At 35.6% G+C, this 52,718-nt stretch carries 46 protein-coding genes; 32 read left to right on the top strand and 14 right to left on the bottom strand.

All coding sequences use genetic code 11. The features are described 5' to 3' along the window. The 5 genes from ACEN2N_RS18405 to ACEN2N_RS18385 all read left to right on the top strand — a co-directional run. Positions 1–2,211 (top strand): hypothetical protein (locus ACEN2N_RS18405; RefSeq protein ID WP_441825695.1); only part of this gene is annotated, 2,211 nt, incomplete at its 5' end. Positions 2,212–2,225: 14 nt separating this feature from the next. Beyond that, positions 2,226–3,407, top strand: coding sequence for a gliding motility-associated C-terminal domain-containing protein (locus ACEN2N_RS18400; RefSeq protein WP_441825694.1), 1,182 nt, complete (start codon positions 2,226–2,228; stop codon positions 3,405–3,407). Positions 3,408–3,532: 125 nt separating this feature from the next. Next, on the top strand, positions 3,533–4,267 hold the full coding sequence (locus ACEN2N_RS18395) for a M15 family metallopeptidase (protein ID WP_441825693.1): 735 nt from the start codon (positions 3,533–3,535) through the stop codon (positions 4,265–4,267). Positions 4,268–4,306: 39 nt separating this feature from the next. Then, entirely contained in the window at positions 4,307–5,077 is a 771-nt protein-coding gene (locus tag ACEN2N_RS18390) for a M48 family metalloprotease (RefSeq protein WP_441825692.1), read from the top strand. A gap of 136 nt (positions 5,078–5,213) precedes the next feature. Further along, entirely contained in the window at positions 5,214–5,381 is a 168-nt protein-coding gene (locus ACEN2N_RS18385) for a DUF6747 family protein (protein WP_317614972.1), read from the top strand. A 107-nt stretch (positions 5,382–5,488) separates the two neighbouring features. On the opposite strand, the gene ACEN2N_RS18380 is transcribed toward ACEN2N_RS18385, so the two are convergent. Together ACEN2N_RS18380 and ACEN2N_RS18375 are read right to left on the bottom strand one after the other, a co-directional pair. Next, positions 5,489–5,875 (bottom strand): ankyrin repeat domain-containing protein, encoded by a 387-nt coding sequence (locus tag ACEN2N_RS18380; RefSeq protein WP_441825691.1) that lies wholly within the window; start codon positions 5,873–5,875, stop codon positions 5,489–5,491. 189 nt (positions 5,876–6,064) lie between these two features. Continuing rightward, positions 6,065–6,457 carry an ankyrin repeat domain-containing protein gene (locus ACEN2N_RS18375; protein ID WP_441825690.1) on the bottom strand — a complete coding sequence of 131 codons (393 nt, stop codon included), beginning with the start codon at positions 6,455–6,457 and terminating at the stop codon, positions 6,065–6,067. Positions 6,458–6,681: 224 nt separating this feature from the next. Between ACEN2N_RS18375 and gpmI the strand changes: the two genes are divergently transcribed. Genes gpmI through ACEN2N_RS18360 form a run of 3 tightly spaced genes read left to right on the top strand, consistent with a single transcriptional unit; the run spans position 6,682 to position 9,822 of the window. Next, positions 6,682–8,199, top strand: coding sequence for a 2,3-bisphosphoglycerate-independent phosphoglycerate mutase (gene gpmI / locus ACEN2N_RS18370; protein ID WP_441825689.1), 1,518 nt, complete (start codon positions 6,682–6,684; stop codon positions 8,197–8,199). Between the two features lie 30 nt (positions 8,200–8,229). Then, positions 8,230–9,048, top strand: coding sequence for a type I methionyl aminopeptidase (gene map, locus ACEN2N_RS18365; protein ID WP_441825688.1), 819 nt, complete (start codon positions 8,230–8,232; stop codon positions 9,046–9,048). A 9-nt stretch (positions 9,049–9,057) separates the two neighbouring features. After that, a complete protein-coding gene (locus tag ACEN2N_RS18360; protein ID WP_441825687.1) occupies positions 9,058–9,822 on the top strand; it encodes a class I SAM-dependent methyltransferase in 765 nt (254 codons plus the stop codon). On the opposite strand, the gene ACEN2N_RS18355 is transcribed toward ACEN2N_RS18360, so the two are convergent. From ACEN2N_RS18355 to ACEN2N_RS18320, 8 genes are all read right to left on the bottom strand, one after another. Then, a complete protein-coding gene (locus ACEN2N_RS18355; RefSeq protein ID WP_441825686.1) occupies positions 9,823–10,833 on the bottom strand; it encodes an FAD:protein FMN transferase in 1,011 nt (336 codons plus the stop codon). Beyond that, a complete protein-coding gene (locus ACEN2N_RS18350) occupies positions 10,830–11,192 on the bottom strand; it encodes a Na(+)-translocating NADH-quinone reductase subunit F (RefSeq protein WP_441825685.1) in 363 nt (120 codons plus the stop codon). The genes ACEN2N_RS18355 and ACEN2N_RS18350 overlap by 4 nt, the downstream gene beginning before the upstream one ends. Positions 11,193–11,264: 72 nt before the next feature. Continuing rightward, positions 11,265–12,572 (bottom strand): NADH:ubiquinone reductase (Na(+)-transporting) subunit F, encoded by a 1,308-nt coding sequence (gene nqrF, locus ACEN2N_RS18345; protein ID WP_441825684.1) that lies wholly within the window; start codon positions 12,570–12,572, stop codon positions 11,265–11,267. Positions 12,573–12,574: 2 nt separating this feature from the next. Then, the gene (gene nqrE / locus ACEN2N_RS18340; protein WP_441825683.1) at positions 12,575–13,336 is read right to left on the bottom strand and encodes an NADH:ubiquinone reductase (Na(+)-transporting) subunit E; all 762 of its coding nucleotides are present in this window, start codon (positions 13,334–13,336) and stop codon (positions 12,575–12,577) included. A 21-nt stretch (positions 13,337–13,357) separates the two neighbouring features. Next, positions 13,358–14,005, bottom strand: a complete 648-nt coding sequence (locus ACEN2N_RS18335) for an NADH:ubiquinone reductase (Na(+)-transporting) subunit D (protein ID WP_441825682.1) — start codon at positions 14,003–14,005, stop codon at positions 13,358–13,360. A gap of 1 nt (position 14,006) precedes the next feature. Beyond that, positions 14,007–14,759: a Na(+)-translocating NADH-quinone reductase subunit C gene (locus ACEN2N_RS18330; RefSeq protein WP_441825681.1), complete on the bottom strand. Its 753-nt coding sequence runs from the start codon at positions 14,757–14,759 to the stop codon at positions 14,007–14,009. Between the two features lie 2 nt (positions 14,760–14,761). Then, positions 14,762–16,042 carry an NADH:ubiquinone reductase (Na(+)-transporting) subunit B gene (locus ACEN2N_RS18325; RefSeq protein WP_441825680.1) on the bottom strand — a complete coding sequence of 427 codons (1,281 nt, stop codon included), beginning with the start codon at positions 16,040–16,042 and terminating at the stop codon, positions 14,762–14,764. Between the two features lie 3 nt (positions 16,043–16,045). Then, complete coding sequence (locus ACEN2N_RS18320; protein ID WP_441825679.1) at positions 16,046–17,395, bottom strand: Na(+)-translocating NADH-quinone reductase subunit A; 1,350 nt, start codon at positions 17,393–17,395, stop codon at positions 16,046–16,048. 152 nt (positions 17,396–17,547) lie between these two features. Between ACEN2N_RS18320 and ACEN2N_RS18315 the strand changes: the two genes are divergently transcribed. From ACEN2N_RS18315 to ACEN2N_RS18295, 5 genes are all read left to right on the top strand, one after another. Further along, complete coding sequence (locus tag ACEN2N_RS18315; protein WP_441825678.1) at positions 17,548–18,789, top strand: DUF5103 domain-containing protein; 1,242 nt, start codon at positions 17,548–17,550, stop codon at positions 18,787–18,789. Positions 18,790–18,816: 27 nt separating this feature from the next. Further along, entirely contained in the window at positions 18,817–19,941 is a 1,125-nt protein-coding gene (locus ACEN2N_RS18310) for a DUF3667 domain-containing protein (protein WP_424002031.1), read from the top strand. Positions 19,942–19,946: 5 nt separating this feature from the next. Beyond that, positions 19,947–20,333, top strand: coding sequence for a Co2+/Mg2+ efflux protein ApaG (gene apaG, locus ACEN2N_RS18305; protein ID WP_441825697.1), 387 nt, complete (start codon positions 19,947–19,949; stop codon positions 20,331–20,333). 72 nt (positions 20,334–20,405) lie between these two features. Then, the gene (gene pruA, locus ACEN2N_RS18300) at positions 20,406–22,034 is read left to right on the top strand and encodes an L-glutamate gamma-semialdehyde dehydrogenase (RefSeq protein WP_441825677.1); all 1,629 of its coding nucleotides are present in this window, start codon (positions 20,406–20,408) and stop codon (positions 22,032–22,034) included. 113 nt (positions 22,035–22,147) lie between these two features. Continuing rightward, positions 22,148–22,660 carry a DinB family protein gene (locus tag ACEN2N_RS18295; protein ID WP_441825676.1) on the top strand — a complete coding sequence of 171 codons (513 nt, stop codon included), beginning with the start codon at positions 22,148–22,150 and terminating at the stop codon, positions 22,658–22,660. Between the two features lie 300 nt (positions 22,661–22,960). Here the strand turns inward: ACEN2N_RS18295 and rsmG are convergent, their stop codons facing one another. Then, positions 22,961–23,596, bottom strand: coding sequence for a 16S rRNA (guanine(527)-N(7))-methyltransferase RsmG (gene rsmG / locus ACEN2N_RS18290; protein WP_441825675.1), 636 nt, complete (start codon positions 23,594–23,596; stop codon positions 22,961–22,963). Positions 23,597–23,716: 120 nt separating this feature from the next. On the opposite strand from rsmG, the gene ACEN2N_RS18285 reads away from it, so the two are divergent. Together ACEN2N_RS18285 and ACEN2N_RS18280 are read left to right on the top strand one after the other, a co-directional pair. Continuing rightward, on the top strand, positions 23,717–24,817 hold the full coding sequence (locus tag ACEN2N_RS18285; protein ID WP_441825674.1) for a fatty acid desaturase family protein: 1,101 nt from the start codon (positions 23,717–23,719) through the stop codon (positions 24,815–24,817). 15 nt (positions 24,818–24,832) lie between these two features. After that, positions 24,833–26,023, top strand: coding sequence for a pyridoxal phosphate-dependent aminotransferase (locus ACEN2N_RS18280; RefSeq protein WP_441825673.1), 1,191 nt, complete (start codon positions 24,833–24,835; stop codon positions 26,021–26,023). 71 nt (positions 26,024–26,094) lie between these two features. Here ACEN2N_RS18280 and ACEN2N_RS18275 read toward each other — a convergent pair whose 3' ends face one another. Beyond that, positions 26,095–27,588, bottom strand: a complete 1,494-nt coding sequence (locus ACEN2N_RS18275; RefSeq protein ID WP_441825672.1) for a TrkH family potassium uptake protein — start codon at positions 27,586–27,588, stop codon at positions 26,095–26,097. Position 27,589: 1 nt separating this feature from the next. Next, positions 27,590–28,939, bottom strand: a complete 1,350-nt coding sequence (gene trkA / locus ACEN2N_RS18270; protein WP_441825671.1) for a Trk system potassium transporter TrkA — start codon at positions 28,937–28,939, stop codon at positions 27,590–27,592. A gap of 230 nt (positions 28,940–29,169) precedes the next feature. Between trkA and ubiE the strand changes: the two genes are divergently transcribed. Both ubiE and porT read left to right on the top strand, forming a co-directional pair. Then, on the top strand, positions 29,170–29,913 hold the full coding sequence (gene ubiE / locus ACEN2N_RS18265; RefSeq protein ID WP_441825670.1) for a bifunctional demethylmenaquinone methyltransferase/2-methoxy-6-polyprenyl-1,4-benzoquinol methylase UbiE: 744 nt from the start codon (positions 29,170–29,172) through the stop codon (positions 29,911–29,913). A 48-nt stretch (positions 29,914–29,961) separates the two neighbouring features. Continuing rightward, a complete protein-coding gene (porT, locus tag ACEN2N_RS18260) occupies positions 29,962–30,657 on the top strand; it encodes a type IX secretion/gliding motility protein PorT/SprT (RefSeq protein WP_441825669.1) in 696 nt (231 codons plus the stop codon). Between the two features lie 110 nt (positions 30,658–30,767). Here porT and ACEN2N_RS18255 read toward each other — a convergent pair whose 3' ends face one another. Beyond that, positions 30,768–31,487 (bottom strand): TrmH family RNA methyltransferase, encoded by a 720-nt coding sequence (locus ACEN2N_RS18255; protein WP_441825668.1) that lies wholly within the window; start codon positions 31,485–31,487, stop codon positions 30,768–30,770. Between the two features lie 54 nt (positions 31,488–31,541). Here ACEN2N_RS18255 and tamL point away from each other — a divergent pair, with 54 nt between their 5' ends. The 15 genes from tamL (at position 31,542) to ACEN2N_RS18180 (ending at position 52,156) form a co-directional block, all read left to right on the top strand. Beyond that, positions 31,542–34,106, top strand: a complete 2,565-nt coding sequence (gene tamL, locus ACEN2N_RS18250) for a translocation and assembly module lipoprotein TamL (protein WP_441825667.1) — start codon at positions 31,542–31,544, stop codon at positions 34,104–34,106. 60 nt (positions 34,107–34,166) lie between these two features. Next, on the top strand, positions 34,167–35,234 hold the full coding sequence (gene fbaA, locus ACEN2N_RS18245) for a class II fructose-bisphosphate aldolase (protein WP_441825666.1): 1,068 nt from the start codon (positions 34,167–34,169) through the stop codon (positions 35,232–35,234). A gap of 29 nt (positions 35,235–35,263) precedes the next feature. Then, positions 35,264–36,139 carry an acetyl-CoA carboxylase, carboxyltransferase subunit beta gene (gene accD, locus ACEN2N_RS18240; protein ID WP_441825696.1) on the top strand — a complete coding sequence of 292 codons (876 nt, stop codon included), beginning with the start codon at positions 35,264–35,266 and terminating at the stop codon, positions 36,137–36,139. 586 nt (positions 36,140–36,725) lie between these two features. After that, positions 36,726–36,995, top strand: coding sequence for a 30S ribosomal protein S15 (gene rpsO, locus ACEN2N_RS18235; RefSeq protein WP_441825665.1), 270 nt, complete (start codon positions 36,726–36,728; stop codon positions 36,993–36,995). A gap of 212 nt (positions 36,996–37,207) precedes the next feature. After that, the gene (locus ACEN2N_RS18230) at positions 37,208–39,424 is read left to right on the top strand and encodes a polyribonucleotide nucleotidyltransferase (RefSeq protein WP_441825664.1); all 2,217 of its coding nucleotides are present in this window, start codon (positions 37,208–37,210) and stop codon (positions 39,422–39,424) included. Between the two features lie 159 nt (positions 39,425–39,583). Beyond that, positions 39,584–40,447, top strand: a complete 864-nt coding sequence (locus tag ACEN2N_RS18225) for a sigma-70 family RNA polymerase sigma factor (RefSeq protein WP_424002067.1) — start codon at positions 39,584–39,586, stop codon at positions 40,445–40,447. A 259-nt stretch (positions 40,448–40,706) separates the two neighbouring features. Then, positions 40,707–42,689 carry a type I pullulanase gene (gene pulA / locus ACEN2N_RS18220; protein WP_441825663.1) on the top strand — a complete coding sequence of 661 codons (1,983 nt, stop codon included), beginning with the start codon at positions 40,707–40,709 and terminating at the stop codon, positions 42,687–42,689. A gap of 29 nt (positions 42,690–42,718) precedes the next feature. Next, positions 42,719–42,943, top strand: coding sequence for a VF530 family DNA-binding protein (locus tag ACEN2N_RS18215; RefSeq protein WP_441825662.1), 225 nt, complete (start codon positions 42,719–42,721; stop codon positions 42,941–42,943). Continuing rightward, positions 42,943–43,395: a tRNA (cytidine(34)-2'-O)-methyltransferase gene (locus tag ACEN2N_RS18210; protein WP_441825661.1), complete on the top strand. Its 453-nt coding sequence runs from the start codon at positions 42,943–42,945 to the stop codon at positions 43,393–43,395. Before ACEN2N_RS18215 ends, ACEN2N_RS18210 begins: the two co-directional genes overlap by 1 nt. Positions 43,396–43,445: 50 nt before the next feature. Then, complete coding sequence (locus ACEN2N_RS18205; RefSeq protein ID WP_441825660.1) at positions 43,446–46,082, top strand: c-type cytochrome; 2,637 nt, start codon at positions 43,446–43,448, stop codon at positions 46,080–46,082. Positions 46,083–46,093: 11 nt separating this feature from the next. Then, positions 46,094–46,372, top strand: coding sequence for a VOC family protein (locus tag ACEN2N_RS18200; RefSeq protein ID WP_441825659.1), 279 nt, complete (start codon positions 46,094–46,096; stop codon positions 46,370–46,372). 272 nt (positions 46,373–46,644) lie between these two features. Beyond that, the gene (locus tag ACEN2N_RS18195; protein ID WP_441825658.1) at positions 46,645–49,752 is read left to right on the top strand and encodes a VPS10 domain-containing protein; all 3,108 of its coding nucleotides are present in this window, start codon (positions 46,645–46,647) and stop codon (positions 49,750–49,752) included. Between the two features lie 83 nt (positions 49,753–49,835). Further along, positions 49,836–50,486 carry a ribulose-phosphate 3-epimerase gene (gene rpe / locus ACEN2N_RS18190; protein WP_441825657.1) on the top strand — a complete coding sequence of 217 codons (651 nt, stop codon included), beginning with the start codon at positions 49,836–49,838 and terminating at the stop codon, positions 50,484–50,486. After that, on the top strand, positions 50,483–51,463 hold the full coding sequence (locus ACEN2N_RS18185) for a YpdA family putative bacillithiol disulfide reductase (protein WP_441825656.1): 981 nt from the start codon (positions 50,483–50,485) through the stop codon (positions 51,461–51,463). Before rpe ends, ACEN2N_RS18185 begins: the two co-directional genes overlap by 4 nt. Positions 51,464–51,550: 87 nt before the next feature. Beyond that, positions 51,551–52,156, top strand: coding sequence for a hypothetical protein (locus tag ACEN2N_RS18180; RefSeq protein WP_441825655.1), 606 nt, complete (start codon positions 51,551–51,553; stop codon positions 52,154–52,156). Positions 52,157–52,718 lie beyond the last annotated feature (562 nt).

Below are 52,718 nucleotides of genomic sequence, written 5' to 3'. Positions count from 1 at the left end.
AGTACAGGTGTACATACAACGGATGCAGCGGATTTAACTTCGGGTGTCTTAGCTGATGCTCGTGTACAAGAATCAAATGTTACTCAACATCAAACGGCATTGACCATTACCGAATCGCAAATCAGTGATCTAGTTCATACCGTTGATACGGATACACAACTATCAGAAGCGGAAGTAGATGCTTTTGTTGCCAACAACAATTATAGTACAGGTGCGCATACTACCGATGCAGCCGACCTTACTACTGGTGTACTCGCAGATGCAAGAGTTCAAGAATCAAACGTTACGCAATATGAAACTGCATTGACCATTACCGAATCGCAAATAAGTGATCTAGTTCATACCGTTGATACGGATACACAACTATCAGAAGCGGAAGTGGATGCTTTTGTTGCCAATAACAATTACAGTACAGGTGTACATACAACGGATGCAGCGGATTTAACTTCGGGTGTCTTAGCTGATGCTCGTGTACAAGAATCAAACGTTACACAACATGAAACTGCCTTGACCATTACTGAATCGCAAATCTCAGATTTAGCACATACAGTCGATACAAACACGCAACTTTCTGAAGCCGAAGTGGATGCCTTTGTCGCAAACAACAATTACAGTACCGGTGCGCATACCACCGATGCAGCGGATTTAACTTCGGGTGTTCTTGATGATGCTCGTGTACAAGAATCGAACGTTACTCAACATCAAACGGCATTGACCATTACCGAATCGCAAATAAGTGATCTAGTTCATACCGTTGATACGGATACACAACTTTCAGAAGCGGAAGTAGATGCTTTTGTTGCCAACAACAATTATAGTACCGGTGCACATACTACCGATGCAGCGGATTTAACTTTGGGTGTGCTCACAGATGCAAGAGTTCAAGAATCAAATGTTACTCAACATGAAACTGCATTGACCATCACCGAATCTCAAATCAGTGATTTAGTTCATACCGTTGATACGGATACAAAACTATCAGAAGCGGAAGTAGATGCTTTTGTTGCCAACAACAATTATAGTACAGGTGCTCATACCACCGATGCAGCGGATTTAACTTCGGGTGTTCTTGATGATGCTCGTGTACAAGAATCAAACATAACTCAACATCAAACTGCTTTAACTATTACTGAATCGCAAATCAGTGACCTAGCACATACGGAGATAACAGCAGGTGCTGGAATTGCAATAACAGGAGATGGTTCTAGCGCATTTCCATATAGTATTATAAATAACTTCACCGAAGTTGATGGTAGCATCACCAACGAAACTAACACAGGCTTTTCTACTGTTGATGTAGCTGGTACTGATCACTTAAGAATATCGGATTCTAACGGAGACTTAGATATTCCTCTTTCAGACTTATCACATACAGGTACTACAGGTTCCATATTCTTTGCAGGGGCGGACAATAAGCCATCAGAGAACAACTCTCAATTATTTTGGGATAACAGCAATAATAGATTAGGGATAGGAACTGCTTCACCTACCCATAAATTACAAGTTAATGGGCAAGTAAGAGCTACGTCATTTGCTAATGCCAATGGCACAGCAGGTTCACCGGCTTATCGTTTTAATGATGATGGTAATACAGGAATGTATAGAGCAGACACAGACGAACTAGGTTTCTCCACTGCGGGAACTGAAGCCATGAGAATTGATGACTCACAAAATGTAGGTATCGGTGATTTCTCTTCAGGCACGGTGGATGCTAGTTTACATGTTAAAAGTGATACAGGTGTTCCATTAAAAATTGAACCAAGCACATCTACTCCTACTGGTACTAGCGGAGGACAAATGTTTGTTTCTAATGATGACGGAATTCTTTATATATACGACGGCACGAGGTCTAAATGGCTAAGTGTAGATAGAACTATGGTAGGTTGGGGTAGAAACAGTAATAATACAAGCAACGAGTATTTACGTCAATTTAATGGAGCTTTATCCAATCAAAATGGCTGGCGCATGGTGAGAAACGGAACAATAACCGCAATATCTGCTCAATCTGACATTGATCAAACATGGACGTTCGAAGTCAGAAAAAATGATGCTACTACCGTAATTGCATCAATAACAATGACCGGTGTTCAAGGTAACCACAACAATACGCTTAACGTTGATATTAACGAAGGTGATTTTATTCAGGCATACTGTAATGGTACAAGTGTAGATTATCCAGAAACACTTATAGAAATTGCTTGGAGAAAATAATATCTAAATTAAGTATGAAAAAAATTTCTATTTATCTATTTCTACTAATTACGACAGGTATTTGTTTGGTAACAAATGCTCAAGATGCTGTGCATAATTATGGTAATATTCAAATTCATGATGATGGTATTGTTGGTTTCCATATGGATGTTATCAATAATGGTGCTTTCAATCAAAACAAAGGTTTAGTCGGTTTTTATTCTTTCGACAAAGCCTTAACGATATCGGGTGCATCTAATCCTGTTTTTTATGATTTTGAAGTTGCAGTAGATAATGATCTTTATATTGATAATACGGTCGGTATTCAAAATAACGCAAATTTTATTACGGGCGACATTATTACATCAAGGGTAGCATCCGAAGTAAATATTAATTTTTTAAATGATTCATTTTACACTGGTGATGAAAATTTAGCTAAGGTTGACGGCTATGCTGCCATAAGCAAGAAATCTGAATTTACCTTCCCGATTGGTCAATTCGATAAAATACGTCCGTTGAGCATAGCATCGGTGAGCTCTAATGATTACGCAAAATCTGCCTATTATTATGAAGACCCTAATACCCCGAGTGTATTTGGAACAAGTTTTAGCACATTTATTAAAGAAAACGAAACTTTATCTATTAGTGAGTATGAATTTTGGCATTTAGAAAGTACCATACCTTCAAAAGTGACTTTAACCTGGGACGAAGAAAGTAATGCCTACTTATTCGGAGAGACTATTGAGGAAATTAAAGTTGTAGGATGGAGTGCAATCGATAAAATTTGGGTCGATTTGGGGAACACCAATGTTGAGGGTAATTTTGCTTATGGCTCGGTAACTTCTAAAGAGTTTATACCTAGTGATTATGAAATTATAACCATTGGCGGTAATTCTGATATTTTAGAAACGCTTGACAATATTACTTTAGACAATTATTACATGACCCCTAACGGCGATGGTATTAATGACTTTTTAGAAATCGAAGGCATAGAAAATTCACCCAATAATTCGTTACAAATCTATAATAGATATGGAAGATTGGTATTCTCCCAGAAAAACTACAGTAATGAGTTTACTGGCATATCGAATGTAAATGGGGTAATTACGAAAAATATAGGCTTACCATCTGGTATCTATTTTTATATCGTAAACTTAAATGATTTGAATTTTAAACATCAGGGATATTTATACCTTACTACCTACCAAGAAAATTAATCATAAATTCTTTTAAGACCAAGATTCATTACTTTTACATTGCATGATTTACCAATTTCAAAAGTTTTTTCTCTTTTGATCAAGTTTGGCAAATCTTTTGTATTAAATAACACCAATATAGAGTTATGCAGAGAAGAACATTTATCAACAGAAGCAGTTCAGCTGCTTTGGCACTAGCCATTGCCCCAACTTTCTTTATTCAAGAAGATACCGAATATTCCATATTAGAACTCATGGGGAAAGAAGATATTGAGCTCTATGGAAAAGATATTAATCTTCGAAAAGAAGCTCATGATGCTTTTGTTGAAATGAAAAAAGCAGCATACAAAGATGGCATCGACCTCAAAATAGTTTCAAGCTTCAGAAATTATGATAGGCAAGAAGCCATTTTTGAGCGTAAATACTTAAAATATACAGATGACGATGGCATGAGCCCTACTGATGCCATTGATAAAATCATTGAGTACTCTACCATACCTGGTACGAGCAGACATCACTGGGGAACAGATATTGACGTTGTAGACGGATATAGAAAAGTAGATGGCGATGTATTGGTGCCACATAAATTTGAAGGTGAAGGACCCTATGTCGACTTTAAAAAATGGATGGACGAAAATTCGGAAACCTACGGATTTTTCTTAGTGTATACCGACGAAGCAAAAAGAAGAGGTTTCAAATACGAGCCATGGCACTATAGCTATGCCCCATTATCGATACCAATGCTTGAACAGTTCAGAAGTAAAAACATTGCCTCTATTCTTATTCGCGAAGATTTTTATGGTGCCGAGAATTTTACAATGGGCTTTTTAAGATCTTACATACAAAATAATATATTAGATATTAATAGAAATCTACTGTAAGCATTTCGTACATTAGAACCTGTACTATAACACATTACCATGAGAAGAGGAAGTTGGAAAATTAGAATATTTATCGGTTTGGCCATTGTTGCCTTTGCATTTATTCAAAAATGTAGCAATACCGAAGAGAATCCCTATACTGGTCGATCGCAACATATTACTATGTCTTCTGAACAAGAAATCGCTATCGGTTTACAAAGTGCACCAGAAATGGCGCAACAACATGGTGGTCTTTATCCTGATCAACGTTTACAATCTTTTGTTGAATCAGTAGGTAATAAGTTAGTTCAAAATAGTATTGCTAGAGAAACACCATATCAGTACGATTTTCATTTATTGGCAGATGACCAGACCATAAATGCTTTTGCATTACCTGGTGGACAATGCTTTATAACCTATGCTTTATTTTCTCAACTAAATGAAGCTCAATTAGCCGGTGTTTTAGGTCATGAAATTGGTCATGTGATTGGCAGACATTCTGCAGAAAGAATAGCAGATAGCCAAACTTGGCAAACAGCAACTATGGGAGCAACTGTTGGTGCTGGCGATATGGGTAGTATTTTAGGAAGCATTGGCCAGAACACACTACTAAAAAATGGTCGTGGCGATGAATTGGAAAGTGATGAACTAGGTGTTCTATTTATGATTCAATCTGGTTATGACCCTTACGAGATGATAAAGGTGATGGAAATTTTAAAATCAGCTGGCGGTCCAAATCGTACTCCTGAATTTCAAAGCACCCACCCTGATCCTGAAAATAGAATTGAAAAAATCAGAGAAGCTATAGATAAATACAAAAACCAAGGTTAATCGGATTTTTTGTACAGTTGGTCTAGAGGACAATACTCAGTGTTTATATTTGTGTAAATTTGAGGAAGTCCCAAGCTTATTTTACCATTTATGAATTGCCTTTGTAGCTATGATTTAATCATAGAAGAACACTATAATGGGAACAATTACACATTTCAGAAACTTATACGTGCAGGCGTTTGAGAACTGTAAACCAATAGTATTGGTTACTTTTTTAAAGGTCTACTCAGTATTTTGTGCCCTAATGATATTTTCGGCACTGTATGCCTTTGTTGTCAGAGCAGCGAATGGATTTGATTTTTAATGCGTTTTACTCTTTTACCTGAACACTATTTGGAGTAGAAATTTGTAGTATTTAAAAAGGGCTCATTGAAATTTCAATGAGCCCTTTTAATTTTCATAAAGATAAAACTATGAATCTTGCATAATTACATCTAATACATCTTTAGCATTCGACATTTTCGCATAGTCTTTTGCAGTATAACCTTGATCGCTTTTAATACTAAGGTTTGCGCCATTCAATAATAACACCTTAAGTACTTCTGCCTTATTATATCTAGCGGCATACATTGCAGGGGTAAGACCTAAAGACTTTTCATTTAACTTTTCACCCAAAGCCAATAAACTTCGTACCCGATCTACATCACCCTTCATCACTGCTTTACATAGCGAGCTAATTTCTTCATTTGCAGAAATAGATACTGCTTCGTTCATATTAATACAGTCATTACTATTTGCATAAACTCCCGTTAACGTAAATACACTAATGAACAATAAAATTGAGATTGATTTTTTCATAATATTTAGGTGATTTTGATTAATAAAATTAATGATATAATAAATTTACACATACTATTTTATTAATTACGCAATATTAAGAAAGTTGTAGTAAATATTTAACAATTGGAAAATACTCTAATAACGTAGATATTACTTAAAACCAATCAATATGCTACTTTCTTGAATAGTAAAATGACCAATAAACACCTAACTACCGATAGCAGTTTCAATTATTTCTAGTGCTTCAGAAGCATTTGACAATTCTGCATACCGCTTCGCAGTATACCCTTGACTACTTTGAATTTTTAGATCTGCACCATTTTTAATAAGCATTTTTAATATATCCACCTTGTTATAACGAGCAGCGAACATAACAGGTGTCATACCTAACGATTTTTGATTTACATCTTCGCCTAAATCGATTAAGCGTTTTACAGTTTCTAAATCGCCCTGTATAACGGCTTTACAAAAAGAGCTAATATCTACTCTCGAAACGAGCTCAATTTCGTGTTCTGATACTAAATTTTTCGTGTCATTTGCTTTCGCGGTAGCTGTGAAGGTAAGCGCTACCATTGATAATGTGATACATACTTTTCTCATGATAATTGATTTTTGATTGATGAGTACAATAGTGTACAATTAAAAGACGCCAAACCGATGTAAATGTTTCACGCATTAACAATGTTATAACTAAACTTTAACAAACAAATCTTCAACAAAACTTAAATTATGTTGGGATATAGCACCAAAACAAAAAAGGCAGGTCATCTAGTAGCTTAACTTGAAAGAACATAGTATTTTTGTACTCTTAAAACCTTTTAAAGATGAACAAAAAAGTAATCTTAATGATATTAGATGGTTGGGGTAAATCACCTGATCCAGAAGTATCTGCAGTAGATAAAGCCAATACTCCTTTTATAGATAGTTTATATACGAAATACGCTAATTCTAACCTTCTTACAGATGGTATGAACGTTGGTCTTCCCGAAGGTCAAATGGGTAATAGTGAGGTGGGTCATATGAATTTAGGCGCTGGTCGTATTGTTTATCAAGATCTGGCTAAAATCAATAAGGCAGTTAAAGAGAATACCTTAAGTTCTGAACCGGTTCTAAAAAGTGCGTTCGAATATGCAAAAAAGAACAATAAAGATGTCCATTTTTTAGGTCTTCTTAGTGATGGTGGTGTTCATAGCCACACTAATCATATTAAAGGTTTAATTGCCGCAGGTAAAGAATCTGGTGTAGAAAATATGTATTTACATGCCTTTACCGATGGTAGAGATGTAGACCCAAAAAGTGGAAAAGGTTTTTTAGAAGATATTGTTCATTATTGTGCTGATAAAAACACTAAACTAGCAACGGTTATCGGTAGATACTACGCAATGGATCGTGACAAACGATGGGAGCGTGTTAAGGAAGCTTATGATGTAATCGTAAATGCAGAGGGTGAAAAATCGACTGACATAGGGCAAACTATTCAAAATAGTTATGACCATGACGTTACCGATGAGTTTATAAAACCTATCGTAATGACTAATACCGATGGCACACCTATTGCTTCTGTAAAGGAAGATGATGTTGTTATATTTTTCAATTTTAGAACGGACCGTGGGCGAGAACTTACGCAAGTTTTAAGTCAGGTTGATATGCATGAACAAAACATGCACAAGCTTAACTTATATTATGTTACACTTACCAACTATGATGAATCTTATGTTAAGGTTCATGTAGTGTATAATAAAGATAATATTGTTGAAACATTAGGTGAAGTTTTGGCTAATGCAGGTAAAAAGCAAATACGTATAGCAGAAACCGAAAAATACCCACATGTAACCTTCTTTTTTAACGGTGGTAGAGAAGTGCCTTTTGATGGTGAAACTCGTATTTTATGTCCGTCGCCAAAGGTAGCTACTTATGACCTTCAACCAGAAATGAGTGCTTATGAAATTAGGGATAAAATTATTCCTGAAATCAACAAAGGTGAAGTAGATTTTATCTGCCTAAACTTTGCCAACCCAGATATGGTTGGACATACAGGTGTTATGGAAGCTGCCATAAAAGCTTGCGAAACGGTTGATGAATGTGCGAAAGATGTAATTACTGCAGCTATTGCCAAAGATTACTCGGTGATTGTTATTGCCGATCACGGTAATTGCGAAACCATGGTTAACGAAGATGGTAGCCCTAACACGGCACACACTACCAATCCTGTTCCGTTGATCTTGGTAGACAAAGATATTCACCATATCAAAGATGGTGTTTTAGGAGATATTGCACCTACTATCTTAAAAATGATGGGTGTAGAAAAATCGAAATTTATGACCCAAAATTCATTGGTATAAATTTAGGTAAAACAGAAAGTTATTGACTTTATGATTAAATTAAAAACAGCCGAAGAGATTGAGTTAATGCGCGAAAGTGCGCTTATTGTTTCTAAAACTTTAGGCATGATAGCTTCTGAGGTAAAACCAGGAGTTACCACCCTTCAACTAGACACTTTAGCAGAAGCTTTTATTCGCGACCACGGTGCTGTACCAGGTTTCTTAGGTTTATATGATTTTCCGAACTCATTATGTGTGAGTCCAAATGCTCAAGTAGTACATGGTATTCCAAATAACACGCCTTTAGTTGAAGGTGATATTATTTCGATTGATTGCGGAGCTTTAAAGAATGAATTTTACGGAGATCATGCCTACACTTTTGAAGTAGGAGAAGTTAGCCCCGAAGTTAAAAAGTTATTAGAGGTCACTAAAAAATCGCTTTATATTGGTATACGTGAGTTTAAAGTAGGCAACCGTGTGGGCGATGTGGGTTATGCCATACAAAAATTTACAGAAGACCATGGTTACGGTGTTGTACGCGAATTGGTAGGTCATGGGTTAGGTAGAACAATGCATGAAGGTCCAGAAATGCCAAATTATGGTAAACGTGGTAGAGGCAAAAAATTTGCTGAAGGCATGACAGTAGCTATTGAACCTATGACCAATATGGGCACCAAAAATATAAAACAATTGAAAGATGGCTGGACAATTTTGACAGCTGACGGTAAACCTAGTGCCCATTTTGAGCATGATGTCGCTATCGTCAACGGAAAACCTGAATTGCTATCTACCTTCAAATATATTTACGAAGCTTTAGGTATTGTCAGTAATGAAGAAGATGAGTTCACCTCTTCTACTGCAAAAAGTTAGAAAGTACAGATGAAGAAAATTTTTAAATTTTTTCTTAACCTTGTTCCGAGACCTGTATTAATATCTTTAAGCTATTTGGTAAAGCCTTTTTTTAAGGCTTACTATCGTGGTAACACCTACGAAGATCCAATTGATGGCAATACTTTTCGAAGCTTTTTACCATATGGATATGAAAAGCCACGTGAAAATGTGCTCTCACCTTCTACCCTGTCATTAGAGCGCCATCGCTTACTATGGTTATTTTTAAAGGAAGAGACAGATTTTTTCACTGCTCCGTTACATGTTTTGCACTTTGCCCCTGAACAAGCTTTCTATAAAAGATTTAGAAAACTTAAGAATCTAAATTACGTTACTACAGATTTAAATTCACCTTTAGCAGATGTGAAGGCAGATATTTGCAACCTTCCGTTTGAAGATAATATGTTCGATGTAATTCTATGCAATCATGTACTAGAACACATACCAGATGATACTAAAGCAATGTCTGAATTGTATAGAATTCTAAAACCTGGTGGTTGGGGTATTTTTCAAATTCCGCAAGATTTGAACAGAGAAGTAACTTTTGAAGACGATTCTATAACTGACAAAACAGAGCGTGCCAAAATATTTGGTCAATACGATCATGTTCGTATTTATGGCAGAGATTACTTTGATAAATTAAGAGGTACAGGTTTTACGGTAGAAGAAATAGCTTTTACAAAGCTAATGAGCCAAGAAGAAATTAACAGATACCGCTTAGCACCAGGAGAGATAATTCCTTTCGTGAAAAAATAGTTATTTCACCACAAGCGCTTTAAACCCTTCAGTCGAAAACTCTTGCGTATAACCATTCTCATCTAAAAAAATTATATAAGCTTCTAGCCTTTTATTTGCTTCAACGATCTCAAAAGCATCCTCTATATTCATCGCCATTAATGCTGTTGCATAAGCATCTGCGGTAGCACAGTTATCTGCCAATATAGTTACAGCAAGTGTATTAGATACTTGGGTAAAGCCTGTTTTAGGGTTTATCGTATGCACATACTTTTTACCTGTTTCTTCATCGATTCTAAACTTACGGTAATTACCCGAAGACGCTAATGCCCTATCATTTAAATTGATTACTATTTTGGTAGCTCTATTTACCTCCATCTCGGGATCATCGATACCGACCACCCAAAACTTATCTTTTATGGTATTCTTACCTTTGGCTACTAACTCACCTCCTACTTCAATTAGATAGTTATCTACACCCTTAGCATCTAACATAGCCGCAAGTCTATCAATAGCATATCCCTTAGCAATAGCATTAAAATCTAAGTAGATATTAGGATTATCTTTTACTATACGATTACTATCATCCAAAATGATTTTATCCAAACCTACATAATTCAGCAAACTATCTATTTTAAGACTGTCCATCGAAATTTGACGTTCTGGTCCGAATCCCCATGCATTTACAAGCGTACCTACCGTTGGATCAAAAAAACCATTAGTTTCTTTATGAATTGATTTAGACAGATGAAATACCTCTTGAAACATCATATCAACACGTATAGTACTATCGCCTTTATTTATTCTAGAGATATCTGAGTCGGGAATATAAGTGGATAAAGAATGGTTAATTACCGCAAATACAGAGTCAATATCTTCTTGTAAATCTAATTGATCGCTAGAAATTGAAATAATACTATAGGAAGTTCCTAAAGCACCACCAGTATTTTCATTACGAAATTCAGCTTTATTTTCTTTACAAGAATATACTAGCCCAATTAATACGGCAACTACATAAATATACTTTTTCATATTTCTATTAAGCCATCATAATCAACAATATACTCTTCATCCAAATATACTGGCATATTGTGATCTGCTGCATTAACCAAACCTACACCAGCATAAAAGGTAGTAGCCTCAAATTTAATCGCATGATCTTTCATTTTTGTTAGGTCAGACATAAAGAAATCCATATCCTTTGGATCACCAGGATATTCTATTGCTTTTACTACCACAAATCGCATTTGTTTATCCTTTGTACAAACAAACTGCGGATTTTTACGCAATTCACTGTTTACGGCTAAAAACTCAAACCCTTCTTCCTCCAACTGTTTGCCAACAATGTTCATAGCCAAATTATGAAGTTCTTGTTCTGTTAATACGTGCATCTTAAAATAATTTTATAAAAAAACCGATACATTACATATCGGTTAGTTTTCATTTTTTCAATCACTTATAGCTTATCCACCAAAGTCATCAAAACGTATATGCTCATCTGGGATACCGAAATCTTCACCCATTTTCTGAACAGCCTTGTTCATTAATGGTGGTCCACAGAAATAAAGTTCAATATCTTCTGGTGACTCATGCAGACTTAGGTAATTATCAATTACACAATTGTGAATGAAACCAACGAACCCATCACCAGGTGCATCTATATTTTCTTTTACTTTCCAATTGTCAACATCCATTGGTTCTGAAAGTGCCAAATAGAATTTAAAATTAGGAAACTCTTTTTCTAACTTATAGAAGTGGTCTAAATAAAACAATTCACGTTTTGAACGACCACCGTACCAATAACTTACTTTTCTATCAGTTTTTAAGGTTTTGAATAAATGATATAAATGCGAACGCATTGGTGCCATACCTGCACCACCACCTACATATAACATTTCTGAATCTGACTCATTAATGAAAAATTCACCGTAAGGTCCAGAAATAACCACTTCATCACCTTTCTTAAGATTGAAAATATATGAAGATGCAACACCCGGATTTACATCCATCCAACCATTTTTAGCACGATCCCATGGCGGAGTTGCAATACGTACATTCAACATAATCTCTCTTCCTTCTGCAGGAAAAGATGCCATTGAATACGCTCTTTCTACCGTTTCTGGATTCTTCATTACTAAAGGCCAAAGGTTGAACTTATCCCATTCTGCTTGAAACTTATCTGGAGTTTCATGCTCTTCTGGGTGTGCCGTAATATCAATATCAGCAAATTTAACTTCACATTGAGGAATCTCAATTTGAATATATCCACCAGCTTTATACCCCATATCTTCTGGGATTTCAACTACGAACTCCTTAATAAAAGATGCGACGTTGTAATTACGCACAACTTTACCTGGCCACTTCTTAATACCAAAAACTTCTTCTGGTATCGTAATCTCCATATCTTGTTTCACCTTTACCTGACAGGCTAAACGTGCACCATGGTTTAATTCTTTTTTAGAGAAATGCGGAGTTTCTGTAGGCAATGCTTCACCACCACCAGAAAGTACATGACATTCGCACTGAATACATGTACCACCACCACCACATGCAGATGGTAAGAAAACTTTTTGGTTACCTAAAGTTGACAACAACGATCCACCAGAAGCAACTTCAATTTTCTTTTCTCCGTTAATTGTAATGGTTACAGGACCAGATGGAGATAGTTTTTGTTTCGTAAACAGAAGCAATGCTACTAATGCCATCAACAATATTAGAAATGCGACAACAGTTATTAGAATAGTTCCGCCTGTACTTGCAGCTAAAATCATGTTTATTTATTTACGTCGTTATAAGAAACTACCTTTTCGTCAATTTCTTCGTTCTTTTCTACTACTACTTCTTCAACAGGCGTTAAAACCTTTGGCTGAATTACCTGGTTAACTTGCTCTGCAGCTTCTTCAGCGTCATCACCGCCACCAGTTAACATACCACCAAAACTTTGAAAACCAATACCCATAAGACCAGTGATAATAAATGTAATACCTAACCCTCTTAAAGGAGCAGGAACATTACTATATCTAATTTTTTCGCGTATTGCGGCAATTGCCAAAATTGCCAAGAACCAACCAATACCAGAACTAACACCATAATTGAATGCTAAACCTAAAGTTTCGATTTCTCTTGCCTGCATAAATAAAGATCCACCAAGAATTGCACAGTTTACGGCAATCAATGGTAAGAATATACCCAATGAGTTATATAAAGAAGGTGAGAATTTCTCAACTACAATCTCTACCAATTGGACCATTGTAGCAATAGTAGCAATGAATAGAATAAATGATAAAAAGCTAAGATTGTAATCTGCATACTCTGGACCTAACCAAACTAAGGCTCCGTCTTGTAACAAATACTTATCTAACAACCAGTTCATTGGTACAGTAACCGCCAATACGAATATAACAGCAGCACCTAAACCAACTGCAGTAGCCACTTTCTTGGATACCGCTAAATAAGAACACATCCCCAAGAACACGGCAAACACCATGTTATCGATAAAGATGGACTTAAAAAATAATTCTACATGTTCTAACATAATTTCTACTTAAATGTCTGTTTAATTCTCTTCTACTAACGCAGGATTTCTTGAGCGTTGTACCCAAATAATGATACCAACTACAATTAATGCTGCCGGTGGAATAATCATAAAACCATTATTCTCATATCCTGTAGCATACAACCCTGTTTTCATTATTGGATCACCTAAGACCGGAAAACCAAAAAGTGTTCCTGAACCTAAAAGTTCTCTAAAGAACCCTACGATAACCAAAATAACACCGTAACCTAAAGAGTTACCAATACCATCTAAAAATGAACGCCATGGTCCGTTAGCCAAAGCAAAAGCTTCAAAACGACCCATAATTATACAGTTTGTAATAATTAGACCCACGAATACAGCCAAGGTTTTACTTAATTCATAAGCATATGCCTTAAGTACTTGATCCACTATAATAACCAATGTAGCAACTACGATTAACTGAACAATGATTCTAATTTTCGATGGAATGATATTTCTCATCAATGAGATAACTACGTTACCTGCACCTAATACGAACATTACAGAAATAGCCATTACCAAAGACGCCTTTAGCTCTGCTGTAATTGCCAATGCCGAACAAATACCTAATACCTGAATAGTAATAGGGTTGTTGTCCGCAAGTGGATCAGTAATAAGATTTGTATCTTTTTTTGATAGTAGTGCCATGTTACTTTGCTCTAATTGTTTCTAAATAAGGTTTGTATAATTTGACAGTTTCGCTAATCATAGCAGAAACACCGTTACCGGTAATAGTAGCACCAGCCAAGGCATCTACTTCATTATCATCTTTAGTATTATTCAATGGGTCATTGTTCCCTTTGGCTACTGCTATACCTGCATACTGAGTTCCATTTAAAATAGTCTCCCCTTTAAAATCGTCCATGAAATAACGCATTTTAATGTTAGCACCTAAACCAGGAGTTTCCCCTTTATGATCAAAATAAACACCTTGAACAGTCATGGTATCATCTAAAGCGATAAAACCCCAAATAGCATCCCAAAGACCTTTACCGTACATAGGAATGATATAAAATTTCTTACCATCTTTCTCACCGATAAAAACTGGCAATTTATAAGGCTCTCCTTTTTTAATATTAGCCAGTTGCTTTTTTAAATCAATCAAATATGCTTCGTTATCTTCAGTAATCTTATCACCTTGAATAACCAATTGCTCTTTGATATAACTTGAAAACTCATCTTCGACTACATCTGTAGGTATAAAGTTTACACTACCGGCATCATCTCCATTTTCATTTACACCCATGGCATAAAGAATGTTCTGCTGTTTTTCAAAACGCTCATTTTCTTTGATATTAGGGCGCAATGCTGAAGCCAAAAACGCAAGTATTGACCCAACTACCACAACCATAACAGCAGCAAAAACTACTGTATAAACGTTACTATCTGTTTTTTGTGCCATAATTAAACTGTTTCAGCTTTAAGTTCTTTTGCCTTACCATCTGAATCTTTTGGGTAGATAGTAGCATTTTTTAATCTGTTCATTCTTCTTTTAATATTACCCCTAACCACATAATGGTCAATTGTTGGTGCAAATACATTCATTAAAAGGATAGCTAAGAAAACCCCTTCTGGGTATGCCGGGTTAAACACACGGATCATTACAGAAATAAATCCTATAAAGAAACCATAATACCACTTCCCTTTATTTGTTTGTGAACCAGTTACAGGATCTGTTGCCATATAGACAATACCGAATGCCAAACCACCTACGATTAAATGTTTCCAGAAATCGAAACTCATTAATCCGTAAAATTTACTTGATTCGCCTACCCAACCAAAATCTACGACTTGATTGAATATTAAGCCCATTACCAATGAACCAATAACAGCACTTACCATTATTCTCCAGCTAGCAATTTTTGTGAATATCAAAAATAAACCACCTAATAAGATTAAAAATGCAGATGTTTCACCTACAGAACCTGGTATAAAACCGAAGAACATATCTGAAACAGAATATGTCATTTCAGCTCCTTTATTCTGCGCTAAGTATCCTAATATAGTTTCACCTGATATCGCATCAACATTTGCCCCAGCAAGAATTTCTTCTGAACGCTCACGAGCACCGTAAACCCAAACTTTATCACCACTCATCCATGTAGGATAAGCAAAGAACAAGAATGCTCTAATTGTTAATGCCGGATTAAGAATATTCATACCTGTACCACCAAAAACCTCTTTACCAATAACAACACCGAAAACTACGGCTACTGCTAACATCCAAAGCGGAGTATCTATTGGTACAATTAGCGGCACTAACATACCAGTAACTAGATATCCTTCTTCAACTTCGTGACCTTTTATGACAGCAAAAATAAATTCTACTATAAGACCGACACCATAAGAAACAACAACTAATGGCAATACCTTAATAATACCGATCCAGAAATTGTCCCAAGTAAGGAAATCGTTCATTAAAGAGAAATCTGCCGGAAAACCATTTATAGCAGAAAAATGCTGATAACCCGCGTTGAACATTGAGAATATTAACACTGGAATCAGTGCCATTATTACCGTGTTCATTGTACGTTTTAAATCATCTGCTGATTTTACATGTGTACCACCTGCATGAGTAGTCTCATCTGGCGAAAACAAAAAAGTATGAAAGGCATTAAAGGCAGGAGCCATTTTCTTACCCTGATACTTTAGCTTAAGTTCGTGTAATTTGCTTTTTAAACTCATTTCTTATCCTATTTCTTTTTGCAATAAATCTAACCCCTCACGAATAATCTTTTGGTGTGGCTGCTTAGAAATACATATAAACTCAGTTAACGAAAAATCTTCAGGAGCTACTTCGTACAAACCTAACTGCTCCATCTCATCCAAGTCTTTTACCATGCAAGCTTTTAACAGTTGCATTGGAAAAATATCCATCGGAAAAACCTCTTCATATTGCCCAGTTACTACGAAAGCTCTATGCTCACCGTTAGTATTGGTATCTAATTCATATTTCTTATTTGGCTGCATCCAAGAGAACGTCAATGCTCTTGTAGCCGATATTTTATTGAATACAGGCTTATTCCATCCGAACAATTCATAATCGTCTCCTTCCGGAATAACCGTAACCGTATTATTATAATATCCTAAATAGCCATCTGGTCTACTTTTGGAACCTGTAAGTACATCTCCATTGATGACTCTAAAGTTTTCTTCGTTTACACCACTAGCATACAAGAATGTCGAAATTTCTGCTCCGATTTTAGTAGTATAATATTTAGGTGCTTTTACAGATGAACCAGCAAGTGCGATAACACGCTCTGCATTAAACTTACCTGTTAACAAATATTCACCTATTATGATTAAATCTTGCGGAGTTACCGTCCAAACCAATTCACCTTTATTAATAGGATCTAATTTATTGATCTGCGTACCTACCAAACCTGCAGGGTGCGGACCAGAAACATTATGCAACTCAACCCCAGTCATTGAAGACAGTGGCGATGCACTAGAACCTACAGATACATGAACTTTACCAGGTGTTAATTTACCTAATGCAGTAATTGCTGCCTGTAATTCTTTCTCTTTACCTTTCAGTACATAGTCTAAATCTGCTTGTAAAGGACCACTTGAGTATCCAGAAATAAAAATAGATTTAGGTGTTGTATCAGGATTAGCAACTACATCATAAGGTCTCTGCTTGATAAATGGCCAACAACCACTTTTCAACAAAATAGCTTTCAACTGCTCTTTGGATGCTTTTTCAACATCTATAGTAGCACCTGAAAATGGTTCTTGTGTTTTGTCTGCTAATATCTTTAAGGTCAAAATACGTCTTCTGTCTCCTCTTTCGATCTCTATAAGCTCACCGCTTACTGGAGAAACAAAAAGCATGCTTTCCATGTTTTTGTTATAAAACAAAGGCTCTCCCGCTTTTACTTCGGCGCCTTGCTTTACCATCATTTTTGGAGTAATTCCGTGAAAATCACTTAACTGTATAGCATAAACATTACTTGAAACAGCTTTTGAAGTAGTCTGTTCTGCGGCGCCCACAAGATTAATGTTGAGCCCTTTTTTAATTCGAATGTCTTTTGACATGTGCGTATAGACCTTTAGGTTATCAAAATTTGAGCAAATTTAAGTACAAAAACTTCGTTTTCATAATTATTAACCCATAATTTAGTCATTAGAACGAGCTATATTTTTTAGGCATCGTTTTTGTTTACCTTTACTTAAAAATTACTGGGTCAATGCGAATTTTCATTAAACATTTTATTTGTCTATTATTCTTGCAAAACATAGTTGCCCAGGTACAATTAGAAGCAAATCCGCCAAAAAACATAAAATCAATCGTTTTTAAAGGTCCCACAGAAGATCAGTTTCCTGTTATTAAAATTGGCGAACCTATTTATTTAGAGTTCGATGATATTCTAGCCAATGAACAAGACTATTATTACAAAGTAATTCATTGTGATTATGATTGGACACCCTCTACATTGTTGAAATCTCAATATTTAGACGGCGTTGACAACCAACGAATCACCAATTACGAAAATAGTTATAGCACACTACAGTCGTACTCTAATTATCAACTGACCATACCTAATGATAATGTTCGTTTAAAAGTTAGCGGAAATTATATTTTAGAAGTTTACAACAGTGATAATGACCTTCAATTTTCGAGAAGATTCGTGGTATACACAGATATTGTAAAGGTATCTACTGCAATAAAACGCTCTAGAGATTTTAATTTTATTAACGAAAAGCAAGTGGTGCAATTTAGCATTACCTCTGGTTCTTTACGGTTAATAAACCCAAAAAAAGAGGTTAAAGTTGCGATACTTCAAAATCACTATTGGCCTACTGCCATTACCAATGTAGCACCACAATACACTTTAGGCGACGAACTAGTTTATAAGTATGACCAAGAAACTGCTTTTTACGGTGGTAATGAATTTTTATTATTCGATACTAGTGACTTAAGAGCACCAAGCTCGCAAATTTCTAGCATCGACCTTACCGACCTATACAATCATTATTTATTTTCTGATGATTTCAGAAACGACAAGCCATACACCTATTTCCCTGACATTAACGGAGATTTCGTAATCAGAACTTTACAGGGCGACAATGCTTCTAGAGAAGCAGAATATACCAACGTATATTTTAGCCTACCCTACACCGAATATATAGCTCTTGATAATGTTTACGTCTTCGGCAAATTCAATAATTACGCCCTTACCGACGAAAATAAAATGGTTTACAATGAAAAGAATGGTATGCTAGAAGCCACTCTAAAAATGAAACAAGGGTTTTACAACTATAAATATGCCGTGAAAGGCGGAGACAAAATAAAATTAAACGAGGTCGGGGGTAACTTCCATTTTACAGAAAATAATTACCTTGTACTGGTATACTACCGCAACTTCGGCGATATGTACGATAGTATAATCGGTATTGGCTCTGCCAATTCTAGAAATATCACCAACTAGCTGTATATTTACGTTTTTCATTAATTTATGGAGAACAAACCAGCCGTTCAACCATCAGGCAGATTTAAACTAAAATACCGAGGTGTAGACTGCCTAAATTGTGGGCACCCACTAGAGTTAAGCGATAAATACTGCCCTAATTGCTCTCAAGCCAACAGCACAAAAAAACTCACCCTTTTTGATTTTTTTGAAGAATTTCTTGCGAATTATTTATCATATGATTCTAAACTATGGAAAACATTAACCGCTTTACTTTTAAGGCCCGGTAAAATAACACGGGAATATATTTCAGGTAAGCGCCTGTCATACACCAACCCATTTCGTTTTCTATTAAGTTTATCTATTATCTATTTCTTGATTATTAGCTTTAACAGCAAATTTGAGACCTATAATAAATTTGGCTACGAAAACAAAAAACCAATTATTGACTTTGATGCAGAATTTGATAAAATTGATTTTGATAACGAAGAAGAGAAACAGTTCGCCTTATCTCAATTAGACTCGCTTGATATAAATAGCTATATCAAAAACGGAATTAGTAAAAAAGACTCTACTATTCTTGCCGACCCAAACCCTTATTTTAAAGACATAAATACAGAGGGTCTAACACGCCGCTTTCTTGGTAAAATAGACTTCTTCAATACCATTATTAAACATGATACCATTTATTACTTTGAACAAGGTTTAACAAAGTTCGAAATACCTCAAAACAAAGAAAATGAAATGGCATTCAACTTAGCAACTAGTTTAGTTGATATAGAAAAACGACCTGGAACATTTATAAATTCTTTAATTTCAAAACTACCATTCACCACATTTTTCTTTCTTCCGTTCTTTTCTTTTTTCATTTGGATGGTCTATATCAGAAAAAAATACACTTATACCGATCATTTAATCTTTAGTTTCCACAATCAGTCATTATTATTTATCTTGCTCATTGTTAGCAATTTGATCAACGCAGTATTCAATATTAGTAGCGAAGGATTCTTTATTTTAATATTCGCTATTTACCTTTACAAAGCAATGCGGAATTTCTATCAACAAGGAAGAGTTAAAACAGTTATAAAGTATTTTTTCCTAAACACATTATTTGTTATTTTAGGAAGTATTGCGATAACCATATTAATCGCTGCAAGCGTATTTACATATTAAATATGATGATAACACAGGTTACTAAAGGCATTAAAATTTCGGTTCAAACTACTTTTGAAGGCACGTTCTTTAAAAACTACAAAATGCATTATGCTTTTGGGTATACGATTACCATTGAGAACCAAAGTAAAGATGCTGTTCAACTAACCTCTCGTCATTGGAAAATATATGATTCTTTGAATGATATGGAAACCTTAGACGGCGAAGGTGTTATTGGTAAAAAACCGGTAATTCAGCCCGGCGAATCTCATACTTACAATTCTGGCTGCTTGCTTACGTCACCAATAGGCGCAATGAAAGGTCATTATAATATGGTAAATATGGACAATGCTCAAAAATTCAGAGTCTATATTCCTACTTTTAAGTTTAGCGCACCTTTCGCACTTAACTAAAGTCTTTAATAATTTTTAGTCCAACACCCTTTTAGTACCTTTGGTCAACTTTTTAATTTAAAAATTTTGACAATGGGTAAAGGATTTTTTCAAGTTCCTACAGCATTTAACGAACCAATTAAAAGCTATGCTCCTGGGTCTCCAGAAAGAGAAGCGGTTTTGGAACAATACAAGGCATATTTTAATAACAAGATAGATGTACCTATGTACATTGGATCAGAAGAGGTACGTACAGGCACTACTAAGCCAATGTCTCCTCCACATGATCACAAACATATTGTTGGTACCTACCATACGGCTACTAAAGAAAATGTACAATCAGCGATTAACAACTGTTTGTCATCTAGAACCGCATGGGCCAACTTAACTTGGGAACAACGCGCAGCTATATTCTTGAAAGCTGCTGAGCTACTTGCAGGTCCTTACCGCGCGAAGATTAATGCGGCGACCATGATCGCACAATCTAAAAATATTCACCAAGCAGAAATAGATGCCGCTTGCGAGTTAATTGACTTTTTACGTTTTAACGTGGAGTACATGTCTCAAATTTATGCAGAGCAACCAGATTCTGCCGAAGGTATTTGGAACAGGGTAGAATATCGCCCTTTAGAAGGATTTGTTTACGCAATTACTCCTTTCAACTTTACTGCCATTGCTGGTAATCTACCTGCAAGTGCAGCTATGATGGGGAACGTTGTTGTATGGAAACCGAGTGATTCTCAAATTTTCTCTGCAAAAGTTATTGTAGATGTTTTTAAAGAAGCTGGTTTACCTGACGGAGTTATCAATGTTGTTTATGGTGACCCAGTAATGATTACCGAAACAGTATTGGCTAGCCCAGACTTTGCTGGTATTCACTTTACAGGTTCTACACATGTATTCAAAGAACTTTGGAAGCAAATAGGAAATAACATTCATACCTATAAGACATACCCAAAAATAGTTGGTGAAACTGGTGGTAAAGATTTTATTTTAGCACACCCAACTGCCAATCCTAAACAAGTTGCTACGGCTATTTCAAGGGGAGCATTCGAATTTCAAGGTCAAAAATGTAGCGCAGCTTCAAGAGTATACTTACCAAAATCTACTTCTAAAGAGGTTTTAGAATATGTTAAGGCCGATATCGCTTCTTTTAACGAACCTGGTTCTCCTGAAGACATGAGTAATTTTATTACGGCTGTTATACACGAAGGTTCTTTTGATAAATTGGCAAAGTACATTACACAAGCCAAAGAAGACAAAAATGCTGAAATATATGCAGGTGGTTCTTTTGATAAATCTAAAGGATACTTTATTGAACCGACCGTTATTTTAACGACAGACCCAAAATACACTACTATGGAAACTGAATTATTCGGTCCTGTAGTGACTATTTACGTTTACGATGATAAAGATTGGAGCGCAACATTACAATTAATTGATGGCACTTCTGAGTACGCACTTACCGGCGCTGTACTTTCTCAAGATAGATATGCTATTGACGAAGCTACAAAGGCATTACAAAATTGTGCAGGTAACTTCTATATCAATGACAAACCTACAGGCGCTGTAGTTGGTCAACAACCTTTCGGTGGTGCTAGAGCTTCTGGAACTAACGATAAGGCAGGATCAGCTCAAAACCTTTTACGTTGGGTCTCTCCAAGATTAATCAAAGAAACTTTTGTTACTCCTGTAGATTACAGGTATCCGTTTTTAGGATAAAAACAACTTTAAAGGCTGAATGTAAATTCAGCCTTTTTTTTTTGACATTACACTTATTTTAGTTTACTTTACGTGTATTACACATTACTTTTAATAACCCTAACACTCTAATTATGAAAAAGTTATTACTCGTAGCATTCTTATTTGTAGGATGCTTTTCTTATGCACAAGAAGAACTGACACAGAACACAATCAAAGGTGTTTTAACCGGAAACCAACTTCAAGTAATTCAACTTGCAGAGGCTTTTCCTGAAGAAAAATATGATTGGAGACCAGCAGAAGGTATCAGCTCTGTTGGCGAAGCCCTTTTACACGTTGCAGGAGGAAATTACTTTTTAGCGTCTAAATTAGGATTTGCTCCACCAGAAGATGTAGACGTAATGAACTTAGGTAAAATCACCGGTAAAGAAAATATCATTGAAGCTCTTAAAAAATCTAACGAGTTCGTTCTAGAAAATATTACCAAGGTTGAAGACGCCAACCTTAATGACGAAGTTGATTTTGGTTTTATGAAATCAAATAAACTAGGCGGATTGTTAGCGATTATGGAGCATAATGGTGAGCACAAAGGTCAGCTTATTGCTTATGCAAGATCAAACGGTGTCGTGCCACCATGGAGTGAATAAAAAAATTCTCACTACACTAAAAAGCCCCATAAACAAATTTGTTTGCGGGGCTTTTTTAGTATTTAAGAAACATTAACATGCCTCCATTACAATATCAATGTAAATTTAACGTTAATTAATTGTAAATTAAAGGTAATTTACCGAGATTTGTACTTCACTTAAAATCAATTGCTTATGACAGTCAATAACTTAAGATTACATATAACATGTATTCAAATTCACGCATGGAATTATTTAAAAGAATTTGCCCGTAAATATAAGAAGGCATACTACAGTTCATTTCTTCTTTAATACATACGCTCAACCTTTATATTTAAGCGGCAGATAAACCATTTTCTTCGTCTCGAAGAAATCTTCTTTGAAGTAATCGGTCAAATTATAGACCTCTGCGGTTCTATAGTCTTTTAACTCATCATTCAGGTCTCCGCCTTTTAAATACAGTATTCCGTTTCTTACAGTGTGTACTGATTCCTTTTTTATTTTTCCTTTTATCCAGTGTACAAAAGTTGGCATTGCTGCCACAGCCCTACTGACGATAAAATCGAATTTACCAGGTATCTCCTCTACGCGAGCATTTATAGTAGTAACATTGGTTAGTTGTAAACCTTCAACCACCTCGTTCACCACTTTGATCTTTTTACCGATAGAATCCACTAAAGTAAAATGAACTTCAGGAAACATAATAGCTAATGGTATTCCAGGAAAACCACCACCAGTTCCAACATCTAATATTGATGAACCATCTTTAAAAGTTATAAATTTTGCAATTCCCAAGGAATGCAAAACATGCCTTAAATAGAGTTCATCTATGTCTTTTCTCGAAACCACATTTATTTTTTGATTCCAATCTTTATACAATTCCTCTAATTTTCTAAAATTTTGTTTCTGATTTTCAGATAAATTGGGAAAATTTTCAAATATGATTTCAACAGTCATGCTTATATTTGTAAGTAGATAATATTAGTATATTCACTGATGCAAAGATTTAGCTTTTAATTAAGCTATCAAACAATTATAGATTCAATTACATTGTACTAAGTAAAAGATTACCAAATTATGGCACAAGATACCATTCGTTTTCCAAGAACTGATTCTGCAAAGTTTTTTAAAACATTGAACAGCAGAGTTAATGATTATTTCAAAACTAATAAATTAAAGAAAACAGGAAACTGGAGACTTCACGTAAAAACGTTAGTGATGTTCACCTTATTTCTTGCACCTTATTTTCTAATACTAACCTTAGGGCTACCAAATTGGGCTAATATCATTTTAACTATCGTTATGGGTGTTGGCATGGCAGGTGTTGGTATGAATGTTATGCATGATGGTAACCACGGTGCATATTCCAATAAAAAATGGGTAAACAAATTAATGGGCAGCAGCATCTATATTCTTGCTGGTAATGTTTATAATTGGCAGGTACAACACAATGTGCTTCACCATACTTATACCAACATTCATGAACATGATGAAGACATGGAAGCGGGTAGAATTTTGCGTTTTTCGAAACATGCAGAATGGAAAAAACACCATAAGTTTCAACACTTTTATTCTGTATTGCTTTACGGACTTTTAACCTTCAATTGGGCTATTACTACCGATTTTCAGCAAATGTACAGGTATACAAAGCGTAAATTGTCATACGGTAAATTACCTAGTGCTACGATGAATTGGAGCACCTTGATCGTAACAAAATTATTATACATTACTATTTGGGTCGTACTGCCGATGTTGATTTTAGATATTGCATGGTGGAAAATATTAATCGGATTCTTTTTGATGCATTATGTTGCAGGGGTAATACTAAGTATGGTCTTTCAACTAGCACATATTGTTGATCATGCAGACACTCCGTTACCAGATGAATCAGGTACAATGAAAAATACTTGGGCTATTCATCAATTATTTACTACTGTAAATTTTGGCACTAAAAACAAAATTGTGAATTGGTTTACCGGTGGATTAAACCATCAAGTGGAACACCACATCTTTCCTAACATAAGTCATGTACATTACACAAAAATTTCGAAAATTGTGAAACAGACGGCACAGGAATTTAATTTACCATACCACGAGTATAAAACTACTAGAAAAGCTATAATTTCGCACTTCAAACATTTAAAGGAGCTAGGCAAAGAGCCTACTTTACAATACTAGAAATTAAGAGCACCCATGAGCAATCAACTTTCGGACAGAATTAACAGCGTTACACCGTCAGCTACTTTGGAAATGGCCGCAAAGGCCCGTGAATTAAGAGCGGAAGGTAAAGATATTATTGGTTTAAGCTTAGGCGAACCAGATTTTGAAACTCCTGATTACATAAAGGATGCCGCTATACAGGCCATACATGATAATTATAATTCCTATAGCCCTGTTGACGGTTATGTAGATCTTAAAAAAGCTATTATCACTAAATTCAAAAGAGATAATAATTTAAGTTATGAGCTTGCACAAATTGTAGTTTCAACTGGTGCTAAGCAATCTTTATATAATGTTGCCCAGGTTATTTTAAACCCTGGTGACGAAGTTATTTTACCATGCCCTTACTGGGTAAGTTATAGCGATATCGTTAAGTTAGCAGATGGTGTACCAGTAGAAGTAGCCACTACATTAGAGAACGATTTTAAAATGACTCCCGCTCAATTAGAGGCTGCTATTACACCTAAAACTAAAATGTTATGGTATAGTTCGCCTTGTAACCCAAGTGGATCTATTTATAGCAAAAAAGAATTACGTGCACTTGCAGATGTTTTGAAAAATCATCCTCAAATTATTATTGTAAGTGATGAAATATACGAGCACATCAATTATGGCGTAACAGCTCATGCTTCGATGGCAGAATTTGAAGATATGTTTGACCGTACGGTTACCGTAAATGGAGTTGCAAAAGCATTTGCAATGACAGGATGGCGTATTGGGTATATTGGCGCACCTGCTTATATCGCTCGTGCAACAAATAAACTACAAGGTCAAGTTACCAGTGGAGCGAACTGTATTGCACAACGTGCCGTAATTACAGCTCTTGAAGAATCGCCGGATCGCATTAAATATATGGTAGATGAGTTTAAAGAAAGACGCACTCTAATTTTAGGCTTACTGAACGAAATTGAAGGTTTTAAATGTAATGAGCCAGAAGGTGCATTTTATGTATACCCAGATGTAACTGCTTTTTTTGGTAGAACATTTAACGGTACTACAATTAATAATGCATCAGACTTCTCTATGTATATCTTAGAAGCTGCAAATGTTGCTACCGTAACCGGTGACGCTTTTGGTAACGGAAATTGTATTCGTATTTCTTATGCTGCATCTGCAAAGGAAATTAAAGAAGCAATATCAAGAATTAAAGAAGCGCTGAAATAAGCCTCTGCATATTGTATAAAAAAAGTCCCTTCTAATGAAGGGACTTTTTTATTTTCATAAAATGAGTATTCTTAAGTTCTTTTCCAAAAATATGGCGTTAACAATATCAGTACGGTAAAAAGTTCTAGCCTACCTGCCAACATTAAAAAGCCACACCACCATTTTGCCAAATCTGGTAAACTATTAAAATTACTAACCGGATTTAAGCTCCCTAACGCCGGACCAACATTTCCCAAAGATGACGCTGCACCACCAATGGCAGATTCAAAATCTAATCCTAAAAAGCCTAACACTAAAGCTCCAATAATAAAGAGCAGCATGTATAGCACAAAGAATCCGATAATATTATAGACGATTTTTTCTTTTACTGTTTTATTGTTATAGCGTACCGGAATAATTGCATTTGTATGTAATGTTCGCTTAAACTCTAACACTCCATTTTTTATAATCAATAAGTGACGCATTACTTTTATACCACCTGCTGTTGAGCCTGCAGATCCTCCTAAGAAGAACAATCCGAAGAAAAACACGGTTAAAAAGGGTGTCCACTGTGTAAAATCTGCACTAACAAAACCTGTTGTGGTTATCACAGAAATTATCTGGAATAACGCATGTCTAAACGAACTTTCTGCCTTACCGAGCACCATTGGATATCCAGGGGTCAACTCTGTAATATTAGCTTGGTAATACACCACCAAGGCCACTATTATAGTAAAAACTATAACGAATCCGGAATAATATCTAAACTCTTCATCTTTAAACACTTTTTGAATTTTTCCCTTAAAAGCGAAATAACTCAATACAAAATTACTACCCGCAAGGAACATGAAAAAGATAATGATATACTGAATCAATGGTTGATCGTTCCAATACGCCACACTGGCATTTTTAGTTGAAAAACCACCTGTTGACAAAGTTGCCATAGCATGATTAATAGCGTCAAAAAACGACATACCCGCAATTTGTAATAAGATTGTTTCTGCTACCGTATACCCAAAATAAATAAGCCAAAGACGTTTTGCTGTATCAGTAATTCGCGGATGTAATTTATCGCCTGTTGGTCCCGGTGCCTCTGCAGAAAACAACTGCATTCCTCCAATACCCAACAAAGGTAGTATGGCAATTGCCAAAACGATAATACCCATGCCCCCTATCCAATGGGTCAAACTTCTCCAAAATAAAATTCCCTCTGGCATTGCTTCAATATCATCCATTATAGAAGCCCCAGTTGTCGTATAACCAGAAATAGTTTCGAAAAAAGCATTAGTTACCGTAGGTACCGCACCTGAGAATAAATAAGGCAGCATACCAGAAATGGACATCACTATCCACCCAAAAGTAACGATAATGTATCCTTCTTTTTGTTTTACTTCTTTTTTATGACCTCTGGTATAGTACATCATAAAAACCCCAACGAACATCGTGCTTATAGATGCTAAAGCGATACTTAAAGTAGCGCCGTCTTGGTAAATACCACTTACTACCGCCGCTAAAAGCATAAAGCCTCCGTTACAAAGTAACAGAAGCCCCATTATATGTATTATAATTCTTAAATTAAGCCGCATCTTAAAGGAACATTCGTTCTATTTTAGAAATCTCTGAAGGTAGACAACAAACCACTACCCTATCACCTTCTTGTATTTTAAATCCACCAAGTGCAATATGACCTTGACCATCGCGAACAACACCACCTATGGTAGCCGCTTTCGGAAAATCCAATTCACGTATAGTAGCACCCGTAACTTTTGAATTTTTCTTTACTATAAATTCTAATATTTCTGCATTTAAATTGTTCAAACGCATCATCGCCACTACCTCACCCTTTCGAATATGTCTAAATATGTTATTCGCCGCTAGTAGTTTTTTATTAATTAAAGTATCTATACCAATAGAATGTGAAAGCTGAAAATAATCCATATTCTCAACCAAGGCAATCGTCTTTTTAATATACTTAGACTTAGCAACTAAACATGACATGATGTTGGTTTCTGAATTTCCGGTTACCGCAATAAAGGCATCCATAGACTCAAGACTTTCTTCATCTAATAATTCAACATTTCTACCATCACCATTTATTACCAATGCATTCGGTAATTCATCTGCAAGGTCAAACGCTTTTTCTTTATTCTTTTCAATGAGCTTTACGTTGAATTTATTGGCGCAAAGATCTCTAGCCGTTTTATAACCAACTTTACTACCACCAAGAATCATTACATTCTTTATTTCCGTTTTTGTCTTACCGGTAAGTTTATAAAGTTCATCAACACCTTCTTTTACAGTTATAAAATATACCTGATCTCCTTCTTTAAACACCGTATCTCCACGAGGTATTACTGTATATTGAGTTCCTGTTCGCTGAAGTGCAATAGGCATAAAATGCAATTCGGGAAAAATCTTAGCTGCTTCTTTAACCATTTTACCAACAAATGGAGCAGATTTCAATAGAGACACCCCTACCATAATCAACTCTCCATCTTCAAATTCATAGGTGTCGTTGAAGGCGGACTTATTCAACAACATTTGAATTTCTGTCGCAGCCAAAGCTTCTGGAGAAATCAATTCATCAATACCTAAATCTGAGAACCTCAATAACTCTTTGTTCTTTATAAATTCGGTATTCGAAATTCTTGCAATTGTTCGCTTACACCCTAACTGCTTCGCCAACATGCAAAGTGTAAGGTTTGTAGTTTCAGAAGAGGTCACCGCGATAACTAAATCTGAATCTTTTACCTGAGCATCATTTAATACCGCAATAGAAGTTGCATCACCTTTTAAAACTCGTATATCTAGATGATTGTCTGCATAAGCCAGACTCTCTTTTTTAGAATCGATTAGTGTAATATCCTGTGATTCATAAGAAAGTAATTTGGCTAAATGAAAGCCTACCTCCCCAGCACCAGCAATTATAATCTTCATTTATTTTATTCGATCGCTAATTGTCAAGTACAAATTTTCGGCTCCAAACTATTATAAATTGTTTTAAAGCAGACTTGAAAAATATAGCATTTATTATGGCGCAAAATTACATAATTAAATTAGTTTATTCTTTATTTTCAATTGTTTACCGCATCAATAACCAACCTAAATCGCTAAAATGGAATTAAGCACTAGCTATATCGTATATTTGCCAAAAAAATAGCCATAAAATGCCCCAAAAAGTTACACCCTATAAAGACTCCGATTTAGGAAAGAAGGAACAAGTAACCAAAATGTTCGATACCATTTCTAAAAACTATGACGGCTTAAACCGTGTTATATCATTTGGTATTGATATCAAATGGCGTAAAAAAGTCGTAGAAATACTAAAAAAAGAACAGCCGAATTCAATTTTAGATATTGCTACTGGTACTGGTGATTTAGCTATCGCATTAATTTCAACGGGTGCAAAAAAAATTGTGGGACTTGACATTTCTCCCGGTATGCTTTCTGTCGGAAAGGACAAGGTGAAAGAAAAAAATCTCAACAACACTATCGAAATGGTCGTAGGCGATAGTGAAAACCTATTATTTGAAGACAATTCTTTTGATGCCGTAACGGTTTCTTTTGGTGTTCGGAATTTTGAAACTTTAGAAAAAGGTATGTCAGAAATATTACGCGTTTTAAAACCTAACGGTTCTTTAGTTGTACTAGAAACTTCGGTGCCTACAAAAACACCATATAAACAAGGATACCACTTTTACACAAAAAATATACTTCCATTAATCGGAAAATTATTTTCAAAAGACAATTCAGCTTATGGCTATTTAAGCGAATCTGCTTCAGTTTTTCCTCATGGCGAAAACTTCAACAATATTTTACGCGAAATCGGGTTTATAGATGTAACGAATAAACCTCAAACATTTGGGGTTGCATCAATTTATGTGGCAAAAAAGGCTAACGCCTCGCTATAATTAGCACGCTCTCTTAAATTGTTGACTTACAATCGTAAACCACGATATATGAAGAAATGGTTTTTTATAGGATTAACATTATTTTTAATGACCAATACGTTGAGTGCTCAATTCAACGAAAGCCCCATATTGAACAAACAAAACGAAGATAAGAAACTCTTAAACTGGGGATATTTCTTAGGTTTAAACCAATATGATTTTAAAATTGAATACAAAGAAAATGCCCAAGATATTTTGGTTAGCAAGAGCTTTGGATTTAATGTTGGATTGATTGGTGAAGTTCGACTTAATGAATTTTTAGATGTTCGTTTTGAACCAGGGTTGCATTACGGATCAAGATTAATGGGATTTCCTGGCTTTGATGATGAGCGCAATGCAATTAGAGAAGTAAAATCTACATATATTAACTTTCCTCTTTTATTGAAAGCCAGCACAAGACGGTTTGGCAATTTCAAACCTTTTTTGTTAGGCGGAGCCTCAACCGGACTCAACTTAGGCAGTAACGAAGAAAGCCTTGATGATAATGAATCTGGCACCTTTAGAATGAAAAAATGGGTTTACAACTATGAACTTGGTTTCGGTATCGATTTCTATTTAGAGTACTTCAAATTCACCCCTTCTATTCGAGGTGTTTTTGCCATTACAGACGAATTAGTTTCTGATAATGACCCTAACAGTCCGTGGACCGGAAACATAGAATCTTTAAAAACACGCGGAATTTTTATCAACTTTACTTTTGAATAGCAATTAGCAATTAGCAATTAGCAATTAGCAATTAGCAATTAGCAATTAGCAATTAGCAATTAGCAATTAGCAATTAGCAAAAGTTAAAAATTTTGAATTATAAAACCTAGTTACTTTCTAATTTCATGAAGTAATATTGCCGTTGCAGAAGCTACATTCAAACTTTCTGTGGTTACATCACCAAATTGTGGTATTGCCAATCTATCTGTACATAAACGCGCTACAGTATTAGAAATCCCTTTACCTTCATTACCCATAACCATAATGCCCTTTTTAGGCAATTTTGAAGTAGTTACACTTACACCATTCATAAAAGTTCCGTATACTGGTATTTTGGCAGCTTTTAAAAACTCGATCAAATCCAAATACTGAATGTTCACCCTTGTAATCGAACCCATCGTAGCTTGTAATACCTTGGCGTTATAACAATCTACCGTATCTAAAGAACATATAATATCAGAAATACCGAACCAATCGCAAAGTCGTATTATAGTCCCTAAATTACCTGGATCTTGAACTCCGTCTAGCACTAATGTCCAGTCAGATAAAATCTTGTTACTCGTATTAGGTATATGAAATACTCCCAGATAACCGTTCGGATTCTTAAGACTACTCATTTGACTTAATTCTTTTGATGAAACTTTAACTACATCATTATCTTTCACCTCTAAATCAGATGGGGCAATAGCGAATAATTTATATACTTTCATGCTTGAATTCACCACTTCTTCGACCGTCTTTTTTCCTTCGACAACAAATAACCCGTGCTCATTTCGGCACTTTTTTTGCTGTAGACTTTTGATAAGTTTCAATTCACTTTTGACAACCATTCAAATAATGTATTTTTGATTTCTATGAGGATGGCACTTTGCTCCAAAAACAACATGGCTAAATTAAGCTTATTATCCCTACTGGCAATAGTCTTGTTATCATGTAACTCGCTAAAAAAAGTAGAGGATGATGAATTCTTGGTGATTAAAAATGCTATTTATGCCGATTCCATTAAAGTAAATGACGAAGATTTAAAGAGTCTTATCTACCAAAAATCGAATTCTACCGTTTTAGGCTACCCCCTGAGACTTAATTTATACAACCTTGCCAAAGAAAACCCAGACTCTTCATATAACGCATGGTTATACCGAAAAGAGAATAGAAAAAAAAGACTGGACAAACTGCTTTCAGAAAAACAAGTAGAGCGTTTGGGCGAATCTTTCATTGTTAAAGGTTTAAGTAATTGGCTCAAAGACATTGGCGAAGAACCTACCATTTTAGATACGACAAAAACTAGATTAAGCTTGGCAAAGCTTAGTGCCTATTATCAGAGCAAAGGTTTCTTCACCAACAACACTACGTATTCTATTGACAGCAGTCGATTCAAAAAAGCGAAAGTAAATTACCATATTGAACTTGGAGACCCTTATATGATCGATTCTCTAGGCAACAATATTTCATCTACAGCCATAGACTCGCTCTATTTTTTAAATTCTTCAAAATCATTAATTAGAGAAGGGCAGCAATTCGATCTTTCTAACTTTAATAGCGAACGCGAGCGCTTAACAGGTATTTTTAGAAATAGTGGTATTCGAAATTTTCAAGAAAGTTCTATTACTTTCGATATTTTACGAGACACCACCAGGTCTGCAGACGACCAACAAATGAATATTACCCTTAATATCGGTGATTTAAAAACAAGAGGAGAAAACGAAGTAACTACTTCGTCTTACAAAGTAGAGAAGATAAATAAAATCAATATTTACACAGACTACCTATCGACAAACTCAAAAGATTCGCTTTACACGATAGATTACCAAGATTACACGATACATTATTCTAAGAATTTTGGCATTAAACCAAAAACATTGGCAAATGCCATCTTCTTTAAAAAAGATAGCATTTATAGAGATATAGATAAGATCAGAACATCTAGACAGCTAAATGCTCTAAATGTATTCAAATACCCAAATATCATTTTTGAGGGAGACTCTATTGGCAACAAAGTGAATACCAATATTTACTTGGCACCTAAAACAAAATATGCCTTTGCAACTGATTTTGAAGTTAGCCGGTCTAACCTGCGTCGATTAGGTGTTGGTCTTGGCACTACGCTACTGATTAGAAATATATTTAAAGGTGCCGAAAATTTAAGCATATCTGCCAATGGATCTTATGGCCTATTAAGTAGTAATACTTTCGAAGCCAATTATTTTTCAGAATTTGGTGGTGACATTACTTTAGATTTTCCTAGGATCTGGTTTCCGTTCGTAAATACCTCTAGAATAATACCGAACTATACATTACCCAAAACAAGAATAGCCATGGGTACTAATTTTCAAAATAATATTGGTTTAGATAAACAGACGTTAAACGCTGTTCTAGGCTATAATTGGGTACCTAGCGATTTCGTTAATCATGACGTAGAATTATTAAATATTCAGTTTGTTAGAAATGTTAATCAAGAAAGGTTTTATAATGTGTATACAAACACTTACGAACTTTTGAACGATATAGCAGATGATTATGAGGATGCCGATCTTTATCCAAATATAGCCTCATCTTTTGAAGCAGGGGATAATGACGGTGAACTAAATCTTATAATTCCGAAAGGAACTAAAATATTTACAGATTCCATATTAAATGGTGGTATAGCTTCAACAACGGATGATTTTGATAATGTAAAAACCATTGAGGAAAGAAGAATTAGATTGACCGAAAATAATTTAATTTTTGCATCTAACTATACGTTCAATAAAACGAACCGAACAGGTATTATAGATAATTCATTTTATAAATTTCGATGGAAAATTGAAGGTGCCGGCAATGTATTATCAGCCCTTTCTACATTTATACCATTTAATAAAAATGACAATGACCAATTACTAGTATTTAGTGTACCATTTTCACAATACATAAAAAACGAGTTTGAATACGTTAAATATTGGGATCTGTCTCGTTCTAATGTTCTTGCCGCAAGAGCTTTTTTCGGTATCGCTATACCTTACGGAAACTCTGACAACATACCTTTTGTGCGAAGTTATTTTGGTGGTGGATCAAATGACAATAGAGCTTGGTTCCCTTACTCCTTAGGTCCGGGAAGCACTTCGGCTATTAACGATTTTAATGAAGCAAACTTAAAGTTGGCTTTAAATTTGGAATATAGATTTCCTATTGCCGGCGATATTAATGGGGCAATTTTTGCTGATGCAGGTAATATCTGGAATGTTCTTGATAACGTTGAAGATCCTAATGCTACTTTTGACGGGTTAGGTTCTTTAAAAGATATTGCACTCGGCACAGGACTTGGTCTAAGATATGATTTTACCTATTTTCTATTTCGATTAGATTTAGGGTTTAAAACCTATAATCCTGCAGAAATTCAGTCTAAGCGTTGGTTTAGAGATTATAACCTCGCAAATTCCGTATTGCAAATAGGTATCAACTATCCCTTTTAAATATAATTGTTTTATTACTTTTGTTTTTCATTTTTTTTAGAAACAAACAACTACATAATTATGGCTCACAATATCAAACCGGGAGTTGCAACCGGAGACGAAGTTCAAGCAATTTTCAACTACGCAAAAGAAAAAGGATTTGCATTACCTGCAGTAAACGTTATTGGTTCAGATACTATTAACGGTGTTTTAGAGACAGCAGCAAGTTTAAATGCACCTGTTATCATTCAATTTTCTAATGGTGGAGCTCAATTTAATGCTGGCAAAGGTCTTTCCAATGATGGGCAACAAGCAGCTATTTTAGGTGCAGTTGCAGGTGCTAAACACGTTCACCAATTGGCAGCGGCTTACGGTGCAACCGTAATTCTTCATACAGACCATTGTGCGAAAAAATTATTGCCTTGGATCGACGGTCTTTTAGATGCTAGTGAGAAACATTTTGCCGAAACAGGTAAATCTTTGTTCAGCTCGCATATGATCGATCTTTCTGAAGAACCTTTAGAAGAGAACATCGAAATATGTAAGGGGTATTTAGAACGCATGAGCAAAATGGACATGACGTTAGAAATTGAACTAGGTATTACCGGTGGTGAAGAAGATGGTGTTGATAATTCTGATGTAGATGATTCTAAATTATATACACAACCAGAAGAAGTTGCATATGCTTACGAAGAACTTTCTAAAGTAAGCCCTAGATTTACTATCGCCGCAGCATTTGGTAACGTACACGGTGTATACAAGCCAGGTAACGTGAAGTTGACTCCGAAAATTCTTAAAAATTCTCAAGAATATATTTCTAAGAAATACGGTGTTGAGCACAACCATATCGATTTCGTATTCCATGGTGGATCTGGATCTACTGTTGAAGAAATTAGAGAAGGTATCAGTTACGGTGTAATTAAAATGAATATCGATACAGATTTACAATATGCTTTCTTAGCAGGTGTTCGTGACTATATTCAAGATAATAAAGATTATTTACAGTCTCAAATAGGCAATCCTAAAGGGGCAGATGAGCCTAACAAGAAATATTACGACCCAAGAGTTTGGTTGAGAAAAGGGGAATCTACATTCATAGAGCGTTTGAAAAAAGCATTTGAAGATTTGAATAACGTAAATACGCTATAATACTTTAGGATAACCAAAAAATGGATGATATGACGGCTTGGTTTAAAAGAAAAGAAAAAGGGATACAAACTTCTACTGAAGAAAAAAAAGACACACCTAAAGGCTTGTGGTATAAATCGCCAACAGGTAAAATAGTTGAGTCAGATGATCTTGCAAAAAACTTTTATGTAAGTCCAGAAGATGATTATCATGTAAGAATAGGTAGCAAGGAATATTTTGAGATTTTATTCGATAACAACATGTTTACCGAATTAGATGAAAAACTTACTTCTAAAGATCCTTTAAAATTTGAGGATACTAAAAAGTACGGTGATCGTTTAAAAGCTGCACAAAAAAAGACCGGACTTAAAGATGCGGTTAGAACAGGATACGGAAAATCTTTTGGCAAAGACATCGTTATCTGCTGTATGGATTTTAAATTCATTGGTGGATCTATGGGTAGTGTCGTTGGTGAGAAAATTGCACGAGGTATAGATTATGCCATTAAAAAGAAAACTCCATTCTTAATGATTTCAAAGTCTGGTGGTGCACGTATGATGGAAGCTGCCCTATCGTTAATGCAACTTGCAAAAACATCTGCCAAACTAGCCCAATTATCTGAAGCGGGTTTACCTTATATTTCTTTGTGTACAGACCCAACAACTGGTGGTACCACTGCATCATATGCCATGCTCGGCGACATTAACATTGCAGAGCCCGGCGCACTAATAGGTTTTGCAGGTCCGCGTATTGTAAAAGACACAACTGGTAAAGATTTACCTGAAGGTTTTCAATCTTCTGAATTTTTATTAGAACACGGCTTTTTAGATTTTATAACGCATAGAAGAGATTTGAAGAAAAAGATCAACCTATACATAGATCTTATTCAAAACAATCCGGTAAGATCAGAAAAGACAGTAGCTTAAAAACCTTAGTATTAAGTTTACTACCAATATGGTTTTTATGCTGTTCTACAGATAAAGAAAAAATGCTCGTCGATGAATCTGATTCGACGAGCATTTTTAATTTTAATGCCAAAATTACTGCTGTTACTACTTCAGGAGAAGCAAATAATTACATCATTATCACAACAATATTTAGCCCTGACAAAAGTTGCGAGCAATATTCAGATTGGTAGGAAATAATAGATTTAGAAGGAGATCTCATTTATAGAAGAATTCTAACCCATAACCATGTAGACGAACAACCCTTTACAAGGTCAGGTTCGAATATTCCTCTTAAAAATGACGACCAAGTTATATTCGAGTTCATATGAACAACCCAGGTTATACATCTGCCGTGCAAAAAGGGTCTATTGAAAACGGATTTTCAGCTGCTGAATTAAGCAATGAATTCGCACAACTTTTAGATTGAGTGGAACCCTTACCTAATGGTTGTGCTTTTTAAATCAAATTATAAGAATAACAATTAAACATTTCAAAAAAAATCATACCTTTGCGCCCTGATTGAAAATCAATCATGTACATAAAAATCATTTAAATTAATATTGGAATGTATTTAACGAAAGAAGTAAAAGCCGAAATTTTTAAGAAACACGGCGGTAAAGCAGAGAACACTGGTTCAACAGAAGGTCAAATTGCTTTATTCACACACCGAATCAATCACTTGACCGGTCACTTGAAAAGAAATCATAAAGACTACAACACTGAGCGTTCACTTGTGAAACTAGTAGGTAAAAGAAGAAGTCTTCTTGATTACATGATTAAAAATGATATTGTAAAATACAGAGAGCTAATCGTAGAGCTAGGTATTAGAAAATAATATTGCAAAAAAGGGGATAGTTAACTATCCCCTTTTTTTTAATTACTCTGCGCCTTCAGAGTATAAACCAAACACATTGGTAAAGGTGAACAAAAAGCTACACACGGTTTTTCATTGGTCAACACAACAACACAACAACTCCGACCAGAGAATTTCAGTCGGAAAGACCATTGTTTAACAAATCTGCACTGTGCAGATTTTAATCGAATTTTATGATTCCAAAAGTATTTAGAGAGGTCATAGACCTTGGTGACGGTAGAGAAATTTCTATCGAAACAGGAAAATTGGCAAAACAGGCGCACGGTTCTGTTGTTGTACAATCAGGAAAATGTATGTTATTATGTACAGTTGTTTCCAACTACAAACAAAGTGATGTGGACTTTCTTCCACTAACGGTAGATTACCGTGAAAAATTTGCCGCTGCTGGTCGTTACCCAGGTGGTTTCTTTAAAAGAGAAGCTAGACCTAGTGATGGTGAAGTTTTGACTATGCGTTTGGTGGATCGTGTTTTACGTCCGTTATTCCCAAAAGATTATCACGCAGAAACACAAGTTATGATTCAGTTAATGTCTCATGATGACGATGTTATGCCTGAAGCTATGGCTGGTTTAGCTGCTTCTGCTGCTATTCAATTATCAGATTTCCCATTTGAATGCCCTATTTCTGAAGCAAGAGTTGGTCGTGTAAACGGTGAATTCATTATTAACCCAACAAGAGCACAATTAGCGGAGTCTGACATCGATATGATGATTGGAGCATCAGCTGATTCTGTAATGATGGTTGAAGGTGAAATGGATGAGATTTCTGAAGAAGAAATGGCAGATGCTATTAAATTTGCTCATGAAGCCATTAAAGTTCAATGTGCTGCTCAAGTAAAATTAGCTGAAGCTTTCGGTAAGAAAGAAGTACGTGAATATGCTGAAGAAAGAGAAGATAAAGATTTAGCAAAGAAAATTCATGACATGGCATATGATAAAGTATATGCTATTGCAAAAGCTGGTTCAGCTAAGCATGAAAGAAGCGCTGCTTTCTCTGAAATTAAAGAAGAAATCAAAGCAACATTTTCTGAAGAAGAATTAGCAGATTATGGTGATTTGGTATCTAAATATTACGCTAAAGCTGAGAAAGCTGCTATTAGAACTTTAACCTTAGATGAAGGTTTACGTTTAGATGGTCGTAAGACAGATGAGATTAGACCAATTTGGTGTGAGGTTGATTATTTACCATCTACACATGGTTCTGCAATTTTCACAAGAGGTGAAACTCAAGCATTGGCTACGGTAACTTTAGGTACTTCTAGAGATGCCAACAAAATAGATATGCCATCTTACGAAGGTGAAGAAAATTTCTATTTACATTATAACTTTCCTCCTTTTTGTACAGGTGAAGCTAGACCATTAAGAGGAACATCTCGTAGAGAAGTTGGTCATGGTAACTTGGCGCAACGTGGTTTAAAAGGAATGATCCCTGCTGATTGCCCTTACACTGTACGTGTAGTATCTGAAGTATTAGAATCTAACGGTTCTTCTTCTATGGCTACCGTTTGTGCTGGTACAATGGCATTGATGGACGCTGGTGTTCAAATGATCAGACCAGTTTCAGGTATTGCAATGGGATTAATTTCTGATGCAGAAACTGGAAAATATGCTGTTCTTTCCGATATTCTTGGTGATGAAGATCACTTAGGTGATATGGACTTTAAAGTTACAGGTACTTCAGAAGGTATTACTGCTTGCCAAATGGACATTAAGGTAAAAGGATTGTCTTATGAAATTTTAGTGAATGCACTTAAACAAGCAAGAAATGGTCGTTTACATATCTTAGGTAAAATTACAGATACTATCTCTACTCCTAATTCTGATGTAAAAGAACATGCACCAACTATGGTAACACGTAGAATTCCAAACGAATTTATCGGAGCTCTTATTGGTCCTGGAGGAAAAGTAATTCAAGAAATGCAAAAAGAAACTGAGACAACTATTGTTATAAACGAAGATCCAGTTACTGAAGAAGGTATCGTTGAAATCTTAGGTGTTGGTAGAGAAGGTATTAATGCTGTTATGGCAAAAATTGATGCTATTCTATTCAAACCTACTGTAGGTAGCGTATACGAAGTAAAAGTGATCAAAATGTTAGATTTTGGTGCTGTTGTTGAATATATGGATGCTCCAGGAAACGAAGTTTTACTTCACGTATCTGAATTAGCTTGGGAAAGAACTGAAAATGTTACTGACGTTGTTAATATGGGCGATGTATTTGATGTAAAATATTTCGGACTTGACCCAAGAACTAGAAAAGAGAAAGTTTCTCGTAAAGCACTTTTACCAAAACCAGAAGGTTATGTTGAAAGACCACCACGCGATGACAAAAAAAGAGATGACCGTCGTGGAAACGATCGTAATCGCGATAGAAAACCAAGAAGAGATTAACTCTTTGTAAGTTAAAATAGAAAGCCTCGACATATATGTTGGGGCTTTTTTTATGTAGTTCAACGGAAAAATGAACTTTTTTTTACCCAATTGTAACATTCGGAAGATTTTTACGTATAAGTATATGCAGTCTATGCAAACTGAACTTAATTTATTTTAATGAGACAGCTTAAGATTACAAAACAGGTTACCAATAGGGAAACCGCATCTTTGGACAAGTACTTACAAGAAATTGGAAAAGTTGACTTGATTACCGCTGATGAAGAAGTAGAGTTGGCACAACGTATCAAGGCAGGCGATCAACTCGCTCTTGAAAAACTTACCAAAGCCAACCTCAGATTCGTGGTATCAGTTGCAAAGCAGTACCAAAACCAAGGCCTTACTTTACCAGATTTAATTAACGAGGGTAACCTTGGTCTAATTAAAGCTGCACAGCGTTTTGACGAAACGCGGGGATTTAAATTTATCTCCTACGCCGTATGGTGGATCCGTCAATCTATATTACAAGCTTTGGCAGAACAATCTCGTATCGTTCGTTTGCCATTGAACAAAATTGGTTCTATCAATAAGATCAACAAAACTTTTGCCTTTTTAGAGCAAGCGCATGAAAGAATGCCTTCTCCTGAAGAAATTGCCAAAGAATTGGACATGACTGTTGACGACGTAAAACAATCATTGAAAAACTCAGGTAGACACGTATCTATGGATGCTCCTCTAATTGATGGTGAAGATTCTAACCTTTATGATGTACTTCGTAGTGGTGAGTCTCCTAACCCAGATAGAGAATTATTACATGAGTCTCTTCGTACAGAAATTGAGCGTGCTTTAGAAACATTAACACCTCGTGAGGCAGATGTTATTCGCTTATACTTTGGTCTTGCAGGTCAACATTCTATGACCTTAGAAGAAATTGGTGAAACTTTTGACCTTACAAGAGAAAGAGTTCGTCAAATTAAAGAAAAAGCTATAAGACGTTTAAAGCATACTTCTAGAAGTAAAATATTAAAAACGTATTTGGGTTAAAAAACTTAAGCGTTCAAGCTATAAAAATTGCACGTTAAATATTCCTTAAATTGGCAATATTGGCATATTAGTTGTAATTTTAACGGTAACAACAGTTTATCATGACTGTTCGTTTTTTGATTGATGAATAAACTCCGGCTGATTACCGGAGTTTTTTCATTTATAATAGTTTGCAATGCAATTTTAAAAGCTACGTATCTGTATACTATTATATACCCTAAAAAATCTTTCCTTATCTTAGAGTATCAGCATTAACCCAATGAAAAATACAGTACTAATTCTAATGAGTTTCGCGCTGTTTAACTCTTGTAACACTAAAAAGACTATTACTGATTTCAATAAGTACCCTGCCCCTGTAAACGAAAGTCTTTGGATACAATACACCAAAGATGCTACGCTCTTTAAACTTTGGTCTCCAAAAGCTGATGAAGTAATTTTAAGACTCTATAAAGACGGACAAAACTCTACTGTCTTTTCATACAATTACCTGACAAAAGAGCATCAAGGTATTTGGCAAACAAATGTCAATGGTGATTTAAATGGCATGTATTACACCTATCAAGTTAAAATTAATGATTCGTGGCTAAAAGAAACTCCGGGAATTTATGCCAAAGCCGTTGGAGTAAATGGTAATAGAGCAATGGTCTTAGATATGGAAACCACTAACCCAAAGGGTTGGCTAAAAGACTCATCCCCCACTCTTAGCAAATATAACGAGACTATAATTTATGAATTACATGTTCGTGACATGACAATTCATTCGCAGTCTGGCTCATCATTACCTGGTACATATTTAGGGTTAGTAGAAGCTGATACCAAAGGTCCAAATGGAGTTGCTACTGGTATTGATCATTTAAAAGAACTGGGTATTACCCATGTGCATCTTTTACCCACTTTAGACCACTACTCGATTGACGAAACCAATTTAGACACTCCACAATTTAATTGGGGTTACGATCCTAACAACTATAATGCTCCTGAAGGTTCTTTTTCTACAGATCCCTTTAATGCCGAAGTGCGCATTAAAGAGTTTAAGCAAATGGTAAAGAATTTTCATGATAATGGTATTGGGGTAATTTTAGATGTCGCATATAACCATACTGGCAAAACAGAAGAATCTAATTTTAATCAAGAAGTACCTGGTTATTACTATCGCCATTGGGAAGATGGAGCTTATTCAGATGCTGCAGCCTGTGGTAACGAAACTGCTTCAGAGCGAGCTATGATGCGTAAATTCATGATAGAGTCTGTTTTATACTGGACGAAGGAATATCATATTGACGGATTCCGTTTTGATCTTATGGGTATTCATGACATGGAAACCATGAACACTATAGCGGAGAAAGTTTTAGAAATAAACCCTGATGCACTTTTATATGGCGAAGGATGGACCGCTAAAGATTCGCCATTACCTGAAGAAAAAAGAGCCCTTAAAAAGCACATGCAGCAACTTCCTAAATTTGCAGCTTTTAATGATGACTTACGTGATGGGTTAAAAGGTTCTGTTTTCGAAGATGAAAGTTTTGGTTTCGTTAGTGGCGCTAAGAATACACAGGAATCAATTAAATTCGGAATTGTAGGTGCCATTCAACATCCTGAAATCGATTATGAAAAAGTAAATTATTCTGATGCTCCATGGACATTAGAACCTTGGCAATCTATCAACTATGCTTCTTGCCACGACAATCATACCCTATTCGACAAGCTAAAAATATCAAGACCAGACGCGACATTAGAAGAATTGATTGCTATGGATAAATTGGCGAATGCCATTGTATTGACCTCACAGGGCACCCCATTTATTCATGCTGGATCAGAAATACTTCGTGCTAAAAACGGAGAACATAATTCTTACAACCTACCTGATAGCATCAACCAAATAAATTGGAATTGGAAGAATGACTATAAAGAAGTTTTTGATTATTATAAAAATCTAATAAAACTGAGAAAAGAACATCCATCTTTTTATATGGCTACATCCGATCAAGTAAGAGAACATTTAAAATTTCAAACAGCTAATAACAATCTCGTTTCCTTTACACTAGAAGGTAATGCAAACGATGATAGTTGGGCGACCACTCTAGTTATTTACAACGCATCCAACAAAAAAATAAATTATAAAATTGATGGAGTTTGGCAAAAAGCTGTTTCTGGTAGTACCTTTGACTTTCAAGGTCTACAAATATTGAAAGACAGTATTGAAGTACCTCCTTTATCTATGTATATAGCCTTTCAGAATTAACTGTAATTCTATCAAATTCGTACAAACTCATGAGTTCAGATTCTCAACCTAATAACCCGCTTCATGGTATTAAGCTGGTGACCATACTTGAAGAACTTACAGAAAAGTATTCTTGGGAAGATTTGGCTGGTCAAGTAGATATTAATTGCTTTAAAAGTAATCCGTCTATAAAATCGAGTTTAAAATTTTTACGTAGAACTCCATGGGCTCGTGAAAAAGTTGAGCATTTATACTTACAATCCTTCAAAAAATAATGAGCCTTAATATAGTACTCATAGAACCTGAAATTCCGAATAATACAGGTAACATCGGCAGATTAGCCCTTGGCACCGGATCAACATTACATTTAGTAAAACCATTCGGATTTGAACTTACAGATAAACGCTTAAAAAGAGCTGGACTAGATTATTGGCAACACCTAAACGTACTTATGTATGAGAATGTTGATGAATTCTTTGCGCAGCATCAAGACAAAAAAATGATTTTCTTTTCCGCCTCTGCTACCAAAAATCATTGGGAGATTGATTATGAAGATGAAATGTTTTTGGTATTTGGGAAAGAATCTGTTGGCTTGCCTAAAGAATTATTAAAAAAAAATGTCGAAAATACAGTCAAAATCCCATTGTACAGCGAACATATTAGGAGTTTAAACTTAGCAAATGCCGTGGCTATTTCAATTTATGAAGGTTTACGTCAATTAGACTGATAATTACATGATGTTACTTTGTATCTTTAAGTAGCCAATTATCAGCAATCATGACCAATACCACCAACCGATTCTTAATTATCACCCTCACGTGTTTACTATTCTCTTGCAACAAGAAAGAAAAAGAAATCGTAGAAGAAACGAGTATCGAATTTAAAACTCCAAAAGATTTTCTACTAGAAGAAATTTACCATCCCAGTAATCATGAACAAGGCTCGTGGGTATCATTAGCTCAAGGTAATGGTGATATAATGTATGCTTGTGATCAATATGGCAAACTATATCAATTTCAAACTCCTGAAATTGGAGATGTTCTTAATGCGAAAGATGTTACGTCATTAGATTTAGAAATTGGGGAAGCACATGGTTTATTGTGGGCGTTCAATAGTTTATATGTTGCTGTTAATAAAAATTGGGATGACGAAATTTCAGACGACCAAGAGAATGGTAGTGGCATCTACAGAATAACCGATACTAATAATGATGGCAAGTTAGATACCGTAAAAATGCTTCTTAAATTAGAAGGAAGCGGAGAACATGGGCCACATAGTTTCACACTATCACCAGATGCAAAGGAAATTTATTTTATTGCCGGCAATCATACTTTAATTCCTGAAAGTGTAAAACAAAATAGTCGAATACCTAACAACTGGGGCGAGGATAATCTCTTTACACCCTTCTTAGATGCCAGAGGTCACGCAAATGATATTAAAGCGCCAGGCGGATGGATAACAAAATTTAATCCTGATGGGTCGTCTTTTGAATTAATTTCTGCAGGTTTTAGAAATCCTTTTGATATGGCTTTCAATGCAGATGGTGAACTTTTCGCTTATGATGCAGACATGGAATGGGATATTGGTATGCCTTGGTATAGACCTACTAGAATTTGCCACGTTACCAGTGGTAGCGAATACGGCTGGCGAACAGGATCTGGAAAATGGCCTGCCTACTATCCAGACAATTTACCTGCCGTTCATAATTTAGAACAAGGATCCCCAACCGCAGTTTTATCCACCTCTTCACTAAATTTTCCTGAGAGATATAAAAACGGACTATTGGCAATGGATTGGAGTTTTGGTACCGTTTATTTTATTGATTTAATTGAGAAAGAAAGTACTTATGAAGCCAAAAGGGAAGAATTCTTATCAGGAACTCCCCTACCCTTAACAGATATGATTGCGGGTAATGACGGTAACTTATATTTTGCAACCGGTGGTCGTAGACTAGATTCTCACCTCTACCGATTGCGATATACAGGCTCAGATACAACCAAAACATCACAGGTAAATTCAAATAATACACAAGAACGAAATCTGCGTAAACAAATAGAAGAGTACCATGTAACTGTTTCCCCGAAAGGAACAGAATTGGCATGGGAGCATTTAGTAGATAAGGATCGATTTGTGCGATACGCCTCTAGAGTTGCATTAGAACATCAACCTATTGCTTCTTGGTTAGACAATTACAAAAAAGAATCTGACAACAGAAAAATTATTGAAAGTAGTATTGCTTTAAATCATCAGGGCGACGAACAACTTCAATCGTTGATTTTGAAAAAATTAATGGCAATACCCATTACCACTTTAGATGCTGAAATGCAGATGAATTTACTTCGTACCTATTCTCTAAATTTCATTAGAATGGGAATGCCAAACAAGAGCGAAAAACAAAAAATCATAAAAACTTTAAACCCTTTATTTCCTGCAACAGAAAGTGCTGTGAGTAAAGAATTGGCTCAGATACTTTTATACCTAGAAGCTGACGGTATAGTTAATAAACTTGTAGAGAGACTCGAATATCATACAGGGCAAAAAACAGTTACAGAAGGTGTTGAAATGCTATCTAATGAAGCCACCTTGCGCAGTGAGCAATACGGTCCATTAATTAGGGATGTTATCGCTAAAATGCCGCCAAGTGAGGCTATTTATTACGGTATGCTATTAAGCAATGCCGAAAATGGATGGAACAAAGATTTAAGAACGCGTTATTTTTCTTGGTATTTTGATGTGTTAGGTTCTAAGGGTGGCATGAGCTTTAAAGCCTATATGGAGAATGTAAGGCAACGAGCCCTATCTCATGTTCCAGAAAAAGAAAGAGATTATTTTCAAGAAATTTCCGGAGTATACTCTCCATCTAGCGCTGTGGCAAATTTACCACAACCTTTTGGACCGGGTAAAAATTACACTGGCGAAAATATGGGCGATATTGTTTGGGGTGGCTTAGATAACTACCAAGGCAATATAAAAGCTGGTAAAAGAGCATTTGCCTCGGCAACCTGTGTATTGTGTCACAGAATGCGTGGTGAAGGTGGTGCTGCAGGTCCTGATCTTACCCAAGCACATACAAAATTCAGTACTTATGATTTAATGTTCGCTATTTATAGCCCGAACGATGAAATATCAGACCAATATGCAAATACCCTTTTTCATTTAAAGGACGACGCGAAACTGGCTGGTCGGATTAAATCTGAAGTTGGAGATTCTATTGTAATAATGCCGAATCCATTTAATGAAAGCTATACCGTTAGTATTGCAAAGAGTGCCATACTGAAAAAAGAGCTTTCACCGGTATCTCCAATGCCTCCAGCTTTGTTGAATAGATTAAATGAGCAAGAGGTCGTAGATTTATTCGCATATATCATTGCTGGCGGAAATGAAAATCATAAGATATATACTGGAAAAGAATAGTTTAAAATTTCATGAAATACAAAATTCCTGATCAAACAAGAATAGGTCATGTACACTTAAAAGTATCAGACCTAAATCAATCCATTCATTTCTATTGTGAGATACTAGGTTTTGAAATTACAACGAAGTATGGTGAACAGGCAGCCTTTATTTCTGCTGGTGGTTATCATCATCATATTGGTTTAAATGCATGGCAGAGCAAGAATGCACCGCATGCTTCGAAACATGGAGTCGGACTATACCATACAGCAATTCTATACCCTACCAAAAAGGATTTGGGGCAATTTTAAAAAGACTCAATGATTTTAAATATCAACTTACAGGCGCTGCAGATCATGGTGTTTCAGAAGCACTATGTCTTGATGACCCAGATGGCAGCGGAGTAGAACTTTATTGAGATCGGCCTAAAGATGAATGGTCACTTAATAACTAAGGTGAGATTGACATGTTTAACAAGCCGTTAAATTTAACCAATCTCATAGAATTAGCAGATTAAATTATTATTTTCAAACTAGAATTATTCCATATCCAATATTTTGTATACCAACCAAATTTCAACTTTATGACTATTAAGCTCCGCTATCTATTTCTTGTATTTGTGCTATCTATTTTTAGCACCAGTTTTGCTCAAAAAAAATCTAAAACGAATACAGCAACCATAACTCCAGATTTCTATGAAAATTTAGAATGGAGAAATATTGGACCCGTTCGTGGCGGTCGTTCATTAGGTTCAGCAGGTAGCCCAGGTAGACCGAACGAATATTATTTTGGAGCTACTGGTGGCGGACTATGGAAAACTACGGATGGTGGTAATGAATGGGAGCCAGTTACAGATGGTCAAATAACCAGTTCTTCGGTAGGTGCGGTAGCCATCGCAGAAACAAATCCTGATATTGTTTATATCGGCATGGGAGAAGTACAACTACGCGGTAGCATAACACAAGGTGATGGTGTCTATAAGACTAAAGATGGCGGTAAAACATGGAGGCATTTAGGACTTCAAGAAACACAAGCGGTATCTCGAATTAGAATTCATCCAACAAATCCTGATATCGTTTATGTTGCTGCTCTAGGTCACCCCTATGGTGATAATGAACAACGTGGGGTTTTTAAAAGTACGGATGGTGGAAATACATGGAAAAAAACATTATATGTTAGCGAAAAAGCTGGTGCGGTAGATTTAATCATCGACAGAAATAACCCTAAAGTTCTATATGCAAGCACGTGGCAAGTTCAACGAAAAGCATGGAAAATGTGGGGCGGCGGACCAGATTGTAAGCTATGGAAATCCACTGACGCCGGTGAGACCTGGACAGATTTAACCGAAAATCCTGGTATGCCAGATGGACCTATTGGTAAAATCGGAGTGACTGTTTCTCCGGCAGATTCAAACCGTGTTTGGGCAATTGTTGAAGCAAACGAAGGTGGTGTATTTCGTTCAGATGATGCTGGTAAAACATGGGAACGCACCAATGATGAGCGTAAACTTAGACAACGTGCTTTTTACTATTCTAGAATTTATGCTGATCCCTTTGATAAAGATATTGTCTACGGATTAAATGTTGATTTCTGGAAATCTACGGATGGTGGTAAAACTTTTGATATTGAAATAAAAGTACCACATGGCGATAATCATGATTTATGGATCGACCCTAACAATTCTGACCGTATGATTTCTTCTAATGACGGTGGTGGCATTGTTAGTATAAACGGAGGAAAAACCTGGACAGAAGAAGACTACGTTACAACACAACTATACCATGTAATGACAACGAACGATGTACCCTATCATGTTGCTGGTGCACAACAAGATAATAGCACTATTGCCGTACCAAGCGATGGTTGGGAACATATGCAGGCTCGTGGTCAAGGTGATGGTTGGGCTTACGCTGTTGGTGGTGGTGAAAGTGGGTGGATTACCCAACACCCCGAGAATTTAGATATTTTCTATGCAGGTAGCCAAGGTGCACTTTTAACACGATATGATAGAAGCAACGGGCAATCAAGAGACATTCAAGTATATCCAAGGTTTTTCTCAGGAGAACCTGCCAGTGCGCTACCAGAACGCTGGCAGTGGACTTTTCCTATTATGTTCGCTCCACAAGATTCTAACGTAATGTATACTTGCTCGCAACACGTATGGAAAACTACCGATGACGGACAATCATGGGAAAGAATTAGTCCGGACCTCACCTTTGCCGACCCCTCTACATTAGGGAAAACTGGTGGAATTATTACCATGGATATGAACGGACCTGAAATTTACGCGACTGTATTTGCACTTGCACCATCTAATCATGATATCAATACCATCTGGGCAGGCTCAGATGATGGTAAAATACATATTACTAGAGATGGAGGTAAAAATTGGGCAGATATTACCCCTAAAGATTTACCTAAATTTTCTAGAGTAAGTATTATTGATGAATCTATTCACAACCCAGGTACGCTTTATGTTGCAGCTAACAGATACCAAGTCGATGACAGACAACCGTATGTTTTTAAAACGCATGACTATGGTAAAACTTGGACCAAGATTATTAACGGTATTGAAGATGGTCATTTTGCAAGAGCGGTACGTGAAGATCCGGTAAAAGAAGGGCTGCTATTTTTGGCTACCGAACATGGCGTTTATTTTTCTATGAATGATGGTGAATTATGGCAGAGTCTACAATTAAAATTACCAGACACGCCTGTTCGTGATCTAGTTATAAAGGATAATGACGTGGTTTTGGGAACCCACGGAAGGGGATTTTGGATTTTAGATGATATTCAACCTATAAGACAGTTTACGCCAGAAATGGTGAAGCAAGACGCTGTTCTATTTAAACCAACAGATGCAATGAGAGGACTTACAGATGCTTCGATTCAATATTATTTAAAGGAACAAAAAGACACCATAACTTTTGAAATTTACGATGCTAAAGATCAATTGATAAACACCTTTACAGGTAGTAAACCAAAATATGAAGTAGACCCTAACCTTCCGTATTGGTTAAAAGGAGGCTCTTCAAAGCCTACTACTGCAAAAGGAATAAACACGTTTACTTGGGATATGAGATACCCAGGAGCTACCACTTTTGACGGAATGATTATTTGGAGCGCAAGACCTGCTCGTGGTCCAAAAGCACCATTAGGAATATATAAAGTAAAAATGAAATCTGGCGATTACGAGAAAATCTATGATTTCGAAATAAAAATGGACCCCAACCTTAAAGGTATCACCAAAGAAGATTTAGATGAACAATTTGAACTTTCGAATAAAATAATGAGTAAAACTTCAGCCGCCAATGAGGCGGTTATCAAAATTCGTGAAATTAAAAAATCACTTACAACTGCAAAAGAAAGCATTGATGTTGACGATTATGCTAATATAGTTACACCATTTTTAAATGATTTATCAGATGTTGAAGAAGCATTGTACCAAGTAAAAAATCAATCGGGTCAAGATCCTTTGAATTTTCCTATAAAACTCAACAATAGAATGGCTTCTTTGCGTAGAAGTGTAGAAGATGGCGATGCAAAACCAACCAATGGTGCCTATAAAGTGTTTGAAGAACTATCTGCAGAACTTAAAGTTGAACTTGAAAAACTGGATAGTATTTTAGGTAAATACAAATCAAAAATCAATCCTATACTAACTAAAAAAGGTGCATCAAAGATTGATTAAATGATGTTAAAGCAAAAGCTAAAACACAAGTAGAACGAATTACAAATACGTATTTTTGTAATAAACGATTAAGGTTTATTTATATGAAAAAGGCAAGTATAGCGCCATCGCTTTTAGCGGCAGATTTCGGAAATCTACAACGTGATGTAGAAATGGTAAATGCAAGTGAAGCGGAGTATCATCATATTGATGTCATGGACGGAGTTTTTGTTCCAAACATTTCTTACGGTATGCCTGTTGTAAAAGCAATTTACAAGTATGCCACAAAACCCTTAGATGTTCATTTAATGATTGTATATCCCGATAGATATCTGGAAGAGTTTGCAAATTTAGGAGCCCATATATTGACCGTACATTATGAAGCATGTACGCACCTACATAGAACTATACAGGCCATAAAGGCATTGGGCATGAAAGCAGGGGTTGCCCTTAACCCTCATACCAATGTAATGTTACTTGAAGATATCATTCAAGATATTGACCTTGTATTAATCATGAGTGTAAACCCAGGTTTCGGGGGACAATCTTTTATTGAGAATACGTATGATAAAGTAAGAGCTACTAAAGCTTTGATCACAAGAAAAAAATCATCTGCTCTTATTGAAGTCGATGGTGGAGTTACCACTGCTAATTCTAAAAAATTAGTTGAAGCAGGTGCAGATATTTTAGTTGCAGGTAGTTTTGTATTTAAAAGTGCCGATCCAATTAAAACTATAAAAGAATTAAAAGGATGAAAACTGAATTTGATATGGTCATCGTTGGTGGTGGACCAATAGGAATTGCATGTGGCCTGGAAGCAAAGAAAAACGGACTCAATTACCTTATTTTAGAAAAAGGTCCTATTGTGAATTCACTTTTCCACTACCCTAGTAACATGCAGTTTTTCTCTTCGTCTGAAAAATTAGAAATAGACGAAATTCCTTTTATTAGTAATGAAGCTAAACCTAAACGAGATGAAGCTTTAGAATATTACAGACGTATTGTAACCTCAAATAAATTGAATATAAAACTATTTGAAAAAGTAGAAAATGTTCAAAAAAATGAAAATGTATTTACAATAGTTTCAAATAAAGCCACTTATACTTCTAAACAGGTTGTCGTCGCTACTGGTTTTTATGACATACCTAATTTATTGAATGTACCCGGAGAAAATTTAGAAAAAGTAGTACACTATTATGACAACCCACATTATTATTCAGGTCAAAAAGTAGCGGTAATCGGAGCTAGCAATTCTGCTATTGACGCAGCACTTGAATGTTGGCGTAAAGGTGCAGAGGTTTCATTAATAATTCGTGGCTCAGAAGTTGGTCAACGCGTTAAATACTGGGTACGTCCAGATATCATTAATAGAATTGAAGAAGGTAGCATCAAAGCTTATTACAACACAACTATAAAATCAATTTCAAAAGATTACATCAATTTAATCACTCGAGATGGTGATGTAGCAATTGAAAATGATTTTGTTTTAGCATTAACAGGATATAAACCTAATTTTAATTTTTTAGAAAAACTAGGTGTCAATATAAGTAATGACGCAAAGAAATTACCCGAGTACAATCCAGATACTATGGAAACCAATGTAGCGGGTCTATATCTAGCCGGTGTAATATGTGGAGGGATGGAAACCCACAAATGGTTTATAGAAAATTCTAGAATTCACGCAAAAATGATTGTTAAGAGTATTATTTCGAGTGCTATAGCTACCTCGTAATTGACTGATATATTGGTATTCAAAGTATTTATAACAATAGATAATTTTTGAAAACGTTATATTTACTTAATAACAAAACCAAACCATATGATTTTCTTCGGTACTGGATCAGCTAATCTTGACTCGGTAAAAACTAGAAATATTACTTGTCAACACTGCAACAATCAAGATACTATTTACATCAATATTTACAGAAAGCATGCGCATGTTTTTTGGATTCCCATGTTTTCATTAGGAAAAAGTGGCAGTTCTTATTGCACCCATTGTAAAGAGACCTTATCGCCAAAACAAATGCCCGAGGCACTTAAAATGCAATATAAAAACATTAAAGCTGATGCGAAGGGACCTATATGGCAGTTTTCAGGACTTTTAGTATTAGCTCTATTGATAGGCTTTGTAATTTATTCTGGCGGCAAAGACAAAGAAAATACGCAGCTATATTTATCAGCTCCGGCAGTTGGTGATATATATGAGTTCAAAGCTGATAATGGCAGTTATTCTACGATGAGACTTGAAAAAGTAACTTCAGATAGTTTATACCTTTCTCTAAACGATTATGAAATATCAAAAAGATCTAGACTTTATAAAATTGATAAAGACGAGAACTATTCTGAGATAACTTATGGATATTCAAAAAATGAGATTTCTCAAATGCAGAAAGAAGGTATCATCTTCGATATCAATAGAGATTAAGATTCAATAAACGTTGTAGACCACAAATTAATTTACAATCACTATTCATAACAAACCAAAACCTGAGAAACTAGCTTCTCAGGTTTTTTTATATGCACTACCGTAAGCCTAAAATTATTGTTATTTACCTATAATATTGATAACTACATATATCAATTAAAATTTGCTATCAGTCATTACTTGATGTAATTCAATCAAAAATCGATTAAAGAATAATTCAAACTTGACGATTCAGAATTAGCTCCATTTACAGCTCTACTCTCAGAATTATGATTAGCTAAGGTTGGTTATATGTAAATTATGTCCTTATAAAAGTGCTAGACTTATTAACTATATAACCAAGACATTTATAATGATGCTACATGAAAGGTAGAAATAAGTTCACTGTAGAAATGATTTTACTATTGCAGTAGACAGTTGAGTTGGTATTGCTATTACCTCTTTGCTATAGGGGCGTATATGCAGTATAGTTTGTTGACTTCCGGGGTATAAAAAAAGCCCTTTACATTGCTGTAAAGGGCTTTCGAAAAAGGCGGCTACCTACTCTCCCACTTGATATAGC

The sequence above is a fragment of the Maribacter spongiicola genome (genome assembly GCF_052119685.1).
GTDB lineage: Bacteria > Bacteroidota > Bacteroidia > Flavobacteriales > Flavobacteriaceae > Maribacter > Maribacter spongiicola_A.
Note: the sequence above shows the minus strand (reverse complement) of the source record. Positions and strands in the feature narration are given on the sequence as shown.

Coding starts and splice junctions, on each gene's coding strand:
- ACEN2N_RS18400 (WP_441825694.1), top strand. CDS start 2,226: ATGAAAAAAATTTCTATTTATCTATTTCTACTAATTACGACAGGTATT.
- ACEN2N_RS18395 (WP_441825693.1), top strand. CDS start 3,533: ATGCAGAGAAGAACATTTATCAACAGAAGCAGTTCAGCTGCTTTGGCA.
- ACEN2N_RS18390 (WP_441825692.1), top strand. CDS start 4,307: ATGAGAAGAGGAAGTTGGAAAATTAGAATATTTATCGGTTTGGCCATT.
- ACEN2N_RS18385 (WP_317614972.1), top strand. CDS start 5,214: ATGGGAACAATTACACATTTCAGAAACTTATACGTGCAGGCGTTTGAG.
- ACEN2N_RS18380 (WP_441825691.1), bottom strand. CDS start 5,875: ATGAAAAAATCAATCTCAATTTTATTGTTCATTAGTGTATTTACGTTA.
- ACEN2N_RS18375 (WP_441825690.1), bottom strand. CDS start 6,457: ATGAGAAAAGTATGTATCACATTATCAATGGTAGCGCTTACCTTCACA.
- gpmI (WP_441825689.1), top strand. CDS start 6,682: ATGAACAAAAAAGTAATCTTAATGATATTAGATGGTTGGGGTAAATCA.
- map (WP_441825688.1), top strand. CDS start 8,230: ATGATTAAATTAAAAACAGCCGAAGAGATTGAGTTAATGCGCGAAAGT.
- ACEN2N_RS18360 (WP_441825687.1), top strand. CDS start 9,058: ATGAAGAAAATTTTTAAATTTTTTCTTAACCTTGTTCCGAGACCTGTA.
- ACEN2N_RS18355 (WP_441825686.1), bottom strand. CDS start 10,833: ATGAAAAAGTATATTTATGTAGTTGCCGTATTAATTGGGCTAGTATAT.
- ACEN2N_RS18350 (WP_441825685.1), bottom strand. CDS start 11,192: ATGCACGTATTAACAGAACAAGAACTTCATAATTTGGCTATGAACATT.
- nqrF (WP_441825684.1), bottom strand. CDS start 12,572: ATGATTTTAGCTGCAAGTACAGGCGGAACTATTCTAATAACTGTTGTC.
- nqrE (WP_441825683.1), bottom strand. CDS start 13,336: ATGTTAGAACATGTAGAATTATTTTTTAAGTCCATCTTTATCGATAAC.
- ACEN2N_RS18335 (WP_441825682.1), bottom strand. CDS start 14,005: ATGGCACTACTATCAAAAAAAGATACAAATCTTATTACTGATCCACTT.
- ACEN2N_RS18330 (WP_441825681.1), bottom strand. CDS start 14,759: ATGGCACAAAAAACAGATAGTAACGTTTATACAGTAGTTTTTGCTGCT.
- ACEN2N_RS18325 (WP_441825680.1), bottom strand. CDS start 16,042: ATGAGTTTAAAAAGCAAATTACACGAACTTAAGCTAAAGTATCAGGGT.
- ACEN2N_RS18320 (WP_441825679.1), bottom strand. CDS start 17,395: ATGTCAAAAGACATTCGAATTAAAAAAGGGCTCAACATTAATCTTGTG.
- ACEN2N_RS18315 (WP_441825678.1), top strand. CDS start 17,548: ATGCGAATTTTCATTAAACATTTTATTTGTCTATTATTCTTGCAAAAC.
- ACEN2N_RS18310 (WP_424002031.1), top strand. CDS start 18,817: ATGGAGAACAAACCAGCCGTTCAACCATCAGGCAGATTTAAACTAAAA.
- apaG (WP_441825697.1), top strand. CDS start 19,947: ATGATAACACAGGTTACTAAAGGCATTAAAATTTCGGTTCAAACTACT.
- pruA (WP_441825677.1), top strand. CDS start 20,406: ATGGGTAAAGGATTTTTTCAAGTTCCTACAGCATTTAACGAACCAATT.
- ACEN2N_RS18295 (WP_441825676.1), top strand. CDS start 22,148: ATGAAAAAGTTATTACTCGTAGCATTCTTATTTGTAGGATGCTTTTCT.
- rsmG (WP_441825675.1), bottom strand. CDS start 23,596: ATGACTGTTGAAATCATATTTGAAAATTTTCCCAATTTATCTGAAAAT.
- ACEN2N_RS18285 (WP_441825674.1), top strand. CDS start 23,717: ATGGCACAAGATACCATTCGTTTTCCAAGAACTGATTCTGCAAAGTTT.
- ACEN2N_RS18280 (WP_441825673.1), top strand. CDS start 24,833: ATGAGCAATCAACTTTCGGACAGAATTAACAGCGTTACACCGTCAGCT.
- ACEN2N_RS18275 (WP_441825672.1), bottom strand. CDS start 27,588: ATGCGGCTTAATTTAAGAATTATAATACATATAATGGGGCTTCTGTTA.
- trkA (WP_441825671.1), bottom strand. CDS start 28,939: ATGAAGATTATAATTGCTGGTGCTGGGGAGGTAGGCTTTCATTTAGCC.
- ubiE (WP_441825670.1), top strand. CDS start 29,170: ATGCCCCAAAAAGTTACACCCTATAAAGACTCCGATTTAGGAAAGAAG.
- porT (WP_441825669.1), top strand. CDS start 29,962: ATGAAGAAATGGTTTTTTATAGGATTAACATTATTTTTAATGACCAAT.
- ACEN2N_RS18255 (WP_441825668.1), bottom strand. CDS start 31,487: ATGGTTGTCAAAAGTGAATTGAAACTTATCAAAAGTCTACAGCAAAAA.
- tamL (WP_441825667.1), top strand. CDS start 31,542: ATGGCTAAATTAAGCTTATTATCCCTACTGGCAATAGTCTTGTTATCA.
- fbaA (WP_441825666.1), top strand. CDS start 34,167: ATGGCTCACAATATCAAACCGGGAGTTGCAACCGGAGACGAAGTTCAA.
- accD (WP_441825696.1), top strand. CDS start 35,264: ATGACGGCTTGGTTTAAAAGAAAAGAAAAAGGGATACAAACTTCTACT.
- rpsO (WP_441825665.1), top strand. CDS start 36,726: ATGTATTTAACGAAAGAAGTAAAAGCCGAAATTTTTAAGAAACACGGC.
- ACEN2N_RS18230 (WP_441825664.1), top strand. CDS start 37,208: ATGATTCCAAAAGTATTTAGAGAGGTCATAGACCTTGGTGACGGTAGA.
- ACEN2N_RS18225 (WP_424002067.1), top strand. CDS start 39,584: ATGAGACAGCTTAAGATTACAAAACAGGTTACCAATAGGGAAACCGCA.
- pulA (WP_441825663.1), top strand. CDS start 40,707: ATGAAAAATACAGTACTAATTCTAATGAGTTTCGCGCTGTTTAACTCT.
- ACEN2N_RS18215 (WP_441825662.1), top strand. CDS start 42,719: ATGAGTTCAGATTCTCAACCTAATAACCCGCTTCATGGTATTAAGCTG.
- ACEN2N_RS18210 (WP_441825661.1), top strand. CDS start 42,943: ATGAGCCTTAATATAGTACTCATAGAACCTGAAATTCCGAATAATACA.
- ACEN2N_RS18205 (WP_441825660.1), top strand. CDS start 43,446: ATGACCAATACCACCAACCGATTCTTAATTATCACCCTCACGTGTTTA.
- ACEN2N_RS18200 (WP_441825659.1), top strand. CDS start 46,094: ATGAAATACAAAATTCCTGATCAAACAAGAATAGGTCATGTACACTTA.
- ACEN2N_RS18195 (WP_441825658.1), top strand. CDS start 46,645: ATGACTATTAAGCTCCGCTATCTATTTCTTGTATTTGTGCTATCTATT.
- rpe (WP_441825657.1), top strand. CDS start 49,836: ATGAAAAAGGCAAGTATAGCGCCATCGCTTTTAGCGGCAGATTTCGGA.
- ACEN2N_RS18185 (WP_441825656.1), top strand. CDS start 50,483: ATGAAAACTGAATTTGATATGGTCATCGTTGGTGGTGGACCAATAGGA.
- ACEN2N_RS18180 (WP_441825655.1), top strand. CDS start 51,551: ATGATTTTCTTCGGTACTGGATCAGCTAATCTTGACTCGGTAAAAACT.